The 57,671-nt window shown below is 70.5% G+C and carries 44 protein-coding genes and 1 pseudogene (1 of these 45 running past the window's edge); 20 read left to right on the top strand and 25 right to left on the bottom strand.

Annotated elements, in window-relative coordinates; all coding sequences use genetic code 11:
- The 8 genes from ACIBAF_RS06085 to ACIBAF_RS06050 all read right to left on the bottom strand — a co-directional run.
- On the bottom strand, window positions 1-1,779 hold the 5' portion of the coding sequence (locus ACIBAF_RS06085) for an alginate lyase family protein (RefSeq protein WP_399461907.1). The gene continues 189 nt to the left of window position 1, outside the view; 1,779 of the gene's 1,968 nt are visible here — the first part of the coding sequence; its start codon is at window positions 1,777-1,779; its stop codon lies off the left edge, out of view.
- Window positions 1,776-3,983, bottom strand: a complete 2,208-nt coding sequence (locus ACIBAF_RS06080; protein WP_399461906.1) for a bi-domain-containing oxidoreductase — start codon at window positions 3,981-3,983, stop codon at window positions 1,776-1,778. Before ACIBAF_RS06080 ends, ACIBAF_RS06085 begins: the two co-directional genes overlap by 4 nt.
- A 17-nt stretch (window positions 3,984-4,000) precedes the next feature.
- On the bottom strand, window positions 4,001-5,935 hold the full coding sequence (gene asnB / locus ACIBAF_RS06075) for an asparagine synthase (glutamine-hydrolyzing) (RefSeq protein ID WP_399461905.1): 1,935 nt from the start codon (window positions 5,933-5,935) through the stop codon (window positions 4,001-4,003).
- A gap of 3 nt (window positions 5,936-5,938) precedes the next feature.
- Window positions 5,939-7,504 carry a Wzz/FepE/Etk N-terminal domain-containing protein gene (locus ACIBAF_RS06070; protein ID WP_399461904.1) on the bottom strand — a complete coding sequence of 522 codons (1,566 nt, stop codon included), beginning with the start codon at window positions 7,502-7,504 and terminating at the stop codon, window positions 5,939-5,941.
- Window positions 7,501-8,868, bottom strand: coding sequence for a Wzz/FepE/Etk N-terminal domain-containing protein (locus ACIBAF_RS06065; RefSeq protein ID WP_399461903.1), 1,368 nt, complete (start codon window positions 8,866-8,868; stop codon window positions 7,501-7,503). The genes ACIBAF_RS06070 and ACIBAF_RS06065 overlap by 4 nt, the downstream gene beginning before the upstream one ends.
- Window positions 8,865-10,130 carry a glycosyltransferase family 4 protein gene (locus ACIBAF_RS06060; protein WP_399461902.1) on the bottom strand — a complete coding sequence of 422 codons (1,266 nt, stop codon included), beginning with the start codon at window positions 10,128-10,130 and terminating at the stop codon, window positions 8,865-8,867. The genes ACIBAF_RS06065 and ACIBAF_RS06060 overlap by 4 nt, the downstream gene beginning before the upstream one ends.
- Window positions 10,120-11,439: a nucleotide sugar dehydrogenase gene (locus tag ACIBAF_RS06055; RefSeq protein ID WP_399461901.1), complete on the bottom strand. Its 1,320-nt coding sequence runs from the start codon at window positions 11,437-11,439 to the stop codon at window positions 10,120-10,122. Before ACIBAF_RS06055 ends, ACIBAF_RS06060 begins: the two co-directional genes overlap by 11 nt.
- A gap of 82 nt (window positions 11,440-11,521) precedes the next feature.
- The gene (locus tag ACIBAF_RS06050) at window positions 11,522-13,000 is read right to left on the bottom strand and encodes a sugar transferase (protein WP_399462114.1); all 1,479 of its coding nucleotides are present in this window, start codon (window positions 12,998-13,000) and stop codon (window positions 11,522-11,524) included.
- Between the two features lie 1,138 nt (window positions 13,001-14,138).
- Between ACIBAF_RS06050 and ACIBAF_RS06045 the strand changes: the two genes are divergently transcribed.
- Window positions 14,139-15,179 (top strand): LacI family DNA-binding transcriptional regulator, encoded by a 1,041-nt coding sequence (locus ACIBAF_RS06045; protein WP_399461900.1) that lies wholly within the window; start codon window positions 14,139-14,141, stop codon window positions 15,177-15,179.
- Between the two features lie 25 nt (window positions 15,180-15,204).
- Here ACIBAF_RS06045 and ACIBAF_RS06040 read toward each other — a convergent pair whose 3' ends face one another.
- Complete coding sequence (locus tag ACIBAF_RS06040) at window positions 15,205-17,472, bottom strand: glycosyl hydrolase family 95 catalytic domain-containing protein (RefSeq protein ID WP_399461899.1); 2,268 nt, start codon at window positions 17,470-17,472, stop codon at window positions 15,205-15,207.
- Window positions 17,473-17,698: 226 nt separating this feature from the next.
- On the opposite strand from ACIBAF_RS06040, the gene ACIBAF_RS06035 reads away from it, so the two are divergent.
- The 9 genes from ACIBAF_RS06035 to ACIBAF_RS05995 all read left to right on the top strand — a co-directional run bounded on the left by ACIBAF_RS06035 (window position 17,699) and on the right by ACIBAF_RS05995 (window position 30,266).
- On the top strand, window positions 17,699-18,745 hold the full coding sequence (locus ACIBAF_RS06035; RefSeq protein WP_399461898.1) for a LacI family DNA-binding transcriptional regulator: 1,047 nt from the start codon (window positions 17,699-17,701) through the stop codon (window positions 18,743-18,745).
- 255 nt (window positions 18,746-19,000) lie between these two features.
- Window positions 19,001-20,284: an ABC transporter substrate-binding protein gene (locus ACIBAF_RS06030; RefSeq protein ID WP_399461897.1), complete on the top strand. Its 1,284-nt coding sequence runs from the start codon at window positions 19,001-19,003 to the stop codon at window positions 20,282-20,284.
- Window positions 20,285-20,325: 41 nt separating this feature from the next.
- The gene (locus tag ACIBAF_RS06025; protein WP_399461896.1) at window positions 20,326-21,231 is read left to right on the top strand and encodes a carbohydrate ABC transporter permease; all 906 of its coding nucleotides are present in this window, start codon (window positions 20,326-20,328) and stop codon (window positions 21,229-21,231) included.
- On the top strand, window positions 21,228-22,046 hold the full coding sequence (locus tag ACIBAF_RS06020; RefSeq protein WP_399461895.1) for a carbohydrate ABC transporter permease: 819 nt from the start codon (window positions 21,228-21,230) through the stop codon (window positions 22,044-22,046). Before ACIBAF_RS06025 ends, ACIBAF_RS06020 begins: the two co-directional genes overlap by 4 nt.
- A gap of 238 nt (window positions 22,047-22,284) precedes the next feature.
- A complete protein-coding gene (locus ACIBAF_RS06015; protein WP_399461894.1) occupies window positions 22,285-24,618 on the top strand; it encodes a glycoside hydrolase family 3 N-terminal domain-containing protein in 2,334 nt (777 codons plus the stop codon).
- A 325-nt stretch (window positions 24,619-24,943) separates the two neighbouring features.
- Window positions 24,944-27,082: an RICIN domain-containing protein gene (locus tag ACIBAF_RS06010; protein ID WP_399461893.1), complete on the top strand. Its 2,139-nt coding sequence runs from the start codon at window positions 24,944-24,946 to the stop codon at window positions 27,080-27,082.
- Window positions 27,083-27,353: 271 nt separating this feature from the next.
- Window positions 27,354-27,581 (top strand): hypothetical protein, encoded by a 228-nt coding sequence (locus ACIBAF_RS06005; protein WP_399461892.1) that lies wholly within the window; start codon window positions 27,354-27,356, stop codon window positions 27,579-27,581.
- 205 nt (window positions 27,582-27,786) lie between these two features.
- Window positions 27,787-29,031, top strand: a complete 1,245-nt coding sequence (locus tag ACIBAF_RS06000) for a CaiB/BaiF CoA transferase family protein (protein WP_399461891.1) — start codon at window positions 27,787-27,789, stop codon at window positions 29,029-29,031.
- A 59-nt stretch (window positions 29,032-29,090) separates the two neighbouring features.
- Window positions 29,091-30,266 (top strand): acyl-CoA dehydrogenase family protein, encoded by a 1,176-nt coding sequence (locus ACIBAF_RS05995; protein WP_399461890.1) that lies wholly within the window; start codon window positions 29,091-29,093, stop codon window positions 30,264-30,266.
- 94 nt (window positions 30,267-30,360) lie between these two features.
- Here ACIBAF_RS05995 and ACIBAF_RS05990 read toward each other — a convergent pair whose 3' ends face one another.
- From ACIBAF_RS05990 to eno, 6 genes are all read right to left on the bottom strand, one after another.
- Window positions 30,361-31,227, bottom strand: coding sequence for a 3-hydroxybutyryl-CoA dehydrogenase (locus tag ACIBAF_RS05990; RefSeq protein ID WP_399461889.1), 867 nt, complete (start codon window positions 31,225-31,227; stop codon window positions 30,361-30,363).
- Between the two features lie 23 nt (window positions 31,228-31,250).
- Window positions 31,251-32,168: a LysR substrate-binding domain-containing protein gene (locus ACIBAF_RS05985; RefSeq protein ID WP_399461888.1), complete on the bottom strand. Its 918-nt coding sequence runs from the start codon at window positions 32,166-32,168 to the stop codon at window positions 31,251-31,253.
- A 94-nt stretch (window positions 32,169-32,262) separates the two neighbouring features.
- Entirely contained in the window at window positions 32,263-33,372 is a 1,110-nt protein-coding gene (locus ACIBAF_RS05980; RefSeq protein ID WP_399461887.1) for an alcohol dehydrogenase catalytic domain-containing protein, read from the bottom strand.
- Between the two features lie 40 nt (window positions 33,373-33,412).
- A complete protein-coding gene (locus tag ACIBAF_RS05975) occupies window positions 33,413-33,964 on the bottom strand; it encodes a carboxymuconolactone decarboxylase family protein (protein ID WP_399461886.1) in 552 nt (183 codons plus the stop codon).
- A gap of 33 nt (window positions 33,965-33,997) precedes the next feature.
- The gene (locus ACIBAF_RS05970) at window positions 33,998-35,002 is read right to left on the bottom strand and encodes a VOC family protein (protein WP_399461885.1); all 1,005 of its coding nucleotides are present in this window, start codon (window positions 35,000-35,002) and stop codon (window positions 33,998-34,000) included.
- Between the two features lie 60 nt (window positions 35,003-35,062).
- On the bottom strand, window positions 35,063-36,373 hold the full coding sequence (gene eno / locus ACIBAF_RS05965; protein WP_399461884.1) for a phosphopyruvate hydratase: 1,311 nt from the start codon (window positions 36,371-36,373) through the stop codon (window positions 35,063-35,065).
- A 457-nt stretch (window positions 36,374-36,830) separates the two neighbouring features.
- Between eno and ACIBAF_RS05960 the strand changes: the two genes are divergently transcribed.
- Window positions 36,831-37,424, top strand: a complete 594-nt coding sequence (locus ACIBAF_RS05960) for an NADPH-dependent FMN reductase (RefSeq protein ID WP_399461882.1) — start codon at window positions 36,831-36,833, stop codon at window positions 37,422-37,424.
- A gap of 96 nt (window positions 37,425-37,520) precedes the next feature.
- Here ACIBAF_RS05960 and ACIBAF_RS05955 read toward each other — a convergent pair whose 3' ends face one another.
- Window positions 37,521-38,552 (bottom strand): LacI family DNA-binding transcriptional regulator, encoded by a 1,032-nt coding sequence (locus ACIBAF_RS05955; RefSeq protein WP_399461881.1) that lies wholly within the window; start codon window positions 38,550-38,552, stop codon window positions 37,521-37,523.
- Window positions 38,553-38,692: 140 nt separating this feature from the next.
- On the opposite strand from ACIBAF_RS05955, the gene ACIBAF_RS05950 reads away from it, so the two are divergent.
- Window positions 38,693-39,517, top strand: a complete 825-nt coding sequence (locus tag ACIBAF_RS05950; protein WP_399461880.1) for a fumarylacetoacetate hydrolase family protein — start codon at window positions 38,693-38,695, stop codon at window positions 39,515-39,517.
- A 120-nt stretch (window positions 39,518-39,637) separates the two neighbouring features.
- Here the strand turns inward: ACIBAF_RS05950 and ACIBAF_RS05945 are convergent, their stop codons facing one another.
- Window positions 39,638-40,906 (bottom strand): MFS transporter, encoded by a 1,269-nt coding sequence (locus ACIBAF_RS05945; RefSeq protein WP_399461879.1) that lies wholly within the window; start codon window positions 40,904-40,906, stop codon window positions 39,638-39,640.
- Window positions 40,907-41,647: 741 nt separating this feature from the next.
- Between ACIBAF_RS05945 and ACIBAF_RS05940 the strand changes: the two genes are divergently transcribed.
- From ACIBAF_RS05940 to ACIBAF_RS05930, 3 genes are read left to right on the top strand one after another with little or no spacing between them, the layout of a single operon-like run.
- The gene (locus ACIBAF_RS05940; RefSeq protein ID WP_399461878.1) at window positions 41,648-42,643 is read left to right on the top strand and encodes a C-terminal binding protein; all 996 of its coding nucleotides are present in this window, start codon (window positions 41,648-41,650) and stop codon (window positions 42,641-42,643) included.
- Between the two features lie 6 nt (window positions 42,644-42,649).
- Window positions 42,650-43,702, top strand: a complete 1,053-nt coding sequence (locus ACIBAF_RS05935; protein WP_399461877.1) for a phosphotransferase family protein — start codon at window positions 42,650-42,652, stop codon at window positions 43,700-43,702.
- A gap of 48 nt (window positions 43,703-43,750) precedes the next feature.
- Window positions 43,751-44,290: a cupin domain-containing protein gene (locus ACIBAF_RS05930; RefSeq protein WP_399461876.1), complete on the top strand. Its 540-nt coding sequence runs from the start codon at window positions 43,751-43,753 to the stop codon at window positions 44,288-44,290.
- Between the two features lie 125 nt (window positions 44,291-44,415).
- On the opposite strand, the gene ACIBAF_RS05925 is transcribed toward ACIBAF_RS05930, so the two are convergent.
- The 6 genes from ACIBAF_RS05925 to ACIBAF_RS05900 form a co-directional block, all read right to left on the bottom strand.
- Window positions 44,416-45,354, bottom strand: a complete 939-nt coding sequence (locus tag ACIBAF_RS05925; RefSeq protein WP_399461875.1) for a hypothetical protein — start codon at window positions 45,352-45,354, stop codon at window positions 44,416-44,418.
- Complete coding sequence (locus ACIBAF_RS05920) at window positions 45,351-45,839, bottom strand: hypothetical protein (protein WP_399461874.1); 489 nt, start codon at window positions 45,837-45,839, stop codon at window positions 45,351-45,353. The genes ACIBAF_RS05925 and ACIBAF_RS05920 overlap by 4 nt, the downstream gene beginning before the upstream one ends.
- Window positions 45,839-47,065, bottom strand: coding sequence for a macrolide family glycosyltransferase (locus ACIBAF_RS05915; RefSeq protein WP_399461873.1), 1,227 nt, complete (start codon window positions 47,063-47,065; stop codon window positions 45,839-45,841). The genes ACIBAF_RS05920 and ACIBAF_RS05915 overlap by 1 nt, the downstream gene beginning before the upstream one ends.
- On the bottom strand, window positions 47,062-47,265 hold the full coding sequence (locus tag ACIBAF_RS05910) for a hypothetical protein (RefSeq protein WP_399461872.1): 204 nt from the start codon (window positions 47,263-47,265) through the stop codon (window positions 47,062-47,064). The genes ACIBAF_RS05915 and ACIBAF_RS05910 overlap by 4 nt, the downstream gene beginning before the upstream one ends.
- Window positions 47,266-47,397: 132 nt before the next feature.
- The gene (locus ACIBAF_RS05905) at window positions 47,398-47,955 is read right to left on the bottom strand and encodes a DUF5134 domain-containing protein (RefSeq protein ID WP_399461871.1); all 558 of its coding nucleotides are present in this window, start codon (window positions 47,953-47,955) and stop codon (window positions 47,398-47,400) included.
- A 59-nt stretch (window positions 47,956-48,014) separates the two neighbouring features.
- Window positions 48,015-48,458 carry a cupin domain-containing protein gene (locus tag ACIBAF_RS05900; protein WP_399461870.1) on the bottom strand — a complete coding sequence of 148 codons (444 nt, stop codon included), beginning with the start codon at window positions 48,456-48,458 and terminating at the stop codon, window positions 48,015-48,017.
- A 632-nt stretch (window positions 48,459-49,090) separates the two neighbouring features.
- Between ACIBAF_RS05900 and ACIBAF_RS05895 the strand changes: the two genes are divergently transcribed.
- The 4 genes from ACIBAF_RS05895 to ACIBAF_RS05880 all read left to right on the top strand — a co-directional run bounded on the left by ACIBAF_RS05895 (window position 49,091) and on the right by ACIBAF_RS05880 (window position 53,054).
- Complete coding sequence (locus ACIBAF_RS05895; protein WP_399461869.1) at window positions 49,091-50,005, top strand: RNA polymerase sigma-70 factor; 915 nt, start codon at window positions 49,091-49,093, stop codon at window positions 50,003-50,005.
- A 294-nt stretch (window positions 50,006-50,299) separates the two neighbouring features.
- Window positions 50,300-52,000, top strand: coding sequence for an FAD-binding protein (locus tag ACIBAF_RS05890; protein WP_399462113.1), 1,701 nt, complete (start codon window positions 50,300-50,302; stop codon window positions 51,998-52,000).
- Window positions 52,001-52,074: 74 nt separating this feature from the next.
- On the top strand, window positions 52,075-52,821 hold the full coding sequence (locus ACIBAF_RS05885) for an SDR family oxidoreductase (RefSeq protein ID WP_399461868.1): 747 nt from the start codon (window positions 52,075-52,077) through the stop codon (window positions 52,819-52,821).
- Between the two features lie 65 nt (window positions 52,822-52,886).
- Entirely contained in the window at window positions 52,887-53,054 is a 168-nt protein-coding gene (locus ACIBAF_RS05880; protein WP_399461867.1) for a hypothetical protein, read from the top strand.
- Here ACIBAF_RS05880 and ACIBAF_RS05875 read toward each other — a convergent pair.
- Complete coding sequence (locus ACIBAF_RS05875) at window positions 53,040-53,714, bottom strand: sigma-70 family RNA polymerase sigma factor (RefSeq protein WP_399461866.1); 675 nt, start codon at window positions 53,712-53,714, stop codon at window positions 53,040-53,042. The genes ACIBAF_RS05880 and ACIBAF_RS05875 overlap by 15 nt on opposite strands.
- A 313-nt stretch (window positions 53,715-54,027) precedes the next feature.
- Here ACIBAF_RS05875 and ACIBAF_RS05870 point away from each other — a divergent pair, with 313 nt between their 5' ends.
- Window positions 54,028-56,799 (top strand): AAA family ATPase, encoded by a 2,772-nt coding sequence (locus tag ACIBAF_RS05870; protein ID WP_399461865.1) that lies wholly within the window; start codon window positions 54,028-54,030, stop codon window positions 56,797-56,799.
- Here ACIBAF_RS05870 and ACIBAF_RS05865 read toward each other — a convergent pair.
- Window positions 56,796-57,572 (bottom strand): annotated as a pseudogene (locus ACIBAF_RS05865) (ubiquinol-cytochrome c reductase cytochrome b subunit); the annotation flags it as partial. The gene ACIBAF_RS05870 and the pseudogene ACIBAF_RS05865 overlap by 4 nt on opposite strands.
- Between the last annotated feature and the right edge of the window lie 99 nt (window positions 57,573-57,671).

Below are 57,671 nucleotides of genomic sequence, written 5' to 3'. Positions count from 1 at the left end.
GCCGTCCCGGGTCCAGCTGAGCACCGCCCGGTGACCCACCAGGTCCGCGGCGATCGCCGGGCCGAGGTGGAACGCCAGCCGCACGGCCCGGCGCGGGCCGCGCAGCTCGTCGACCACCGTCAGCTCCTGGCTCGCGGCCGCAAGCTCGACCCGGCGGCGGTGCACGGAGGGCTGGTAGCCGTCGTGCTCGGCGCACCAGCGGGCCGTCCCCCCTTCGGAGGCGCCGGAGGCGTCCGCGACCAGGACGCGGCTGCGGGCGTGCCGGGTCCACAGGAACGGGCCGCCGGAGCCGGACTGGTCACCGCCGTCCACTTGCAGGGTGTTGTGGGCGAGGGTCGACCGGAAGTACTGCCGCCACTCGGGCTGCCCGTGGTAGCAGAACGTCCCCGGGTCGGCGAGCACGTCGACCCCGTCGTGCCGGACCTCCACGGACAGCGCGTCAGCGTGAGCATGCGCGGCGATGGACAGGAACCCGTGCGGACCACCGTCGCAGCGGCACCAGATCCCCGCCGGACCCCGCAGGATGGTCATGCCCGCGTCGGCGAAATGGGCCGGTCGGCTCGCCGGGCGGGACACGGCCGGGGCGGCGCCGTTCTCCGGGTACGGTCGGATGAGCGCGGCCAGCAGCGGGGTGCGCACATCGGTGCCGGTCACCGTCGGCCACCAGTCGAGCCTGCCGAACACGGCGTCACCGGTGGCCAGCAGCGAGCCCCAGCGGTCGGTGCCCGCGCCGTCCACGACCAGACCGTGCCCGTCGTCCGAGTCCCCCTGGCGCGGCGGCCGCAGCCGGTTGTCCACGACGGCCGCGAGCGCGTCGGTCATCCGCAGCAGCACCAGCCGGACGGTCGCGGGGACCGGCACGCCCGCGGCATCCGCCTCGGCCAGCGCGGCCAGGCCGAGCTCCAGCACCAGGCCGTGGTACTCGGAGGCCAGCTCCCGGTTGAGGCCGGAGAGGAAGGTGTTGCCGCGCAGATGCCGCTCCAGCGACCGCAGCGCGTCGGCCCGCCAGCGCTCCGAGGAGGGGAACCAGCCGAACGCGCAGGCCGCGGCGAACTGCCCGGCGGCCTCGGCGATGATGTGGTTGTTCGCCGAGGACCCCCGGCTGGGGAAGGCGGCCAGCCAGCGCTGGTGGTGCCAGATCTGGTTCAGCGCCACCGGGTTGCCCTCGAACAGGGCGGCCGCGCCCGGCCAGCCGTCGAGCAGCCGGCGGATCCACACCCAGGACAGCAGCCGGATCCCCAGCTCGATGCCGCTGGTCCAGTGCACTCCGCGCAGCGGCGCGTTGGCCGCCCACCACGACCGCAGATGCTTCGCCACCCGCTCGGCGTACCGCTCGTCCCCGGTGATCGCATAGGCGGCGGCGAGCACGGTGAGGTACTGATGCCGGGACAGCTCCCAGATCTGCTTGATGTCCCCGACCGCGTCCTCGCTGCGGTACGGCACGTCGAAGGCGTAGCCCCACGGAGCCCGGCGCCCGGTCTTCGGGTCGTACCACCAGTCCGGGTCGGTCAGGTCGTCGCGGACCACCCCGAAATACTCGGCGTGCCCGGCCATCAGCCGGTCCGCCTCGGCGATGAGGCGCTTCGCGGCGTCCGGTGGCACCGCCTCGATCGTCCCCGGGGGCAGGACCGCGGTGAACCGCGCGCCGGTCACGCTCGGACAGTCCGGCCGCGCCGACCGCCACCGCCGCCTGCGTACCGCGTCGCCTGCTCGGCCGCCGACCTCCCGCGGTCCCATGCGGGACAGTCGCCGCAGGTACCAGCCCGCGCTCATGGTCATCGCGTGCTCGCCAACGTCACCGGCGCGCCGCCGACCAGGCCGGCCTGCACGGCGAGGGTGGCCGCCGTGGTGGCGACCAGCGACTCCAGGGGCACCGGCATCGGCCCCCCGGTCCGCACGGCCTTGACGAACGCGGCCAGTTGGGCGTTCTGGCCCTTGTCCCGGGCCTTGGGCAGCCGCGAGCTGACCCACCGCTTGGGGCGGCCGTCGTAGACAGCGGCACGGACGAAGTCGTCGAGCCGGAGCACCCTGCCGTCCGCGATCAGGTCCAGCGTCTCCTTGGGGAAGCCGGGCGAGCCGGTGGTGACGTAGCTGATGGCAGCGGTGGACCCGTCCGGGTAGTGCAGCACGATCTGCAGGTCGTCGTTGCCGGACGTGGCGGTCGCGTACACCGAGACCGGGTCGGCCTCGAGCAGCCAGCTCGCCGTGTCGATGAAGTGTCCGCCCTCGCCGGCGAACCGCGAGCCCTCGGTGCCCTGTCGCAGGTACCAGCTGCCGTGATCGAGCCGGCCCGCGTTGACCAGGTAGCGCACGCTCGCCGGCCCGGTCCGGGCGCCGAACCGCTTCCTGGCCTCCTGCAGCAGCGGTGCGAACCGGCGGTTGAAGCCCACCTGCAGCCGGTCGTTGCCGGACTCCTCCACCGCCGCGAGCACGCCGGCCAGCTCGTCCTCGGTGAGCGCCAACGGCTTCTCCACGAACACCGTCTTGCCGGCCAGCAGCGCCTTCCGGGTCAGTTCGGCGTGCGAGCTGTGGCGGGTGACCACGAACACCGCGTCGATGGACTTGTCGCCGAGCACGGCGTCGAGATCGGTGGTCGCCTCGGCGAAGCCGAACTTCCGCTGGGCGTTGGCCGCCGACAGGGCCGTCGTGGTGACGACCGTCGACAGCTCGACGCCCTCGCGCTGTGCCAGGTGCGGCAGCAGCATCGACGTCGCGTAATTTCCCGCGCCGACGAACGCAAGCCGCACCGGCGACTTGGCGGCCCGGGCCGACGCGGGCACTCCGCCGCCGGGTCGCTTCACCGCGGGCACGGCCACGGCCGGGGCCCCCGCTTCCCGGGCTTCCGCTGCTTCCTTTACCTGTTCGGGGTACCGGAACAGCACCGCCACGGCCTTCAGGTCGCCGTCCTTCAGGCTCTGGTACGTCTCGACGGCGTCGTCGAAGTCGGCGACGTGGGAGACCAACGGCTCCACGTCGACGCGGCCGCGGGCGAGGAGACCTAGGAAACACGCCAGGTTGCGGCGCTCGGTCCAGCGCACGTAGCCGATCGGGTAGTCCCGCCCCTCGAGCTCGTACTCCGGGTCGTAGCGCCCGGGGCCGTAACTGCGGGAGAACCGGACGTCGAGCTCCTTCTCGTAGTACGCGTTCCAGGGCAGGTCCAGGCGGCACTTGCCGATGTCGACGACCCGTCCGCGGTCCCGGCTCAGCCGGGCGGCCAGCTCGACGGGCTGGTTGCTGCCGCCGCCGGCGGCCAGGTACACCTGGTCCACGCCGTGACCGTCGGTGAGTTCGGCTACGGCGCTCTCCACGGCCGCCGAGGCGGGATCGCCGCAGGCCGCCGCGCCCAGCCGCTCGGCGAGCTCGCAGCGCACCGGGTCGGGGTCGACCCCGACGACGAGGACTCCGGAGGCCGTCAGCAGCTGCACCACCAGCTGCCCGATCAGCCCGAGGCCGATGACCAGCGCCACCTCGCCGAGCCGTGACTCGCCCTGGCGGACGCCCTGCAACGCGATCGACCCGACGGTGCCGAAGGCCGCGTGCCGCGGGGCGAGGCCGTCCGGCACCGGGGCGTAGAGGTTCTTCGGCACCCAGTTCAGCTCGGCGTGCAACGCGTGCTCGTTGCCGGCGCAGGCCACGAGGTCGCCGACCTTCACATCGTCGATCCCGGCGCCGACCTCCTCGACCACCCCGCACAGCGAGTAGCCCAGCGGCGTGTAGGAGTCCAGCTTGCCCATCACCTTGCGGTAGGTGGCGGGCACCCCGTTGGCAGCGACGCTCTGCACGACCTTGGCCACCTGGTCCGGCCGGGAGCGGGCCTTGCCCAGCATCGACATGCCGGCCTCGGACACCTTCATGAGCTCGGTCCCGGTGGAGATCAGCGAGTAGGCGGTCCGGACCAGCACACCTCCCGGCTTGCATCCCGGCACCGGCACGTCGAGCAGTGCCAGCTCGCCGCTCTTGTAGTTCTGTACGACCTGTTTCACCCGAAGTCCTCTTGTCTCTACGCCGTCACGGGAGAGTTCTGGCCGGCCCCGGAGGTCGCGCCGCGATACCAGTACTCGAGGGTCAGCACATGCCACAGATGCTTGGAGAAGTCCCGCTGCCCGGCGGCGTCCTCGGCGACCATCCGCGCCAGCGCGTCGCGGCGCAGGAACCCGGAACGGACGAGCTCGCCGTCGTTCACCACCTCGCGCACCAGCGGCGCCAGATCCCGGCTCATCCAGGCGCGCAGCGGGGCGCTGAACAGGCCCTTGGGCCGGTACACGATCTCCCGGGGCAGGACCGAGGCGGCCGCCTCCTTCAGGACGGCCTTGCCCTGCCGGCCGACGATCTTGCGATCGCCGGGCACGGCGAACGCGGCCTTGACCACCTCTACGTCCACATAGGGCACCCGCACCTCGGTCGACGCGGCCATGCTGGAGCGGTCCGTGTACGTGAGGTTCAGTCCCGGCAGGAACATCCGGGCGTCGCCCAGGCACATGCGGTTGACGAAGTCGTCGAGGTCGTTGTCCTGGTAGACGTCCGCGTGTTCGGTCAGCACGTCGTCGACCGTCCCGGCCAGGTCCGGGTCGATCAGGGCGAGCAGCTCCGCCTGGTCGTACATGGTGTAGCTGCGCCGGAACGCGGTCTCCTCCGGCAGATCGGCGAAGGAGAGGAACCGCTTCGCGAAGCGCACCGACCGGTACCCCCGGCGGGCCGTCGCGACCGGCAGCCGGTCCACGGCCGCGGACAGGCCGCGCCGCAGAGGCCGCGGGACCCGCTGGTAGCGCAGCGCGAGCAGGTTGGCCAGGTGCTTGCGGTACCCGGCGAACAGCTCGTCGGCGCCCATGCCCGAGAGCATCACCTTGACCCCGGCCTCCCGGGCGGCCGAGCAGATCAGGAACGTGTTGATCGCCGCGGGGTCGCCGATCGGCTCGTCCAGGTGGTACGTCATCTGCGGCAGCAGGTCGAGCACGTTCGGAGCGATCTCTATCTCGTGCAGGTCGACGCCGAACTGCTGGGCCACCTGCCGGGCGTAGCGCAGGTCGTCCGGCATCGCCTCGAACCTGGCGTCCTCGGCGCGGAACCCGATCGTGTAGGCGGAGATCCCCGGTTGGTGGCGGGCCGCCAGCGCGGTCAGATAGCTGGAGTCGAGGCCGCCGGAGAGGAAGGTCGCCACGGGCACGTCGGCCATCAGATGACGCCGGGTCGACTCCTCGACGACGGCGGCGAGGTCCGGCAGCTCGCCGCTGCGGGCCCGCTCCCGGCCCTCGGCGGCGACGTCCTTCAGGTTCCAGAACCGGCCGCGCTCCACCCGGCCGTCGGGCCGGCACCTGAGCCAGCTTCCCGGCGGCAGCTTCTCCGCTTCGCGCAACGCGCACCGTGAGTCCGGCACCCAGTAGTACAGCAGCGAGGCCACCAGCGCCGCATGGTCCACCTGCAGCGAACCGCCGGTCACGGCGGCGAGCGCCTTCAGCTCGGAGGCGAACACCAGACCCTCGCCGCGCCGCAGCAGGAACAGCGGCTTGATGCCGAGCTGGTCGCGGGCGAGCACCAGGTCACCGGTTCGCTCGTCGAAGATCCCGAACGCGAACATGCCGCGCAGCCGGGGCAGGCAGTCCGTGCCCCAGCGCCGCCAGGCCTCCAGCAGCACCTCGGTGTCGGAGGTACCGCGGAAGCGCACCCCGGCGGCTGCCAGCTCGGCCCGCAGCTCGGGAGCGTTGTACAGCTCGCCGTTGTACGTCAGGGCGAGGCCGTCCGAGACCATCGGCTGGGCGCCCGTCTCGGACAGGTCGACGACGGCCAGTCGGCGGTGCCCGAAGTGCACTTCGCCGTCACCGGCGGCGTGACCGTACCGGCCCGCCGCGTCCGGACCGCGGTGGGCGAGGGTATCGGTGAGCCGGTCGGCCACGACCTTCCCGTCCGGCCATCGGTAAGTGCCTGCGATTCCACACATGTCCTACCGCGCTTCCTGGTCGTTGTCCGGGACCCGTGCCGCCCACATCGGCAGCCGCTCCGTCTGCCGCTCCGTCTGCCGCCGGCCCTCGCCCACTGCCTGAACGGCGTGGGAGGTACCCCCACCGTTCCGGCGGGCCGGCCGCTCGTTCTGGCCGCGCAGCGCGTGGTGCAGGCCGTCCCACAGCGTGCCGTCGGTCCGGTCACGCGGATCGGGGTCGATCAGCACCACACCGATCACCGCGACGCGCTGGTCCGCGAGCTGCCGAGCCACGGTGTGCAGCCATGCGGCGCTGCCGTGCCCGGCACGCACGACGAGCACGGTCCGGGTGCCGAGGTACTGGAGGTCGGTCCACGCCGTGCCGGGCGCCACCGAGCCGACACCGAGCCGGCGCTCCTCGTGCGACACGGCCGCGGCATGCTCGCCGCTGACCACGGTCGGGTCTCCTGGTTTCGGGCGCCGTCCTGCGAGCTGCGGTCCGGGCAGACCATCGACGACGACCACCGGCCCGTCCGCCGCCAGTGCTCCGGCGAGGTCCAGGGCGAGCCCGCTCGTGCTGCGCGCACAGCCGAGTTCCAGCAGCGACATCGGTTCCGCGGAGCTGCGCACGGTGCGGGCCAGGGACGCGGTGAGCCGGGTCCGGGCCTCCCGGGTCCGTCGGCGCCGCCAGAGCCTGCCGGATCGGATCGGCAGCTCCGCGATGACCGAGGCGCCGAGGTTCGCCGCGATCTCCCGGCGCAGCACGGGGCGGTCCGCCACCACCGTGCCGACCGCGGCCACTGCGAGCCCGAGGACGAGCCCGAGGACGAGCCCGATCGCGGCGTCGGTGGCGGCGGTCTTGGGCAGGGAGTGCCGCACCGCGCGCGGGGCGTCCACGATCTGGGTGCCGGCGATGAGCTGGGGCGTGCCGACGCGCGCATCCTCGGCGCGCTGGCTGAAATCGCTGATCCGCGAGGTGAGCTCGGCCCGGCGGGCGAAGAGCGACTCCAGGTTCGCCGACGCCTTCGGTCCGCTGTCCGGAGACGCGTCTCCGATCGACGTGTTGACCTGGGCGAGTTCGTCCTGCAGTCGGTCACGCTGGTCGAGCAGGGCCTTGGCCTGGGCGTCCGAGGCCTGCCGTATCCGCTTCACATGGTCCGCGATGAACGCGTCGGCCAGCGCCTTGGCGCGGGCCACCGCTTCCGCGTCGCTGGCTCCTGTCACATTGATCTGCAGCAGGTTGTTGGTCAGGCCGACACCTGCGTAGTCCTGCATGAAGTCCTCCGGTTTCTCCGGGGACTTGAGGGAGCGCAGGGCCGCGTCGGCGATCCGCGTCGTCTGCAGCAGCGCGGCGTCGGTGCGGATCAGCGTTCCGGGGTCGTTCGGCTGGTCCTCCTGATGGGCGACCAGCACCTTGGTCACCGCGCTCGGCGGCGGCGGCATCAGGACCGCCATCGCCGCGCCGGCGAACAGGCCCAGCAGCGCCATGGAGCACCAGAGGCGGCGCCGCCTGCGCACCGCCACCACCAGCGCATGCAGGTCAAGCAGCGGAGCGGCGGCCGACGGCTCCGAAGTCGTGCTCGTCGTCACCTCGAACCTCCCGTCGCCTCGTTGCCGACCGCGAGCGCCGGCACGGCGGCATGCCGGGGATGGCCGGCAGACCGCGTCGGACGGGCCCGGACCGCGCCGGCCAGGACGATGCCCACGACGTCGTGCCCCGCGTCCTGACACGCCTCGGCGAGGCCGGCGAGCTCCCCTGCGGTCCAGCTGCCCGCGCTGAGCACGACCAGGGCGCCGGACTCGATGTCGCGGTCCGGCACCAGCGGCTGGGACACCGAGACCTCCGCCACCCGCAGCAGCGGATCGCTCTCGGCCTCGGCGACGAGCTGCCCGGCGGCCAGGCGGGCGATCTCGTCGCCGTCCGGTACGACGACCAGCAGCCGCCGGGGAGCAGGCAGTCGGTCCCGCAGACGGGCGCACACCCGCCGGTAGCGGATCTGTCGGCCGGCCTCGTCGCCGGAGGTCTGCGGGGCGGGTACGTCCCACCGGACGTCGGCGCCCAGCAGCCGGCGGATCCGGGCCCGCGCGCCACGGCCCTGCGGCCGGTGTGCGGGCCGTTCACCGGGTACGTCGACGGCGCCCAGCACCGTCGAGCCCAGCGCCGCGGCGATCTCCGGCTCGGTGCGCAGTCGGCGACTCATCCGTGCGGCGGTGAGATGGCCGATGACCGCGAGCAGGAAGAACAGCAGCGCCCCGCCGACGATGAGCTGCACCCTCGTCGGCGGCGCCTCGCCGCCGGGCCGGGCCGCCGGGCCCATGACGACCATGTTGGCCCTGGCGGCGGCCGGGTCGGCCTGGTCCAACTTGTTGACGGCATCCTGCAGCGCGGTGCGCAGCTTCGCGAGCTCGGTGCGGGTCTGCACGCTCTCCACGGTCTGTCCCGGATTGGTCGCATCGGCCAGTTCGGTGATACGGCGGCTGGTCTGCGCCACCATCTGCCGCAGTGCCTCGGGCTGCGCGGCCGCCTGGGGGTCGGTGTCGTCGTCCGCGATCTGCGCGGCGAAGGCGACGAACTGCCGGGCCACCTGGTCGGAGAGCTGCTGTGCGCGCTTCGGTGTGTCGGCCGTGCCCGAGATCTTGATGATGTTCCCGTCGGCGGCCTTGGCGGCCACCTGATCCCGCAGCTCGCTGCCGCTGACCCCGGTCCAGCGGAGGGCGGCGGCCGCGCGGTCGACCACGACCGAACTGGTCGCGAGCTCCGTCTGGGTCAGCAACTCGCGCTCCTCCCACGCCCCCGGCAGGAGGACCGATGCCGACGTCGTGTAACGCGGTGGCATCAGCACAGAGGCGCCGTAGCCGACGAGCGCGCCCACCACGGTGAGGATGGTGAGAAGCCGCCGGCGCCGACGGATGATCCGCCCGATCGTGACCAGGCGTATGGTGTCCTCGCTCAACGACGCTGCCTCTTCCTTGCCCGGTCCGGGCCGCCTGCCGGCGCCGGAGGGTTGTCTTCACAGGCGGCGGCATAGGCGGCGAGCAGCGACGCTTGCGAGTTCCGCCAGGAGAGCGGCCCGTTGACCCGTTCCTGGCCGATCTTGCCCATCCGGGCCCGCTGCTCCGGATCGTCCAGCAGCAGCGCCACGAGCCCGGCGAACTCGGCCTCGTCGTCGTCGGTCGCGTAGAGGGCGGCGTCACCGGCGGAGACGCGCGCCTCCTTCAGGTCGAACGAGACGATCGGCCGGCCCATCGCCATGTACTCCAGGACCTTGTTCATGGTCGACACGTCGTTGAGCGGATTGCGCGGGTCGGGGGAGAGACACACGTCCGCGGTGGACAGGTAGCGCACCAGGTCGGCGTCCGGAATGCGCCCGGTGAACTGCACCTGCTCCGAGAGTCCGAGCCGCCGGGACAGCTCCACCATCGCGTCGAACGCGTCGCCCGAGCCCACGAACACCGCATGCCAGTCGGTCCGCCCGAGCTCGTCGCGCAGCTTCGCCAGGGCCCGCAAGGCGTAGTCGACACCGTCCTGCGGGCCCATCACGCCGAGGTAGCACAGCAGATGCGGCTTGCCGCGCTTCAACTCCGGCTCCGGCGGCACCGGTTGGAACCGGTCGACCTGGGGCGCGCTGCGCACCACGAAGACGTCCTCCGGCCGCCGGCCGCCACGGCGCACCGCGACGTCCCGGTAGCTCTCGTTCGTGGCCAGCACGACGTCCGCGGCCAGGTAGGTCCGCCGTTCCAGCGCGCACACGGCGCGGTAGAGCAGGTCCTTGCCGCGGTCGAAGCGGGAGAGGTACAGCTCGGGTACCAGGTCGTGCTGGTCGAAGACGAACCGCGCGCCGCGCCGCTTCAGCCACAGTGCCGGCAGGAACAGCAGGTCGGGCGGGTTGCAGGCGTGGACCACGTCGACCGGGCCGACCTTCCGGGCCAGCCGGACCGTGTGCCACAACGCCGATCCGTACTCCCGCAGATAGCCGGCCGGCCCGCCGGTGGCCGCGCGCAACGGGTAGCGGTGGATCCGCACCCGGTCGATCAGCGCCTCCGGCTCCGTGTCCCGCTTGTTCCCCTGGGGGCAGATGACGTGCACCGTCCAGCCCGCGTCGCGCAGCGTCGTGCACTCCTGCCACACCCGCCGGTCGAACGGCACCGACAGGTTCTCCACCAGGATCAGCGCGCGCCGGTTCGACCCGTCGCCGCTTGTTGCGTTACCAGGCAAGGCCCATGTACCCCGGTTCGGCCCGCCGCGCGTCGGCGTCGGGAAGGTGGATGAGGTCGACGATGACCGGACCGTCGTCGCCGTGGGGCAGCGCCGACAGCACGTCCGGATCCCTGGTCCCGACCAGGCACACCTCGGCGTGCTCGAGCACCTCGTCGACCGAGTCCGCGAGCAGTTGCGCGAGGTGCGGCAGCCGCGTCTCGATGTACTCGCGGTTCGCGCCGAGCAGCCGGGAGAGGCTCACGTTGGCGTCGTAGATCTTCAGGTCGTAGCCCTTGCCGAAGAGCCGCTCCGCCAGCTCGACGAGCGGGCTCTCGCGGAGGTCGTCGGTGCCGGGTTTGAAGGACAGCCCGAACAGGCCCGCCCGGCGCTTGCCGGTGCGCTCCACCAGCTCCACCGCGCGCTGCAGATGGTCGGAGTTGGAGGGCAGCACATGGGAGAGGATGGGCACCGAGACGTCGGCCCGCTGCGCCGCGTGGACCAGGCTGCGCAGGTCCTTGGGCAGGCAGGAGCCCCCGAAGGCGAAGCCTGGCCGCAGGTAGGCGGGGCTGATGTTCAGCTTGCGGTCGGCCAGGAACACGTCCATCACCTGGTGCGAGTCCACGCCGAGCGCCTGGCACACCGCGCCCAGCTCGTTCGCGAAGCCGATCTTGAGGCCGTGGAACGCGTTGTCCGCGTACTTGATCGCCTCGGCCGTCGGGATCGGCACCCGGAACACCTCGCCGGGCAGGCCGTCGTAGAGCGCCAGCACCGCGTCGCCGCTTGCCGGGTCGAGTTCGCCGACGACCGTCTTGGGCGGGTCGAAGAAGTCCCGCACGCTCGTGCCCTCGCGCAGGAACTCCGGGTTGACCGCGACGCCGACGTCCACTCCGGCGGTGCCGCCGACGTACTTCTCCAGGATCGGCACCAGCAGGTTCAGGCAGGTGCCCGGGAGCATCGTGCTGCGGAACACGACGGTGTGCCGACCGCCCCGCTCGGCCAGCGCGGCGCCGATCTGCTCGGTGACCCGCTCCAAGTACGTGGTGCACAGGCTGCCGTTGGGCTCCGACGGCGTGCCCACACAGACCAGCGAGATCTCGCTGTCCATGATCGCCTCGTGGACGTCGGCGGTGGCGCGCAACGCTCCGGTCCGCACGACCTCCGCGATGAGTTCGCCGATCCGTTCCTCGACCACGGGGGCCTTGGCGTCGTTGACCAGGTCGACCTTGACCTGGTTCACGTCCACGCCGATGACCTCGTGGCCCATGCTGGCCAGGCACGCGGCCGACACGCAGCCCACGTAGCCGAGCCCGAAAACGCTGACTCTCATGACCCGTTCCTCCCCCCAGGCAGGCCCTTGCGGCCTGCGGTCCGCCTGTCGGCGAAACCGTTGAGTTGCAGCCCCCCGCGCATCAGTACGCCCCCTGACCGGAGAGCACCGCGCGCAGCGTCTTCCACAAGATCACTGTGTCCAGGGCGAGCGACCAGTCCTCCACGTACCGCAGGTCCAGCCGCACCGCCTCCTCCCACGACAGGTCGCTGCGTCCGCTGATCTGCCACAGGCCGGTGAGGCCGGGCTTGACCAGCAGCCGGCGCCGGATGTCCGGGCCGTACGCGGCGGACTCCTCCGGCAGCGGAGGTCGCGGACCGACGAGCGACATCGATCCGGTGAGCACGTTGAAAAGCTGCGGGAGCTCGTCGATCGAGTACCGGCGCAGCACTGCTCCCACCCGGGTCACCCGCGGATCCCGGCGGAGCTTGAACAGCAGGCCCGCGCCCTCGTTGCGGTCGGCCAGCTCGGCACGCGCCCGGTCGGCCCCGGCGACCATGGTGCGGAACTTGAGAATGGTGAACTCGCGGCCGTCCTTGCCGACCCTGCGCTGGCGGTAGAACGCCCCACCCCGACTGTCCACCAGCACGAGCAGCGCGACGAACATCATCAGCGGAGCGAACAGCATCAGCAGAAACGTTGCGCCTATTCGATCGACCACCCCTTTGACCGCCCGGCGGCCCCCGGTGAAGGCCGGCATGCTGACCCGCAGCAGCGGGATCCCGAGCACCGCGTCGACGTGCAGCCGCGGGCCGGCCACCTCCATCAGCACGGGGGCCACGACCATCTCGGCGTCGCTGCCCTCCAGGTTCCAGGCCAGCCGCTGCAGCCGGTCCGGTGACCAGTGCGGGTCCGGTGTGACCGCGACGACGCGGTAGCCGTCGCGGTGGACGTGATAGGCGACGTCGGCCAGACGACCGACGACCGGCACTCCGTCCACGTGGTCGCCGTCGAGCTCGAGACCGCCCGTCGTGCACACCGCGTCCACCCGCCAGCCGAGGTGCGGGAACTTGCGGGTTCGGGTGATCAGGTCGCGCACGGTGGCCGGGCTCCCGGCGGCGAGCACGGGTCTCAGGCACCGGCCTTCCTTGCGCTGCTTGTGCAGCGAGAGGCGCAGCAGATACCGGGTGGTCATGGTGACGACCGCGATCGCGGGGATCGCGACGAAGATCCAGAGTTTGATGTTGCGCGAGGTCAGGGCGATCCCGCCGAGCGCCAGTACGACGGTCGCCGTGAACAGTGAGCGTCCCAGCCGGCGGAATTCCTCGGCGCCCTGGCCGAGCACGGCCGGAGCCCACGACCGGCTCACCGCGAGCGCCCCCAGCACCAGCAGCTCGGTGCCGAACGCGAGAATCACCCACTTCTCGTGCCAGTTGGCCGCGTCCCGGGCCCCGAAGAAGTTGCCGATCGCCACCGCCACGAACGCGGTGGCCACGGTGTCGCTGATGATCACGGTACGGCGGTACCGCTGCTCCCATTCGATGGCGGGCCGGCTGATCGCCCCGCTCGCCATATGATCGCGCGCCGACGGAAACGGGCTGACTACACCCCCTTGCCGCACAGAACCCCCCAGGTTCCCCAGTGGTTCGACGTGTTCGCCCAACACTGTTCCTCCCCCCGGGAGGCCCCCAGCCCCCCGTACTGTTCCTCCCCTCGGGAGGCCCCCGCCCCCCGTGCCGCGTTTCTCCTCCCCTCGGGAGGCCCCCGCCTCCCGCGCATGACATACCGGCTGGTGTAGAGCTACTTGGACAACTCACCCGGGCGGCAGCGGACTTGCATGTCCTGCCGGGCTCCCGAGGTGCGCGGGACCCGGTCGAGACCTCGGGTGCTCCCCGCACCCACGGCCCCTCTCGGGCTCCGAGAATGGATCACCCCCACGTCTGGCGCCGGGGACGAGACTGTTGGTCTTCCATAGCACCGGACGTATAGATCATTAGCGGTCGCTTAGTGTTCGAACCGCTGAAGCACGGTCAATCTAGACCATGTGGGCCGGTAATGAAGAGAGGATGTGTGTAATTTGTGTTCAAGCTTTGAGACTTGATCCACCGACCGGTGACCGCCTCCGGTCGCCTTGACGCCACCGCGCGGCTCAGGCAGCCCGCTTGGCCCCCGGGCGCAGCTTCTGCGCGGTGGTGACCGGCGACTTTCGGTGGGCCTTCCACGGCGTCCAGTTCGACACAGTTCCCGCTGGTCGGCGGGTTGTCAGGGCGAACACCGCCACCTCGGGGCCCGGGTGCATGAAGCCGCGATACTGGCCCAGGCGCTGATCGAGGGGGCGTGGACACGAACAGATCGTCCTCCAACTGCGTGCGGGCGCAAGCCTGATCAACATCTGTTTACGCTCATTTGACGCTCATCGCCCCGTCGAGCCTGGCCGGCCGTCCCGAACCGGGTGTGACCTGAGGGTCTACCCCGCAGGGATCAGTTGCGCGTCTTCCCGACGACGTCGCCCGTGGGGCGCGCCGCTACTCCTGAACCTTGTCCGGATCAGCACGATGGCGAGGGGCGTCCCGAGCCCACCGGAACCGACGCGATGACGTTAGCGGTGCGTGATCGCGCGAACACGGGCGCAGCCTTGCCCAGGTGCGTTACGTCCCGTTAGGTTGCGGCAAAGTTTCCGTCGGGGGGCGACGCGGATCAGCAGGTCGATGTCCTGAGGCAGGCGGGCACCGAATGACCAGGCAAGGCGAGGCGTACCAGTGACAGGTCGGCGCGGCACGCACCGGGATGCGCAGTACGGTCTGCTGACCAGCGTCGCCGGTGAGGCCGGGGTGTCGCTCAGCACCGTCTCCAAGGTGGTGCACCGCCGTCCTGACGTCGGTGCGGCGACCCGTGCCCGGGTCGAGGAGTTGCTCGGGCGGTACGGGTACGTCCGCCCGGGTGAGCCGGACCCCGCGGTGCCGCGCCAGATCATGGCGGTGTTCCGCGACCTGTCCGGGCCCTACACCCTGGAGGTCGCCCGCGGGATCGTGGACGCGGCGGACGACCTCGGCATCAACGTGGTGACGGGCACGACCGCCCATCGCTCGATCTCCCAGTGGCTTCAGGAGTGCGTGGCGCTCGGGGCCGCCGGGATGATCATCGTGATCTCGATGCTGGCCGAGGACGACCAGCGTCGCATCGTCGAGCAGCGTCTCCCGGTGGTGCTGATCGATCCGCTCAGCGCGCCGAGTCACGACATCCCGAGCATCGGCGTGACGAACTGGAGCGGAGCGAGGGAGGCGGTGCAGCACCTGCTGGGGCTCGGGCACACCAGGGTCGCCATGATCGCGGGCCGTTCGCACTCGCTGACCGGGGCGGCACGGCTGCACGGCTACCGGGCCGCGCTGGAAGAGGCCGGGATCCCCTACGACCCCACGTTGGTGCGCTCGACCGATTTCGACTACGGCGAGTCCCTCGCCGCCAGCCTGCAGATCCTCCGCTCGGCCGACCCGCCCACCGCGGTCTTCGCGGCCAGTGACGCCCAGGCGCTCGGTGTTCTGGAGGCCGCCCGCCAGGCGGGGTTCGCCGTCCCGGACGATCTGGCGGTGATGTCCTTCGACGACACCATGGTGGCCGCCATGGCCTGCCCGCCGCTGAGCGCGATACGCCAGCCCTTCGCGGAGCTGGGCCATGAGGCGACGCGGGTGCTGATGCGGCTCGCCGAGGGCAAGCCGCCGACCTCCTCGCGGATCGAGCTCGCCACGAAACTCGTACCGCGCACCTCGACGTCCGCGCGTCGGCGGGTCGCCGCCCCGTAAGGGCCCGCTGCCCGCCCCGGCGCCGTCAGATGAGCTGGACCTCCACGGTGACGGTGGTGCGCGGCACAAGACGCACGGTGTGCCGTCGGCCCGCCCCGTGCCTGCACGCGACGACGATCTCCCGCTCGCGCGCAGAGGTGAGAACGACCTGGGCGACGCCCTTGTCCAGGTCCCAGGTCAGCTCGTCAACGCGCACTCCGGCACGGGTGCCGACGCCGCGAAGGCTGCCGCCGCGCCACTCCGCCGGCAGCGCGGGCAGCAGTTCCACGACCCCCGGACGGGAGTCCACCAGCATCTCCGTGAACACGGCGGGCAGACCGTGCGCGGCGTCCGCGTTGTAGATCTCCAGGCCGGGGTTGTGCGACGTCATCAACGAACGGAAGAGCATGTTCCGTCCCAGGATCTTGAGGACGTTGGCCTTCGCCGTCTCGCCGTCCTTCAGACGCGCGGCGACGAGGGCCCGGTGCAGGCTCCCGTGCGCGGACATGTTCTCGTCGCCGCGGCGCAGCAGGGCTTCGCGCGCTGCGGCGGCCAGCTCGGGGGTGTCGTCGGGGGTGATGTCGTGCAGCGGCCACACCGGGTAGAGGTGGCTGATGTGCCGGTGGTCGTCGGCGGTCTCCAGCCCCGGCCAGGCCCACTCGGCGAGCGCCCCGTGGCCGTCGACGCGGTAGGGCGGCAGCCGGTCGGCCAGCGCGCGCCACCGGTCGGCCGCGGCCCGTTCGACGCCGAGGCGTTCGCAGACGTCGGCGGCGGTGACGAGCGCGTGCCGGGCGGCCGCCACGTCCATGGTGGCGTTCACGCCGGCGACGCCCTGCACCCCCTGCGGGCCGACCTCGGGGGAGTAGGACGGGACGAGGACGAGGCGCCCTGCCGCGTCCTCGCGGGTGAGGAAGTCCTCGAAGAAGACGGCGGCTTCGATGAGCCACGGGGCGAGGGTGTGGGCGAGGAAGTCGTCGTCGCCGGTCGCCTGCCAGTACTCGTACAGCGGGAACAGCAGCCAGTCAGCGCCGGCCAGCCACATGGTCCAGGGCCACTCGTCGTCGAGGTGGAAGAGAAGGCCGTGTTCTCCGTCGGTCCGGCTCGGGGCGAGGACGCCGCGGGCGCCGTAGATCGTGCGGGCGTTGGTGCGCCAGTCGTCGATCTGGCCTGCGATCAGCGCGGCGTACGGTGCGACGAGCTCGGGCATGCCGGTGAGGACCGTCCCCGCCGTCTGCAGGTTGACGTTGGCGTCGGTGGTGTAGTCGCCGGACCAGGCGGCGCCCCATTCGCCCAGCCACAGTCCGGTCAGCCGGGGCGGCAGCACACCGGTGGAGCTGAGGACGAGATAGCGGCCGGCGTGGAACAGCGCCTCGACCAGCGCGCCGTCCAGCTCCCGGGCGCCGGCCCGGGCGATCAGCTCGCCCACCGGCAGGTGCCGGTCGATGTCGGAGGCGCCCAGGTCGAGGGAGGCCCGCCCGTACAGCTCGCTGTGGACCGCCGTGTGGCGGGCGAGCAGCTTGTCGTAGTCGGCGGGCAGCTCGCCCAGAGCCAGGCGCAGTCCGTCGACGTCGGGGGCGGGGGACCGCCGGTCCATGCGCGTCAGGAGAATGACGCGCGTCGCTCCGCGGACGTGGACCACGTCGGCCTCGACCGTCAGCGCGCCGCCGGTGACGACGACGCGGGTCACGCCGCCGAAGCCCGCCGCGCCCGGGCCGAGCGGATACCTCCCCACGACGGTGAGCGACGCCTCGCAGTCCTCAAAGGCGTGCGCGGACGTGCTGAACACGACCTCGGCCGGGCGGCCGGCCGTCTCGCCGGAGAGCCGTATGTCCAGATCGAGCCGCGGACCGGTGATCTCGACGACCGCGACGGCATCGGGACGCGACACGAACGCACGTCGTGTCCACGCCTGCTCCCGGTCCGACCAGCCGACCCGCACCTCGCCCGTGGCGAAGTCGGTGACCCGGCGGTAGTCCGTCACGGGGCTTTCGTCGCCCGGCACGTCAAGGTGCAGCACATGCCCGGGGTGGAACGACTGCGTCCAAGCCAGCGCCCTGCCGTCGGAGAACTCGCGCTGAGCCCGCTCCCGCTCCCCGGCGAGGATCAGGTCGCGGACGTGGTCGAGACGGTCGGCGACGGCGGGCGGCCGCATACCGAGGGACTCGTTCGGGAGCACGTAACGGTGATGGTTGTGAATGATCCGCTCCCGGTGCGGATGCCCGAAGACCATGATCCCGTATTCGCCGTTCCCGGAGAGGAAGGCGTTCTCCCAGCGGTCGGCGGGGCGTGTGTCGTGGATGCTGTGCACCGGCATTCCCGGCCTCCGAAGGTGATGTGCCCGAGCGGCTCGAAACAGGCTGCGCGGGAGCCTACAAGATGTTTCCGTCTCCGATGCGAAAGTCTTTCGGAGATCGATCGAGACCGTGTTTCCGCAGGTCAAAGCGTTTTCCGGCGCTCGGCCTCGATCCGTGCGACCGATTCTGCGTGTACTTTCACCCCGCGCGCAGTCAGCGCTTTCCGACCGGGAGGTCCACGCAGAAGTGACCGGCTCAGCAAGGTCGCACCGCAGGGTCCAGTACGGGCTTCTCGCCTCGATAGCCCAGGAGGCCGGCGTCTCGGCGGCGACCGTGTCGAAGGTCGTCCACCGGCGACGCGACGTGTCCGAAGCGACCAGGACACGGATCGAGGCGCTGCTGACAGAACGCGGATACGTCCGGGACCGGGAGAACGACGCCGGCCGCCCACGGCAGATACTGGCCGTCTTCCGGGACCTGGCCGGTCCGTACACGCTGGAGGTCTTCCGGGGCATCGTGGAGTCGGCGGCCGAGAAGGGACTGCACACGACCCTCGGCACGACCGGTCGGCGCTCGATCTCCCAGTGGCTTCAGGAGTGCGTGGCCCTCGACGCCGTCGGCGTCGTCATCGTCATCTCCGCGCTGGCCGAGCCCGACCAGCGCCGGATCCTGGAACAGCGGCTGCCCGTGGTGCTCGTCGATCCGTTGAACGCGCCGTCCGCGGACATCCCGAGCATCGGCGTGACGAACTGGCACGGTGCGACGACCGCCGTCCAGCACCTGATCGAACAGGGACACCGTCGGATCGGCATGCTGGCCGGCCGGTCGAGTTCGTTGGCCGGGTCCGCACGGCTGCACGGCTACCGGGCCGCCCTGGCAGAGGCGGGGATCCCGTACGACGCCGCACTCGTCCGGTCGACGGACTTCGACTACGGGGAGGCTCTGCGCGCTGCCCGCCAGATCCTGAACCGGCACGACCGGCCCACCGCTCTCTTCGCTGCCAGCGACGTGCAGGCCCTCGGCGCCATGGAGGCCGCCCGGCAGCTCGGTCTGGCGGTGCCGCGCGAGCTCTCGCTCATGTCGTTCGACGACACCCTGGTGGCCGCCATGGCCTCACCGCCTCTGAGCGCCGTACGGCAGCCGTTCCAGGAGCTCGGTCAGGAGGCCACGCGGGTCCTGCTGCAGTTGGCCGACGGCAGGCCGCCGACGACGAAGCGCAGGGAACTCGCCACGGAATTGGTTGTGCGCATGTCCACGGCGCCGCCCTTGGAGCAGACGAACAGGCGCTCCTGATCCCGTTTCCGCAAGCCCTCGGCAGCGAAAGTCTTTCGAAACTCACTCCCTCAAATTGTTGCCGCCGTCGAATTCCGCCGCTTAGCGTGACCGACGCCAGCTCAACCGCAGGAGCAACGGAACGCACATCTTGCGTGAAGTTCCTGACGGTCCTGGCCTTCGAACCACATCCCTCAGCGCAGCCAGGCCCGGGACGGCCTGCACGGTGAAGTGCACCTGCACAAGGGATCCTGCCGACTCGAAAGGTGTTCAACGATGAACAGAGTGTCCCGACGGTGGTTCCTCACCGCCGCGGCGGCGACCACGGCGAGCGTCACCGTGGTCGGCTGCGGCAACTCCGGCAGCTCGACCTCCTCGCCCACGGGCAACGTGGACTTCTGGATGCTGCAGGACCCCACCAACTCGGTGTCGCAGGCGGCGGTGGACTCCTTCAACTCCGGCGGCAAGGGCAAGGTCAGGATGTCCGTGATCGCCACGGACGGCTACAAGGACAAGCTGCGCACCGCGATGGGCTCGGCGAAGATGCCCGGGATGTTCTTCAACTGGGGCGGCGGCAGCCTCGACGACTACGTCAAGGCGGGCAAGCTCGTGGAGCTCGACGGGATGCTGGGAACGCGTTTCCTGCCCTCCGCGCTGGCCGCCGGCAAGGTCGGCGACAAGCTGGTCGGCATCCCGTGCCGTGGCACGCAGCCGGTCTTCCTGTTCTACAACAAGAAGGTGTTCGCCGACGCGGGCGTCGAACCGCCCAGGACCTACGCCGAGCTGCAGAACCTGGTGAAGGTCTTCAAGGGCAAGGGGATCACACCGTTCGCGCTCGCGGGCAACGCCAGCAACTCGTGGACCGAGCTGATGTGGATCGAGTACCTCGTCGACCGCCTCGCGGGACCGGCGCTCTTCGGCAAGATCCAGAACGGCGACTGGTCGCAGTGGCAGGACCCGGCCGTCCTCAAGACCGCCCAGATGATCAAGGAGCTGGTGGACAGCGGCGCCTTCGGCAAGAACTTCGGCTCGGTCAACTACGGCTCCGGCGGAACATCCACCCTGCTCAACAAGGGCAAGGCGGCGATGGTGCTGATGGGCTCGTGGGAGTACTCCGTCCAGCAGGGCGAGGCCCCCGACTTCGCCAAGAACGGCCTGGGGTACGTGCCCTTCCCGACCGTCGAGGGGGGTAAGGGCGACGCCGCCAACGTCGTCGGAAACCCCACCAACTACATCTCGGTGACCACTGCGGCCCCCAAGGACACCGCGGCGGAGTTCCTCAAGACCACCTACAGCGACGCCTACGTCCAGGGGCTCATCGCAAAGGGCGAGGTGCCGGTCACGACCAATGCCGAGCAGCTGCTCGCCAAGGCGCCCGACCCCGCGTACGCCAAGTTCCAGTACGACCTCGTCGGGAAGGCCCCCTCCTTCACCCAGTCGTGGGACCAGGCCCTCGGCCTGACTCTGGGCACCCCGCTGCTGACCGAGATCCAGAAGCTGTTCAACGGGCAGAGCTCGCCGGAGCAGTTCGTCAGCGCGGTGCTGGCGATCAAGAAGTAGAAGGGCACGTCCACGTGGTCTCCGCAACGACTTCGCGGCCTGTGAGCAAGCGACGGGCCCGCGACCGGGCCGCTCCGCCCACCCTGGAGCGGCCCGGCGTGGCCTGGGCGCTGCCCGGCCTGCTGTTCTTCCTCGCCTTCGCCGTCGCACCCATGGCGGGAGTGCTCTACCTCTCCTTCACCCACTGGGACGGCCTGAGCGCCCCGCAGTTCACCGGCATGGAGAACTGGTCGCGTTTCCTCGGCGACAACCAGGTCTGGCAGTCCACTCTCGTCACCGGCGTCCTGCTGGTCGGGAACATCGCCGTCCAGGCGCCGATCAGCATCCTGCTCGGCGTGTGGGCCGCCGGCAAGCAGCGCAACCGGGCCGTCCTGTCGGCGATCTTCTTCCTGCCGCTGCTTCTTTCCACGGCGGCCACCGCCATCATGTGGCGCCAGCTGCTGGACCCCAACTTCGGCCTGCCGTCGAAGGTCGACTGGCTCTTCGGCACGAACCCGTTCGGCACCCAGCAAGGCGCGATCGCCTGCCTCGTGCTGGTGACCAGCTGGCAGTTCATCCCCTTCCACAGCCTGCTCTACCAGGGCGCCGCCCGCGCCATCCCGCACACCCTGTACCAGGCGGCCTCGATCGACGGCGCCGGACGGGTCCGGCAGTTCTTCCACATCACGCTGCCGCAGCTGCGCAACACGATGATCACCTCGACCATCTTCATGGTCGTGGGCGGTCTCACGGCCTTCGACATCGTGCTGCTGCTGACCAACGGCGGCCCCGGCACCGACACCTCGATCCTGCCGTTCTCCATGTACCAGACCGCCTTCCGGACCTACGACTACGGATACGCCAGCGCCATCGCGGCCTTCCTGCTGCTCCTGGCCACCGCCGCCTCGATCCTGCTCACCAAACTCAGCGGCTACGACAAGATGACGAGCACCCTGGAGGGGCTGTGAGGACGCGCCCCAACTACGCAGCCGGCGTCGCGGCGTGCATCTGGCTGCTGATCATCGGCGTCCCGCTGTACGCACTGCTGAACACCGCCCTGCAGCCCCAGTCGAAGTACACCGACAACGGACCCCTCTCCCTCCCGGCGGCGCTGACGCCGGACAACTTCCGCACCGTGCTGGACAGCGGATTCCTCACCTACATCTGGAACACCGCCGTCGTCGCGGCGGCCACGGTCGCCATCGTGCTCGTGCTCGCGATTCCGATCAGCTACGCGGTCGTACGCGGCCGGGGCTGGATCACCACCGGCGTCTTCCGCCTGTTCCTCCTGGGCCTGGCGATCCCCTCCCAGGCGGTCATCATCCCGCTCTTCCTGATCATCAACGATCTCGGCTTCTACGACAGCCTCTGGGGCATCATCCTGCCCACGGCCGCGTTCGCGCTGCCGGTGAGCGTGCTGGTCCTCAGCGGCGGGATGCGGGACATCTCCCCGGAGCTGTACGAGGCCATGGCCCTGGACGGCGCGAGCCCCGCACGGACACTGGTGACACTGGTCGTCCCGATGTCGAGCTCGGCGATCGCGACCGCGTCCGTCTTCACGGCCCTGCAGGCGTGGAACGGCTTCCTGTTTCCCCTGGTCATGACCCAGTCCGAGGACACCAAGCTGGTGACGCTGGGCCTGTACAACTTCGTCTCCGAGTACGGCTCCAACGTCCCGGCCCTGTTGGCCGCGGTGCTGATGTCCGCCGTTCCCATCCTCGTCGTCTACCTCTTCGCCCGACGAGCCCTCGTCGCCGGCCTGATGGGCGCCGGCGGCAAATGAGGAGACGGCGTCCTGCCGGCCGATGGACAGGACGCCGCCCGATGCGGGGCCCGGAGGCCGATGGCGCCAAAGGCGGCCGAACGCAGCCTCATCCTGGCGCCGACCGGCCTGTCCGCCTCCCCAGGACCGCCGGACCGGTGTCCGGGCCCGATCCCTTCGCCCCGGCCGACAGCGTTTCTTCGACTTTCCCGAACCACCTGCGCGGCTTTCGCGCGCCCGCAACAGAACGGACAGGACCTTGACGATCAGCGACGAGCGCCCGACGACCGGGCTGTGGAACGATCCCGCGCTGCCGGCGTCCGTCCGCGCCCAGGCCCTCCTCGACGCCATGACGGCGGCCGAGAAGGTCGCACAGCTCGGCAGCACCTGGCCGGACCACGACGACGGCGGCGACGTGGCGCCCATGCAGGAGACGTTCCGTGGCGCCGACCGCTTCGAGGAAGCCGTCGTCGACGGTCTGGGTCAGCTGACCCGGGTGTTCGGCACGGCGCCCATCGATCCGGAGGCCGGCCGCAGGCGACTGACGGCATTGCAGGAACAGGTCGTGGCGGCGAACCGGTTCCGTGTCCCCGCCATCGCCCACGAGGAGTGCCTGACCGGATTCTTCACCTGGCAGGCCACCGTCTACCCGACCCCGCTGGCCTGGGCGGCCACCTGGAACCCCCGGCTCGTCGGACGGATGGCCGAGGCCATCGGCTCGGACATGGCCGCCGTCGGCGTCCACCAGGGCCTGGCCCCCGTCCTGGACGTCGTACGCGACTACCGGTGGGGCCGGGTGGAGGAGACGCTCGGGGAGGACCCCTACCTCGTCTCGGAGCTCGGACTGTCCTATGTGCGGGGCCTGCAGTCGTCCGGTGTGGTCGCCACGCTGAAGCACTTCGCCGGCTACTCCACCTCCCGCGCGGCCCGCAACCACGCCCCGGCGGTCCTCGGCCCCCGCGAACTCGCCGACGTCATCCTCGTGCCCTTCGAGAAAGCCGTGGTCGCCGGCGGCGCCAGGTCGGTGATGAACGCCTACAACGACATCGACGGCGTGCCCTGCGCCGCCGACGAAACCCTCCTCACCGGGCTGCTGCGCGACACCTGGGGCTTCGAGGGCACCGTCGTGTCCGACTACTGGGCCATCGCGTTCCTCGCCTCCATGCACCATGTGGCGGACGACGTGACCGGCGCGGCGCTGGCCGCGCTGCGGGCCGGCCTCGACGTCGAACTGCCCCACACCTCCGGCTACGGCGAGCCGTTGCTGGCGCTGCTGCGCGACGGCCGCGTCAGCACGGAGATCCTCGACCGGTCGGTGCTGCGCGTACTGACCCAGAAGGCCGAACTGGGCCTCCTCGACCCCGACTGGCGCCCCGGGCAGTACACCGCTCCCGCGGCCCTCGACTCCCCGCGCAACCGGGACATCGCCCGGGCCCTGGCCGAACAGTCCGTCGTGCTCCTCGACAACTCCTCAGACGCCCTGCCGCTCGCCGTCGTGCGCTCGATCGCCGTGATCGGCCCGGCCGCCGACGACGCCCGGTGCCTGTTCGGCTGCTACTCCTTCCCCAACCACGTCCTGCCCCACCACCCCGGGACCCCCCTCGGCGTCGAGGCCCCGACCGTCCTCGACGCCATCCGGCAGGAGTTCCCCGACGCCTCGGTGCACCACGAGACGGGCTGCTCCTTCACCGGGGACGACCGCAGCGGCATCGAGGCGGCCGTGGCGGCGGCCGCGTCGGCCGACCTGACGATCCTCGTCGTCGGCGACCGCTCCGGCATGTTCGGAGAGGGAACCTCCGGCGAAGGCTGCGACGTCGGCGCACTGACGCTCCCCGGAGCGCAGGAGGACCTGGTGGACGCCGTCCTCGACGCGGCGCACCAGAGCGTCCTCGTCGCCGTGTCGGGCCGCCCGTACGCGATCGGCCGCCACGCGCGGGCGGCGGACGCGACCCTCCAGGCGTTCTTCCCCGGCGAGGAAGGATCGGCGGCGATCGCCGGCGTCCTCTCCGGCCGGATCAACCCCAGCGGACACCTGCCCGTACAGATCCCCGGTGACCTGGCCGGCCAGCCGGGCACCTACCTCGCGCCCCCGCTCGCCCTCAAGAGCGACGGGGTGAGCAACATCGACCCCACACCGGCGTTCCCGTTCGGACACGGCCTGTCGTACACCACCTTCGAGATCACCGACGTGGGCGTCGACCAAGCGGCCGTGCCCGTGGACGCGACGATCACCGTCCGGGCCACGGTCTCCAACACCGGTGACCGGCCAGGCACGTTGGTCCCCCAGCTCTACCTCACCGACCCCGTCGCCTCGGTCACCCGCCCCGTCCGCCAACTCGTCGCGTTCACCCGCGTCGAACTCGCCGCCGGCGAGAGCTGCGCCGTGGAGTTCCACGTCCACACGGACATGACCAGCTTCACCGGAACGGATCTGCGCCGGCGCGTCGAACCCGGCGGGATCACCCTGACCGTCGCCCGGTCGGCGGGCGACCCGGGCTCCTGCGTACAGGTGCGGTTGGAGGGAGACCCGCGCACGGTCGACCACACCAGGACCATGACCACCGCCGTCACGGTGCGCAGGGGCCGGACATGATTCCGCCCTGTCAATATGGAATGAGGGGCGAGGTGCGAAACGCTTTCGGAGACGCGCCGGTGACAAAGCGGTGTCTCGTCCCAATACTTTCCCGAACCGGCCTGCGTCTCATGGGACGCAATGCGTCGATGAGCAACCGCCCCTGACGCACAGGTAGTCGGCGGTTGTGTTTATGAATTTCGGCCGGTGAAACGCCGACTGCGCCGGAACAGGACGAATTTCCGGCGCCGCGTCGTTTCTCACCCACTGCACGATCAGAGGAGCCGCAGTGATACGAACATGGGCACAGAAGGCTCTCGCGACAGCGACAGCCTTCGGAGTCGGCGTGGCACTCGCCATCGCCTCCGCGACGAGCGCGGCGGCCTATCAGCCGAGCCAGACCACCTTGTACGGGGCGCAGAACGCCGCTTCGTGCAACAAGACCCCGTGTGTCCTCTACCCGAAGTCGGCCCAGCTTCCCAGCGGACGCATCGTGGCGACGTTCGAGAACAGCCTGGGCGACCCGGTGGGCCAGACCCTGCCCGTCTACAAGAGCGACGACGACGGCACGACGTGGCAGAAGCTGTCCGACGTCAAAGCTCCGGCGTATCTGTCCAGCGACTCCCAGTACGCGAAGTACACGAGCAACTGGACGAATCCCTACTTCTATGTGCTCCCGCAGAACGTCGGTGCGCTCCAGGCCGGCACGCTGCTTCTCGCGAGCGTCGTCTCGGGCGACGACTCCTACTACCGGGAGCACAAGGCCGCAGACCCGAACTGGACGCCGGACGGGGACGGTGACCGCAAGGACGTGGCGATCGCCCTGTACTCCAGCACCGACGACGGCTCGACGTGGAATTTCCTGAACATCGTCGCCGCCGGCGGATGGCAGGGCAGCCGCGTGTCGAACGCCAACACCTACCAGCAGTCCGACCCCGTCTGGGAGCCGTACCTGATGGCCCGGAACGGACAGCTCGTCGCCTACTACTCCGACGAGCACGACTACCTCGGCTTCGACGCCACCACCGGCGTACCGAACCGTGACCCGGACGACGACACGGCCACGGATTCCCGCAACCAGATCCTCGTGCACCGGACCTGGGACGGCAGCGCCTCCTGGAGCCAGCCGATCGTCGACGTCCCCGGCACGACCGAGAACCTGGGCGGAAAGACCCTGATCGGCAACGGACGCCCGGGCATGACGACGATCGCGCAGACGACCGACGGCAAATGGCTGCTCACCTACGAGTACTGGGTCAGCGGTGTCACGAACACCCGGTACCGGCTCGCGGACGACCCGTTGAAGTTCTACCCGAACACGGTGCCGGACCAGGGCGTCACCAGCCTGCCCGTGCCCTCCGGGGGCCACCCGCTGTCGGTGGGCGGCAGCCCGGTGCTCGTCCAGCTGCCCGACGGCCGGATCGCCTACGACGCCGCAGGCAGCGGCAGCGTCTGGGTGAACGAGTCCGGTAAGAGCGACGGCGTCTGGAAGGAGTACCAGACACCGGTCATCGCCGGATACAGCCGCACCCTCCAGTACGTCGAGGGCACGGGACGCGTCCTCATCCTCCAGGCCAACTTCAGCGGCCAGGGCGTCGGTCCCGTGCGCTACGCCGAGGTCGACCTCGGCCGCTCCACCCAGAGCGCCTACTACACCCTCGTCAACCGTGCCACCGGTCAGGTCCTCAGCCCCGACGCCGGCAAGACGCAGGACGCGAACCTCACCGGCAACGTCCCCGACCTCGTCCTCAAGAACCGGGACGCGGCCGACGACTCGCAGCGCTGGCACACCACGGCCAAGGGTTCCGATGTCACCCTGCTCAACAAGGCGGGCGGCCGCTCGGTCGCCGTCTGGACCGGCAGCGCCACAGCCGGGCAGAAGCTCGCCCAGTGGGTCGACGACGGGGCGACCGACAAGCAGTGGACCCTCGTCCCCTCGACCGACGGCTACTACAAGCTCCGGTCGGTCCGTGACACCAGCCTCTTCATGACCGGCGCGACCGCGAACGGCGCCGTCACGCTGGGCACGGCGATCGACGCGTCGACGAACGCCGCGGCCGACGACTCGCAGGAGTGGCAACTGGTTCAGGACCCGCTGCCGACGGACGGCGCCTTCACCCTCAAGGGCGCCAACTCCGGCCGCTGCCTCGACGTCCCAGCCGGACAGACGGGCGTGCAGGTACAGATCTACGACTGCTCCGGGAACGCGAACCAGACCATCACGCAGACCACCGCCGGCGAACTCCGCGTCTCCGGCAAGTGCCTGGCCGCCGAGGGTGACGGCACCACCGCGGGCACCAAGCTGATCCTGTGGAGCTGCAACGGCAAGACCAGCCAGAAGTGGTGGTTCCGCCTGGACGGATCGGTCGTCAACCGCTCCAACGGCCTGGCGATCGACGTCACCAACTGGGGTACCGCCAACGGTTCGAAGGTGCAACTGTGGACGGCTCTCGGCAACGCCACCCAGAGGTGGAGCCGGGCGTAGTCCGACGCAGCGGGGTGCGGTCGCGACCGAGCGGCCGCACCCCGCTGCACCGCGTCTCCCACAACGGGCTTCCTCACTCTGATGTGGGCGGTCATCGAGGCCCCCGCCCGTGGCCGGACCAGCCCCGCCGTCATGACAGCGGGGCTGGTCCGGCCGCCGTCTTCCTGGCGGCATTCGCCCGGCAGCAGAACCGCTGCACCCACCCCATGCTGCCGTCGCGCCCGTGCTGCGCCGCCCCGGCCTGCGAGCAGCGGCCTCCAGCCTGGCGCTGATGACCTTCGCCCGGTCCGGCGCCCTGTTCGTCAGCGCGCTCTACCTGCAAGGCGTGCTGCACTGCTCACCCTGGCAGACCGGCCTGCGCACACTGCCCTTGCCCGCCGGACTGGCCCTGCCGGTGGGCCGGTCCGTGGAGAACCGGGCACGCTCGCCGTCCACTCGGGTGCCGACCCGTGATCGCGACCGCCCGGGGGCGAGAGTAGCGCCGTGCAACCAGTTCTGACCTCGGCGGATGCAACGTTTTCCGCGCACAAAGATGCGTCGGCACGTCGTTGACCGGCGATTCGCGGCAGGGCCAGGGTGAGGGGGACATCGGATTCCGATCACCTGTTTCCGGTCACCGTCACCGCACCGTGCTCACGAGGCCGCCCACGGGACCGGCTCGGCAACGAGCCACGACCGGGCAGGACGATCAGAGAGGAGAGCGTGTGAGCACCCAGCACAACGTGCCGGACGGATGGGCCGGCACGATCGACGGAGCGGGACAGGGCGCGCTGGACGGCGTGCGCATCGCCGACTTCTCCCGGGTCCTCGCCGGGCCGTACGCCACCATGCTCCTCGCCGACCTCGGCGCCGACGTGGTCAAGGTCGAGCGGCCGGGCACCGGGGACGACACGCGGGCCTGGCGACCTCCCGCGGACCACGACGGCACGTCGACCTATTTCCTGAGCGTCAACCGGAACAAGAGGTCGGTCGTACTGGACCTGACCACGGACGCCGGCCGCGAACAGGCGCGTGCCCTGGTCGCCGAGTGCGACGTGGTGGTGGAGAACTTCCGGCCCGGCACGATGGAGCGACTGGGCCTGGGACACAACGAACTCCGTGCGCGGCGCCCCGAGCTGATCTACTGCTCGATCAGCGGTTTCGGCGGCGGCGCGGGCGCCGCGATCCCCGGATACGACCTGCTCGTGCAGGCCGTCGGCGGACTGATGAGCGTGACCGGGACGCTCGACGGGGAACCGGTGAAGGCAGGCGTGGCCCTGGTCGATGTGATCACCGGCCTGCACGCCTCGCTCGGCATCCTCGCCGCCCTCCGGCACCGGGACGCAACCGGGCAGGGGCAGCGGGTGGAGGTGAACCTGCTCGGCTCGCTGTTGTCCGCCATGGTCAACCAGGCGTCGGCGTTCGCCGTCGCGGGGGTGGTTCCGGGACGCATGGGCAACGCGCACCCGAGCATCGCCCCGTACGAGACGTTCCCGGCCGCGGACCGTCCCATCGCCGTCGCGGTGGGCAACGACCGGCAGTTCGCGGCGCTCGCCGATGCCGTCGGCGAGCCCGGGCTCGCGCTCGACGACCGCTTCCGCACCAACACCGACCGGGTCGCCCACCGCGCCGAACTGCGGGACCTCCTGGCCGAACGGCTGCGCGCCGCCGGCGCCGACCACTGGGCGGCCGTACTGCTGGCCGCGGGCGTGCCCGCCGGACCGGTCAACACCCTCGACGAGGCATTCGACTTCGCCCACAAGCTCGGCCTCCCCGGCATCGTCGACATCCCGGCCGCCCCCGCCGACGGAACCCAGGGCAGATCCTCCCGTCAGGTCGCGAGCCCCATCGCCCTGAGCGGTACACCCGCGCAGTACCGACTGCCGCCGCCCCGCCTGGGCGAGCACACCGCGGAGATCCTCGACCGCCTGTCCCATCAGCCCCCCGCGCCGCCGGGAGCGGCCACATGACCGTTCCCGGAGCACACCGCCACTGCCGAACCGACCCTCACGACCACCAGGAGCCCACCATGAGCCGCAAGCCGATCAAGGACCCTCTCGACCTGCTCGACTTCTCCTCCGTCCTCAGCGACGAGGAGCGCGAGATCCAGGACACCGTCGCCAGGTTCCTCGCCGACCGGGTGCGCCCGCACATCGGGGAGTGGTTCGAGAACGCTCACTTCGCCCGCGAACTCGCCCCGGAGCTGGGCAAGTTGGGCGTGCTCGGCATGCATCTGGAGGGATATGGCTGTGCCGGCACGAGCGCGGTCGGCTACGGCCTGGCCTGCATGGAGTTGGAGGCCGCCGACTCCGGCTTCCGCAGCTTCGTGTCCGTGCAGGGCTCGCTGTCGATGTTCTCCATCTGGAAGTGGGGCTCGGAGGATCAGAAGCGGGAGTGGCTGCCCCGGCTGGCGGCGGGTGAGGCGATCGGCTGCTTCGGGCTGACCGAGCCGGACTTCGGCAGCAACCCCGCCGGGATGCGCACCCGGGCCGTCCGCGACGGCGACGACTGGATCCTCAACGGCTCCAAGATGTGGATCACCAACGGCGGCATCGCCGACGTGGCCACCGTCTGGGCGCAGACCGAGGACGGCGTCCGCGGCTTCCTCGTGCCGCGCGGAACACCGGGTTTCACCACGCAGGACATCAAGCAGAAGATGTCGCTGCGCGCCTCGATCACCTCGGAGCTGTACTTCGACAACGTGCGCCTGCCCGATGCGGCGCAGTTGCCGCTCGCCGAGGGCCTGCGCGGACCGCTGTCCTGCCTGAACGAGGCCCGCTTCGGCATCCTGTTCGGCGCGGTCGGCGCGGGGCGCGACGCGCTCCAGGCGGCCATCGAGTACGCCGATTCCCGGGTGCAGTTCGACAAGCCGATCAGCGCCTTCCAGCTCACCCAGAAGAAGCTCGCCGACATGGCGGTGTCCCTCGGCGGCGCCGCCCTGCTCGCGCTGCACCTCGGCCGCCTCAAGGACGAGGGGCGCATCCGTCCGGAGCAGATCAGCGTCGGCAAGCTCAACAACGTCCGCGAGGCCCTGGCCATCGCACGCGAGTGCCGCACGATCCTCGGCGCGGGCGGCATCTCCCTGGAGTACTCGCCGCTGCGCCACGCCAACAACCTGGAGTCCGTCCTGACCTATGAAGGCACCAGTGAGATGCACACCCTGGTCGTCGGCCAGGCCCTCACCGGCCAGGCGGCGTTCCGCTGACCGGGAAGTCGCCGCCCGCCGCACGGTCCGCTGACGCGGTCCGCACGGCTGGCGCAACCGGATCCGGCCGACCGGCATCGCGGGGAACCGCGCCTCAGGCCGCCCGGTAGCTGAAGAACCCCTCTCCCGACTTACGGCCCAGCAGCCCCGACTCGACCATGCGGCGCAGCAACGGGGGAGGGGCGTACAGGGGTTCGCGGTATTCCTCGTACAGCGCCTCGCCGATCGCTGCCACGGTGTCGAGACCGATGAGGTCGGCGAGGCGCAGCGGGCCCATGGGGTGGGCACAGCCGGCGGTCATCCCGGTGTCGATGTCGTCCGCTGTCGCCGTGCCGGAACTGACCATCCGCACCGCCGCCAACAGGTAGGGGATCAGCAGGGAGTTGACCACGAAGCCCGCCCGGTCCTGGGCGACGATCGTCCTCTTGCCCAGGACTTCGCCCGCGAAGGCCCGCACGCGCAGTTCCGTGTCCTTCGACGTGTGCAGCGACGGGATGATCTCGACCAGTGGCATGACCGGCACGGGGTTGAAGAAGTGCAGGCCGACCACCGCCTGCGGCCGTCCGGTCGCGGCGGCGAGGCGGGCGATGGGGATCGAGGAGGTGTTGCTGGCCAGTACGGCGGCCGGGTCGGTGACCACCTTGTCGAGCTGCCGGAACAGAGCGGTCTTGGCCTGCTCGTTCTCGGTGGCGGCCTCGACGACCACGTCGGCCTCGGCGAGTTGGGAGAGGTCGGCGGTGGCTGATATTCCGGCCAGGGCATGTGCCCGTTCCTCCGGCGTGAGAGTGCCGCGCTTCTCCGCATGGAGCAGGGAGTCCGCCACGCCCGCCAGACCCGCGCGGGCCCGGTCCTCGGACACGTCGCACAAGGTGACCTGCAGCCCCGCCCGGGCGCACGCCTCGGTGATGCCGCGCCCCATCTGGCCGGCGCCGACGACGCCCACGCGCTTGAACGATGTCATGTGTCTTCTCCGTGTGTTGGGAATCAGGGCCGCCGGCCGGCCGCGACCGTGGCGGCAGCCGCCTGGCGAAGTCGGCGGATCACGCCGCGAACCGCGGGTGAGGTCTCGCCCTTGCGGTAGGCGCCGACCAGCCGGGTGGTCAGCGCCACGTCCGCCAGCGGACGGTAGGCCACCCCCGGGATGCTCACGCGGCGCAGTGAGTCGGGGACCAGAGCGACCGCGAGACCACCGCCCACCAGCGTGAGAGCGGCGATGAAGTCCCGCACCGGGGGAGCGCACCGCGCACTGAAGCCCCCTTGCCGCGCCACTTCGAAGATCTGGTCGCGGCAGCCGTACTCCTCGTCGAAGTGCGGGGCCACGAAGTTCTCGTCGCGCAGTTGCGCCGCCGGCACCGCCTCGTACGCCGCCAGTGGCGCGCCGGCCGGCAGCGCCAGGACGACGTCCTCGGTGAGCAGGCAGGTCGCCGTGACCTCGGGTGGATACTCCGGCCGCCAGCGCAGGAAGCCGACGTCGATGTCCCCGCAGGCCAGCGCCTCCAGCTGGGCCGGTGTCTCCAACTCGCGGACCTGTAGCGTGAGTTCGGTTCCGGGGGCGGCGCAGCGGGTGAGGACGTCGGTCAGTGCCCCGGAGAAGGCGGCCGAGGCGACGTAGGCGATCTGGGCGTGCCCCAGCTCGCCGCGGCCGGCGCGGCGGCCCACCGTCTCGGCCCGGGCGGCCTGGGCGAGGGTCAGCCGTGCCTCTTCGAGGAACAGCCGCCCGGCGCTGGTCAGGACCGGACGGGTACGCCGTCCGCGGTCGATGAGCCGTACGCGCAGATGCGACTCCAGCGCTCTGACCTGGGCGCTCAGCGCCGACGGTGCCAGGTGCAGACGGTCCGCGGCCCGCGCGAAGTGCAGTTCCTCCGCCACGACGACGAACGATTCCAGCCAGCGCAGCTCCATCGGCTCCTCCGTCCTCCTGCCGGGAATGAACACCCCGCGGCGTTGTCAGGGCAGAACAGGACGGCCGCGGGGTGAGTACGGGGGGATCCGCGGTTCAGGGGATCACGACGTAGTTGCTGAATCCGCCGTCGTGGTCCGTCGCGCGACCCGAGATCGCCTCGTTGACCTTCGACAACGGGAAGGGCTTGGTGATCAGATACGACACGTCCAGGGTCCCGGTGGCCACCATGTCGGCGACCTGCTGGCCCTGCGCGGTGGTGAACCAGTTGGAGCCGATCAGCTGGACCTGCTCGTCCATGAGCCACTTCACGTCCACGGGCAGCCGGTCGGCCACGCCGCCGACATTGACCACTCTTCCGCCACGGCGGACGCCCTGCAGGGAGTCCAGCATCGTCTCCACCGGGGCCTTGGCGCCGAGCGCGCTGATGACGAAGTCCGCACCTTCGCCGCCGGTGCGGGACTTCGCCCACTCGCCGGTGGAGCCCTCGCCCAGCCGCATGACCTCGATCCGGTCCGGGGCCAGCTCCCTGACCCGCTTGAGCAACTCCTCGTTGCGGCCGGTCCCGAGAACCCTGGAGACCCCCGAGGCCAGCGCGAGGAGGGTGGCCGCGACGCCGAGGGTGCCGGTGATGCCGTCGATCAGCGCGACCTGACCGGGGCCGGCCGCCGCGTGCGCGAGGGCCCCGTAGGAGGTGCCGATGTAGCCGAGCTTGCCGGCCTGCTCGAACGTCATGCTGTCCGGGAGGTTGACGATCGAGTACTGCGGCGCCGTCATGAACTCGCAGAAGCCGCCGTAGGGGTAGAGGTCGAAGATCCGTTGGCCGTCGTGGGAGGTGCTGAAGTAGCCGTTCAGGGTGAAATGGCGGCACCGGCTCAACTCGCCGCCGCGGCACACCTGGCAGCTGCCGCAGGAGCGCAGCGGGCTCACATAGACCCGGTCGCCGGGCTTGGTGTTGAGCACCGCCTCGCCGACCGCCTCGACCACGCCCGCGGGGTCCAGGCCGAAGATCGCAGGCAGCTCGGGGAGCGGCTGATGTGGGTACCAGGTGGGCCAGTTGTTGATCACGTTGGCCATGTTCGGCACGATTCCGCAGGCCTCGACCCGCACCAGCACGTCTGTCGCCCGCGGTGTGGGCACATCGATCGTGTCCACGGACATCGGCTCACCGAGCTTGTGCAGTCGGGCAGCGAGCATTTTCGCCATTGAAATACTCCTGAATTGATAAGCCGTACGGCGCCGAGAACTACGAATTCGGGAACGGGTGCGGGTAGTTGTCCTCAAGGTCGATGCCCAGCAGACCCATGACGCGGACGCCGGAGTTGTACCAGGCGATGGACAAGGACAGTTCGACCATCTGCTGGTCCGTCAGGTGCTCTGCGGCGGCGCGCCAGGCCTCCTCGGACACATCGACCCGGAGGGTGGACTCCTTGGCGAGGCGCATGACCGCCTTCTCCCGCTCGTCGAAACGGTCGGACGACTCGAAGTCGGCCACTGCCGCGAGCTGTTCCTTCGTGAGCCCGGCCTTGAGGCCGTGCGACTGATGGTGCGCGACCTCGTACGCGGACCTCGTCGCGTGTCCCACGGTCAGAATCGCCAGCTCACGCAGTTTCGGGCTGAGGTCGGCGGCCCGCAGCGAGTTGGCGTAGGTCAGGAAGGCGTCCAGCTGCGTCGGCGCATGGGTGAGGGCGAGGAAGATGTTCGCCGTCGGTACCTTGCGTTCGGTCTCCAGCCGGTCGTAGAGGGGCTTGAGTGATGCGTCCGCGTCCTCGCGGCGAAGATAGGGGACTCGTGCCATGGCGTCTCCTTGAGGGACGGCGATGCGAAAGGGTCAGGGCAAGGGCTGCTCGAGCAGGAACCGCTCCAGCGACATCGGCTTGGGCGGCTCGGCGGGCGGGGTCCGGGACACGCCGGTGAACGGCGATGCCTCGAAATACCACTTCTCCAGAGCCGGCAGGCCCCACCGGGCGTTGGTGCTCAGCGATGCGGCGTCCCAGCGCACGGGCTCGACCTCGGTGTCGATGGTCTGGTAGTGGCTGTTGAAGACCTCCACCCGGTGGCCGTCGGGGTCGCGGAGGTAGGCGAAGAGCATCCCGCCCGGGCCATGCCGGCCGGGGCCGCGCTCCACTCCGTCGCCGTAGCCGAGGATGCCCGCCCAGTCGCAGGCGCTGAAGATGTCGCGGCTCTCGGAGACGGTGTAGGCGAAGTGGTGCAGGGCGGGTCCGGTGTTCTCGACGATCGCGAGGTCGAGGCAGGTGCCCTTGCGGTACATGAACGCGCCGAGCAGCTTGTCGCCGTGCTCCAGGTACTCCGAGTTGCGGAAGCCGAGCTCGCTGTAGAACGCGCACAGCTCGTAGGTGTCGGGCGCGAAGATCTGGTAGTGGTCCAGGCGCTGCGCGTGGGCGCCCTTGTGCTGCGCGAAGTCGATGTGCAGCCGCGGCCGGGTCTCCATGTGCGCGCACAGTTCGAGCGGCGTTCCGATGGGGTCGCTGACGTGCAGGGTGCGGCCCTGGTAGGGGAGTTCGACCCACTCGGCGGGCAGCCCCCGCTCACGGAACCAGGCGTACGCGAGATCGAGGTCCTCGTCGAAGAAGACCCGGAAGCCGATCCTGCGGCAGGTGCCCGCGCCCTCCTCGTCGAGTTCCAGGACGAGGCTGTGGTGGCAGGCTTCGCCCAGCCCGCGCAGGTGGCAGGTGCGCTCGTCCTCGTCGCTGACGACGAGCCCCAGCGCGTTCACGTAGAAGTTCCGGCTCTCCGCAAGATCGGCCACCGTGAGACGGACGTGGCTGGAGCGGGTGATGTTGAAACTCGGGCGCAGATTGACGGGTGGCAGCATGCTGGTCTCCGTGCTCCGATCGGCTCTTGATTTCGATGAATGTAATGCCGTGAAGGCGTTTTACGGCCTGCTCGTGGAGGACTTGGACACGGTGGAAGCGAAAGCAGACCAGCCGCTGAATTCCGCGGAATCTCCGAGTGACTCCTCGATCCGCAGAACCTCGTTCCACTTGGCCATTCGCTCGGAGCGGGTGAACGAGCCGACCTTCAACTGGCCGGCGTCCCAGCCGACGCTCAGATGGGCGATGGTGACGTCCTCGGTCTCACCGGAGCGGGCCGACACGATGGTGCCGAAACCGGCTTCCTTGCCGGCGCGCAGGGCCTGGAAGGCCTCCGTGACCGTGCCCGCCTGGTTCGGCTTGACGAGCACGGCGTTCGCCGCCCCGTCGGTGGCCGCCGCCTCCACCCGCTTGGCGTCGGTGACGAGGTAGTCGTCGCCGATCACCTGGCAGCGCCGGCCGTACCGCCGGGTGAACTCCACCATCCCCTCGTGGTCGTCCTCGCCCACCGGGTCCTCGACGGACAGGATCGGGTACTGCTCGATCCAGTCGCCCAGCAGGTCGATCAGCGCCGCCGTGTCCAGCGTGCGGTTGTCGAGCGCGAGCGTGTACCGCCCGCCGCTGCCGAACTGCGAGGCCGCGACGTCCAGCGAGATGCCGACCTGGGCGGAGGGCGCGAAGCCCGCGGTCTCGATGGCCAGGGTCAGCGTCTCCAGAGCCTCCTCGTTGGTGTCGAACGCCGGCCAGAAGCCGCCCTCGTCGGCCACGCCCTGTGCCTTGCCCGCCGCGCGCATCAGGCTTCCGGCGGCCCGGTAGATCTCCGCCGTCCAGTCCAGGGCCTCGGCGAAGCTGCGTGCCGCGGGGCAGACCACCATGAAGTCCTGTACGTCGACGCGACGGTCCGCGTGCGCGCCGCCGCCGAAGATCTGGATCTCCGGCAGGGGGATGCGGACCGGTCGGCCGCCGGCCAGGTGCCGCCACAGGGGTACGCCCGCCGAGGCGGCGGTGGCGTGCAGGACCGCCATGGACGTGGCCACGATCGCGTTGCCGCCGAGGCGGCTGCGGTCGGGGGTGCCGTCGAGGTCCACCAGCAGCCGGTCGACGGCTTCCTGGTCGGTCGTGTCGAGGCCCAGGAGTGCGGGCGCAATCTCCAGGTTCACCGAGCCGACCGCGCGACGGACGTCGAGTCCGCCGAAGCGGTCGCCGCCGTCGCGCAGGTCGAGCGCCTCGCCCTGGCCCGTCGACGCGCCCGCCGGCGCGATGGCCCGCCCGATCGCGCCGTCCGCGAGGCGGGCCTCGACCTCGACGGTCGGCCGGCCGCGTGAGTCCCACACCCTGCGTCCGTAGAGCTCGGCGATCCGCGCGTCTGTCATAGCGGTGGAACCTTTCGGAGTCGGGACGTCGAGGCGGTGAGGGAGGTCCCGCGGTCATGCGGGTCACTGCGGGAGGAATGTCCTTGCGGCCGGGTGGCCGGAATGTCCTCGTCGGCTGACGGGCGGCGACGGACCTCGTGCGGCGGCATCCGGATCGGAGCGGGCCGCTCGGCGTCGCCGAAGCCTGGCCTGTCTGCGACTTTTCCGCAGTGCTAACGATAGCGCAATCGTGCGCAGACTCGGCGGCTCTGTCAAGAGGCGTGCGGTGGGCGAATGTCGCGAGTGCAATGCCCATTCTGAGCTCGTCGGCCTTCGTAGTCCTTAGTGCTATCGTTCGCACTGCCGGTGATGTCCGGCAGGAACTCCGGCGGGCCCGCTCCTCCTGAACGGACGGACAGCACAGGTCGGGGCGGGCCCGCCGGACCGGATCACGCCCCTACAGGAAAGCGAGCCCGACATGGCCCCCGAGTCCTCGGCGACGCCCATGACCCTCACCGCCGTTGTGGCCAGTACGCGCCCCGGACGGGTGGGCAGATCCGTGACGGACTGGTTCATCGCGCGCGCCGCGGAGTGTGACGACTTCGTGTCGCACACCGTCGATCTGCGGGAACTCGCCCTGCCCTTCCTCGACGAGCCGCATCCCCCCGCGCTCCAGCGGTACACGAAGAGCCACACCCGCGCATGGAGCCGGATCGTCGACGCCTCGGACGCGTTCGTCTTCGTCACCCCGGAGTACAACGGGAGTTTCCCCGCGCCGCTGAAGAACGCGTGGGACTACCTGGTCGTGGAGTGGCGGCACAAGCCGGCGGCCTTCGTCAGCTACGGAGGCGTCTCGGCGGGCACCCGGGCGGTGCAGACGGGCAAGCAGGTCGTGGCGAACCTCGGAATGCTGCCGATCGGTCCGACCGTGAGCGTCCCCTTCGTCGGTGAACTCGTCGAGGACGGCGCCTTCCGGCCCGGCAAGGTACAGGAGGCCGCGGCCGAGCAGGTGCTCGACGAACTCGCACGCACGGCGCGCGTCATGCGCCTGCTGCGCGACGGAACGTACTGAGCCGGCCAGGTTCCTGAGCGGGCGCCGACATCACGAAGGCTCCCTGAACGCAATGCTCCGGGAGCCTTCGCGAGTGCGGGCGGTCCCGTCCACGGCTCAACCGGTCGGGGACGGAGCCCTTCCGCCGGGGGGCGCCGTGCTGCCGCGCAGGACCAGGGATCCGGGGGAGACCGACGTGTAGGGACCGTCGTTGCCCGCCTTGGTCTTGAGCCGGCGCAGCAGCCACAGTGCGCAGCCGGTCGCCATCTCCTGGATCGGCAGGCCGATCGTGGTGAGCCCGGGGCCCCACCAGGAGAAGCCGGGCTCGTCCCCGAACCCGACCACGGACAGGTCGCCGGGCACCTCGACGCCCTGCGCGGACAACTCCTCCAGGACGCCCAGGGTGAGCTGGATCGACCCCAGGACGAGCCCGGTGGGCGCCGCCGGCTCCCGCAGGAGCCGGCGCACCGCCTCGCGCCCGTGGTGCACCGACGACGGCGGCCCCAGCACCGCGCGCCCGGCATCGACCGGAAGGCCGCCCTCCTGCAGGGCGGTGCGGAAGCCGCGCAGCCGCTCCGTGCCGGTGGGCAGCTCCTCGGGGCCGCCCAGGTACGCGACGCGGGTGTGGCCCAGCGTCACCAGGTGAGCCGTGGCCTGGCGCAGCGCCTCGTGGTCGTCCACGCCGAACCACTGCGCGCCGAGCGAGGGGTGGCGGCGCAGCAACTGCAGGTGCGGCAGGGCGCGCAGGAGCTTGACGGACTCGTTGTGCGGGCGTGCGGTGGGCACGATGATGACGCCGGCCACACGGTTCGCGGACAGCTCCCGCAGATGGCGCAGCTCCACCATCCGGTCGTCGTCGGTCTCCGAGAGCATCAGCTGGAAGCCCTCGGCCTCCATGTTCTTGGACAGCTCGTGCGCGATGGTGGAGTAGAAGCTGTTGCGGATGTCCGGGATCACCAGCGCGACCACATTGCTGGACGCGCCCCGCATCATCCGCGCCGCGCGGTTTCCGACGTACCCCATCTCCGAAGCGGCCTGCCGGACCCGGAACTTGGTCTCCTCGCTGATCCGCGCATCGTCGGCGAGTGCCCGGCCGACGGTCGAGACGGAGATCCCGAGGCGTTCGGCGATGTCCCTGGTCGTGATCACGTAAAGGGTCCCCCTCGACTCACTGGTCCCGTGCCGCCACTTTCCGTATGCCAACGATAGCATTCATCGTCGCGCTCCGTGGTCGTCCAGGCTGGGGTCGGAGCTGATCCATTCGGTTGTGCTAACGTTAGCATTGCTGGATGGACCGTGCAGCCGTCCCCGGCTGCCCAGTTGCGGAGGTGCCCGTGCGGATCGTCAGGTACGCCGTCGGCGGCGAGCGTCACTACGGAGAACTGGAAGCGGGTGACGCCAGGATCGCGCGATACGAAGGCGATCCCTACACCGGGCTGTCCCCCACGGGCCACGCCGACGAAGTCGGTGACGTGGTGATTCTCCCGCCGCTCGACCGGCCCCGGATCTTCGGATTCGCCTACAACTACGCGTCGCACATCGACGAGACCGACCGCGAGGTTCCGGAAGTTCCCGTGTGCTTCATGAAGCCGAGTACGGCGGTCATCGGACCGGGTGACGCCATCGTCTACCCGGCGGATGGCGAACTCATCCATTTCGAGGGCGAGTTGGTTGTCGTCATCGGAAAGGAGGCCCGTCATGTGAAGCCTTCCGAGGCCCATGAATACATCCTCGGCTATACGTGCGGAAATGACGTCAGCGACCGCATCGTCCAACGCAGGGAAAGCGCGTTCGGGACGCTGCTGATAGGGAAGGGGCAGGACACCTTTGCGCCCCTCGGGCCGGTCGTCGCCACCGCTCTCGACCCGTCACGACTGGCGCTGACAACCCGGGTGAACGGCATCGTCAAGCAATCGGCGAGCACGGCCGACCTCCTGCTCGCCGTTCCCGACATCGTCAGCTATCTCAGCCGTTATCTGACGCTGCTGCCCGGAGACGCGATCATGACCGGCACGCCGTCCGGCGTGGGACCGATCCGCCCCGGGGACGAGGTCGAGGTCGAGATCGAGGGCATCGGCGTCCTGCGCAACCCGGTGGTGGCCGAGAACCGCTGACCTCGGACGCCCGCCGGACGGCCACGTGCCCCGGGCCCGCCACCGCTCGACGGTGGCGGGCCCGGCGCACGTCCAGGGGGGTGCATGCTGTCCTGCCGGAAGGGCCCCGGTCGGGCTTCGCTAGCGGACCGCGTTGTTGAACCGCGAGGGATGGACGAAGACCAGGGCGGCGACGCCCACCAGCGGCAGGACCGTCACCTGCAACAACCCCGCCCGGCTCCAGCCGAAGGAGTCCACGAGGGCGGCGAAGAGCAGGCCCGAGAACGCTGCCGTTCCGTAGTAGCTGGTGACGAAGAGGCCGGCGGCGCGTCCGATCTGCTCCGGGCGTACGGCCCGCTGCATCGCGCTGTTGCTGTTGGGATAGATGAAGCCCAGCCCGAAGGCGCCCATGAGGAAGGCGAACACGCACTGCACGCCGACGCCGGCCTGTGTCTCGTAGATGCACACGGCGATGACCGAGACGGCCGACAGGCTCGCGATCAGCAGGTTGCGCTGGTTCATGCGGTCGCCGAGCCAGCCGCCGAGGACGCTCGTCATGCCGCCGAAGCCGAGCAGGCTCATCGCGAGTGCGGCCTGCCCCGCGGTGTAGTGCAGCGAGGTGATGAGGTACGTCGGGTACAGGCCGAGGAAACCGTAGACGGCCACACCGCTGACGACCGAGTGGACCGCCAGCGCGATGGTGTTGCGGTTGTAGGCGGAGGCCGGCATGAACTCGTAGGTCCTCGTCGAGACGGCCTTCGCGGTCGACTGCTCGGTCAGACCGGCTTTCACCAGGAACAGCGAAGCGGCGGCGATCAGCAGCCCGGCCGTGCCGAACAGATAGAACGGCGAGCGCCAGGTGCCGTGCATGCTCATGAGCTGCACGCCGATCAGCGGGGCGAGGAACACGCCGATGGAGTAGCCCGCGCCGATGACGCCGAAGGCGAGGCCCCGCCGATGTGCGAAGAAGGCCCCGACCGCGGCGAAGACGGCCGCGGACTGCATGCCCTCGCCGAAGCCCGAGACCACCCGGTAGAGGGTCATGTCGGCGAAACCGGTCGCCAGCGGAGTGGCCATCGTGCCCACGGAATAGATCACGATGCTGACCAGCAGCACGGTCTTGCGTCGGAAGCGGTCCAGCAGATAACCGGCGGGCAGGCCGGCCAGGGCCATGCCGAGGGTGAAGTTCGTCGCCAGCAGCCCGCCCTGCTCCAACGAGAACCCGTAATCCTGACGGATGTCGGGCAGGAGCGGGGGGAAGACCTGACGGTCCATCGCGTTGACCATGTAGGAGAGGACCACCAGCAGGAAGCCCACTGCGATCATGACCCGGGAGACGGGCGACCGGCTGCTCTCCCGGGCGCCCTCAGCGGGCACTGCATTGACGTCGACTTGCGCTGCTTGAGACATGGAGGCTCCTGGGAAGTGGTGGGCCGGGGCAGGCCGCGGCGGATTCATCGCGGGTACGGGGCCGTACGGCGATGACGAGAAGCGGTGAGTCGAACGCGGGCGTGATTCAGCCGGATACGGCGATGGGGCCGCCGACTGACGGAATGGGGGCGACGGGCTGACGCGCGGTCGGACGCCGCATGCGGAATTCAGCCGTGAATCGCTTGTCGGGGACATCCGTGGCTATGGAGTCTTCGACAGCCGGACCTCGTGCGGACCTTTTGTCGCCACGGGGTCGGCGTTGGCAGAAACCATGAGGGGAAGTCCCCGGCGCGTCAAGGTGCGTCACCGGATTTCTTCGGATGCCCTTGAATTCCCCAGGGTGACCGGGCGCCTCGGCTTCCGGGCGGGCCTGCCGCGGGGCGTCGACGACCGGCGCGTACGTCGCACGCTTGACCTGTCGAAGACTCCGAGTGCTATCGTTAGCATCGCGTGGCTGTGACAGAGTGATTCGACATGCCCCGGCATTTCGTGACCCGTTCCAGGGGCCCACCGCGGCGCCCTCACCGACCACAAGTCGGCGAGCGCCGGCATCCGACCCGAGACCACCGGCTCTCTCCACCTCGCCCACAGCGGCCCACGGCCATCGGACAACGCCGTCGGCCGCGCTCCGGGTGACAACCGAACCTGCTGACCGGACGCGACCGGGCGGGACGCCCGGCCGTCCGCATCTGCCGCACGACTCTGCGAGGACGACCTGCCATGAAACCACCGAGCCGCCCTGGCGCCGTACTGCTCACCGACCACGCCTGGCCCGACGACTCCGTCGAGCGATCGGTCATCGAGAAGGCCGGCCACATCCTCGTCACCGGCCCCGCAGAACCCGCCTCCGCGGAGGCGGTCGAGGACCTGGTCGCCGAACACCGGCCCGCCGGGATCCTCACCTGCTGGGCGCCCGTCTCCGCCACCGCGGTCCAGACGTCACCGGAGCTGAGGATCGTCGCCAGACTCGGCGTCGGACTCGACAACATCGCCGTGGACGCCGCCACCGAGCGCGGCGTGTGGGTGACCAACGTGCCGGACTACTGCGTCGAGGAGGTCTCCGACCACGCCGTCGGCATGGTGCTGGCCTGGACCCGCGGCCTGGCCCTGTTCGACCGGGACGTCCGGGCCGGCCACTGGCGCCCCGCGAGCGCCCGGCTGCGCCGACTGTCGACCCTGACCTGCGGCATCGTCGGGTACGGGCGCATCGGACGCGCCACCGCACGCAAGCTCGGCGCCTTCGGCTGCCGGATCCTCGCCCATGACCCGCACCCACCCAGGGACGCGCCCGGAGTGGAGCCGGCGGACCTGGAGGAACTGCTGCGCCACAGCGACGTGGTGATCCTGCACCTACCGCTGACGCCCGGCGCCCACCACCTCATCGGCCCCGAGCAACTGGCCCTGATGAAGCCGGGCGGCCTGCTGGTCAACGTCAGCCGCGGCGGCCTGGTGGACACCGACGCCGTCGTCAAGGCGCTGGACAGCGGGCAGTTGGACGGCGCCGCCTTCGACGTCCTGGAGAGCGAACCGACCGTCCCCGCACGACTGCTGGACCAGCCGGGCGCACTCCTCACTCCGCACGTCGCCTTCTCCTCCGACGCCTCGGTCGCCGAACTGCGCCGCCGCGCGGCCGAGGAGGTCGTACGCATCCTGGCCGGCGAGGCGCCCGCCCATGCCTGCAACAGCCCCCGCTCGCTGACCACCGGGCAGAGGTGAACGGCGATGAACCCCACCGCCCCGCAGACGAGCCCGGACCCCGCCCTGTCCGACTTCCTGGTCGCCCACAAGCTCGCAGCACCAGGAGAAGCGGCCCGCTGGACGCCCCTGGCCGGCGGCGTCTCGTCCGACCTGTGGCGGGTGGACCTGCCAGGACGTTCCCTGTGCGTCAAACGCGCCCTGGCCAAGCTCAGGGTCGCGGCGGACTGGCACGCGCCGGTGTCGCGCAACGCCTACGAATGGGCGTGGATGCGCTTCGCCTCCCGGCACCGGCCGGACAGTGTGCCCGAACTGCTGGCCCATGACCCCGAAGCCGGGCTCTTCGCGATGGCGTACCTGCCCCCCGAGCGCTACCCCACCTGGAAGGCCCAACTGCTGGCCGGCGAGGTGCGGCCGGCGACCGCGGCGGCCGTCGGGGAAACGCTCGGCGCCCTGCACACAGCGAGCGCGGGCGACGCCGCCCTCGCCACGGAGTTCGCCACCGACGACAACTTCCACGCGCTGCGCATCGAGCCGTACCTGCTGGCCACCGCCGCCGCACACCCCGGCCTGAGCGACCGCCTCCAGACCCTCGCCGACCGTACGGCCGCGACACACCTGGCCCTGGTGCACGGCGACGTCAGCCCCAAGAACATCCTCGTCGGACCGTCGGGGCCCGTGCTGCTGGACGCCGAGTGCGCCTGGTACGGGGATCCGGCCTTCGACCTGGCCTTCTGCATCAACCATCTGCTGCTCAAGAGCCTGGTGCTGCACGGGCGGCGCACCGACCTGCTGCGATCCGCCCGCGTACTGGCCGAGGAATACCTCCGGTGCGTCGACTGGGAGCCCCTGGCCGTGATCGAGGGGCGAGCCGCATCGCTCCTCCCGGCCCTGCTGCTCGCCCGCGTGGACGGCAAGTCCCCCGTGGAGTACCTCACCGACGACCGGCATCGGCTGCTCGTCCGCACAGTGGCATCGGGCCTGCTCCGAGCGCCCGCCCCGACGGTGGCAGACGTCCTGGACGCCTGGACCACCGTGCTCCAGGCCCCGACCGAGCCCCACGGCGGCCGGCTCAACTGACCCAACGGACAAGCGGGTTCTACAGGCGGCCCGACCGAGGAGAGACACATGCGAGACATGCGCAGAGTCGTCACCGGACACGACGAGAACGGCAAGTCGGTCGTCATCAGCGACGGCCCCGTCCCACGCAGCCGCGAGTTCACCAGTCTGCCGGGCTGGGTGTCCCGCCTGCCCTGGGCCACCGAGCCCGGCCCGCAGGTCAGCAGAACCGGGGAGGACCCCACGCCGAAGGTCACGAACCTGCTCCCGGCTCCCGGCGGCACACGGTTCATCGTGCTGACCTTCCCGCCGGACACCGCGCTGGCCGACCCGGCGTTCGACCCCGTCGCCTTCGACCGCGAGCAACGGGCCGACTCGCCCGGCATCGCAGACCTCATCGAGCCCGACGGCATGCACACGACGCCGACCGTGGACTACGGCATCGTGCTGCAGGGCGAGATCGTCCTCGAACTCGACGGCGGCCACTGCACCCGGCTCTCGGCCGGGGACATCGTGATCCAGAACGGCACCCGGCACGCCTGGCGCAACCACAGCGACGAACCGGCCACGATGGCCTTCGTCCTCATCGGAGCCGAGCGCGACGGTTGAGCCACGGCCGCGGAAGACGCCGGAGCCGGTTCACGGGCCGTGGACGACTCCGAGACCGCGAGAGCGGCCACGGCCCAGGCTGTGGGCCGCCAGGACCGCGGACAGGCGGCGAGAAACAGGGAGCGTCATGGCAGCGGGTCGCCTGGCACGAGGGCAGAGCCGTGGTGGGCGCGGATGACCGCGATGACCGTGTCGGCGGTGCGGTCGAGGTGGCTGCGGCCGTCAGGCAGCAGAGCCGTCGGGCTGATGTAGCTCTGCGGACCGAAGTGAGTGGCAGGGTCGAGCCGATGCACGGTGATCTTCCCCGCGCGCACGGCCCGGTTCCATCCGCTACGGCGGAACAGCCGCCAGCGCTGAGGGAAGATCCAGGCGGCGATCTGCTCGATCCGGTCGTTCGCGCTGGTGAGCTGATGCAGGTGCTCGGCACGGGAGAGGTCGTTGGCTCCGTTGTGGAACCCACCGAGCGTGATCAGCAGGAGCGGGCAGCGCAACTGGGTGTGCAGCTCGTCAACCGCGCCCGTGGCGACCTGGGCGCCGCCGCTGTAGCTGAGCAGCACCACGGGCGTACCGCTGTCGGGCCGGTAGCCGGCGAGCCGGAGCTGAGTGGCGATCTGGGAGCCGACAGCCCGGTTGTACAGGGGCCGGTAGCGGTGGTCGGCCGCGACGAAGGTCTGCACGACGTTGTGCAGGAACAGCAGCAGCCCGATGTGGCGGCGCAGCCACGCCCACACCCGCCTGTCGGCAAGCGGGTCGGCCAGTGGTGAATAGGGCTGCACCTGTCCCAGCACCCGAAGCTCCGGCGCTCCCGCGATCAGGGCCTGGACCAGCTGGCCGCCGTCCCGGCTGTCACGTACGCGGCGTTTGCCAATGCCGTCGAGGTAGACCAGGTAGGCGCCCGGCGGGCTGTCAGGGGCCGCGCCCCGGGCGTAGGGAACGCCTTCCGGGAGCTCGTCGACAGGGGCCCGCCAGCCGGCGCCATAGGCCAGAAGCTCATAACGGGCCAGCAGGGCTTCGGCCAGCAGAGCAGGCCCGACCAAGCAGGCCCAGAGCAAGAAACCGTTCATGTGATCGCCTCCGGTGCCTCGGTCGCACTGATCCTCACGACAAGACGCCGAACGGTTTCCACAGCGAGACCGAGTGCGGCCCCGGCGACGGCGACGCAACCGGCCGCGCTCCACCAGCCCAGCCCGCTCTCCGCGGTGAGCGGGCCGACGAGACCGGCCCCGACCCCCACGAAGAGCACCAGGTGGAACAGCGGACCGAGCAACGGGAAGGCGAGGACCGCGGCGAGCACCAGCGGGGCGACCACGCCCGGGGTCCACACCAGGCCCGTTCCCGGCGGGGGCGAGGCCAGCACCAAGTCGGCCACGGTCCACGCGGTCAGCGGCCACAGCGCGAAGACCACACCTTCGACGAGGCCGGCGGGCAGCAGCAACGCGGCCACGAGAGTGCGCGGCATACCGGGCCGGCGTGCCACCAGAGGCAGGATGCGGCCGGCGGCCTCTGACAGCCCGGCGAACAGCAGCAGGACGAAGACGGCGGGGGACATCACTCGGCCTCGCTGTGCCGGACCGGCAAAGACGGCTGACCGGTCGAGCCGGCCGCGTGCAGATACCGCTCGAGTTCGTCGGCGGCGCGCTGGTATCCCCCCGCCTCGCGCTGGGCGACCTGCAGGGCGCGGGCGGCTGTTCGGAACCGGGGGTCGTGGAGCAGCTGCCGGGCGAGGGCGTGCGCCGAGCCCCTTGCGACGTCCTGGGTACGGATCGACAGACCGGCGCCGAGCTCCACGATGCGCCGGGCGACCATCGGCTGATCGGCGCCCTGGGGGACCACCAGCAGCGGAACCCCGGCGTACAGGGCCTCGTTGACGCTGTTCATCCCGCCGTGGGTGACGAACAGCGCCGCGCGGGCCAGCACCTCCGGCTGTGGCACGAAGCGACGGGCGAGCACGTTGGCCGGCAACGGGCCCAGCGTCTCGGGATCGGTCTGCCCGGTGGAGACGACCACGGTGCCGCCCAGCGGGGCGAGCGCGGTGGCCAGGGCGCGCAGCAGCCGAGGGGCGGCGTTGAACACCGTGCCCAGTGAGGCGAACAGCACGGGGTCCCGCAGCCGATCGGCCGGGAACGACGGGTCGGCCGGCCGGGCGCCGATGCTTGGGCCGACGAACCGGTAGGACTGGTCGAAGCCGTCGACGGCGGGCTGGAACGCCCGTGAGGTGTAGACCAGGTTGAGCGGCTGGCGGATGTTCGCCAGGTCGAGCAGAGGCAACCCACGTGCGTCGAAGCGGCGGTGCAGCGCCCAGCGGGACCGCAGGTAGCCCCGGACACTGCGGGGCTGAGCCGTCGCCGCGGTCAGCAGGTCCCAGGAGCCGCGGGTGGGGCTGGGGACATGCCGGTCCAGGGCGAACGTGGTGAACGAGGAGGCTGCCGGCACCCCGAGTTCACGGGCGGCCACCGCGCCCCACAGACAGGCACTGTCGTGGACGATCAGGTCGGGCCGCTCGCGGCGCAGGTCGGTGAGCACAGCGGGCAGCAAGTGGACGGCGGTGCTCGCGAGCGACTCCATCCACGAGACCGGAGTCGGCGGATCGGGGAACGGCTGATCACCCCCGGGGTACAGGTACACGGTCGCGCCGGTCGCCTCGATCTCCGCACGGAACGCGGGCGAGGTGTGGTACGTGACGGCGTGGCCGCGCCGGACGAGCTCGGCCACGACCGGCAGCGTCGGGTTGACATGCCCGTGCATGCCGATGCTGAGGAACGCGATGGTGCTCACAGGCCGACCTCCGCCAGGGAAGAAATGGATGCCTGGCCCGGGCCTGCCGAGGTCGCCGAGGATTCGTCGACCCGGTACAGCCCCGGCCCACTGATGAACAGCCCGTCCAGAAACAGCTCCGCCGCGGTGCACGCGGTGCACGCGGTGCACGCGGTGCCCGGGACGTAGGCGTGGGCGCCCACCGAGGTTCCGATGATCATGTCCGGGAGCCGCCTTTCTCGCCATGGGCGCCGAATCGGACTGGTTCTCCCACTAGGACCGGACTGCTACACGATGTGTGACACCGTTGGGCACCGGCTGTCCAGGAAGACATGGTTGTCCTGTGTTCAGTGTCAGTGGTGCATGAGCAGCATGATGGCCGTGCCCATCGCCGTCGATCCGTGCCAGAAGCGGTCGCAGGGCCCGCCGAGGTCGGTGGAGACGCCCACGCCGCCCTGCGTTCCGCGCAGTGTGGGCATATCCCGGGTCAGCGACAGGAGAGCGTAGGCCAGCAGACAGAGCGTCAGCACACCGGTGACCACGTCGTCGGTCCCCGCCTCCGCGACGCCGCCGTGCCGCACCGGCATCCACGCCATGGCGGCCATGCCGACCGCTTGGGGTGACCTGCGCACGAGGCCGGCCGATCCGGGGCCGCGGCGGCTGACGACAGCGGTCAACGGGAACCACAGCGCCGCGGCGGCGAAGAAGAGGGTCGTCCGCCCCGGCGGCTCTTCGCCGATCGGGTGCCACGGCATCACCGCCATGGCCGACGCCATGACGGTGTGCAGGAGAGTGTCGCCTCGGCCGAGCCATCCGGGGCCGCGTGGCAGCACGACATGCCAGAGCGCGTAGACAGCCGCGGCCGCGAACAGCGCTGTCAGCATGCCGTTCACGACATCAGTGGCGCTCATGCCGCACCGTGCCTCCCGCGGACGGACGGTCTCCTCGCAACCGGCTGGTACGGGGGCGGTCAGCCGGTGGGCCGTGGGGCGCGGCGAGGGGCCCGCTGGGCCAGTTCCTCCTCCTCGACCAGTTCGAGCATGGGCTTGCCCGGCGCGCACAGCATCGTCACGACGAACCGCGTGCGCGCGTCGGGCAGCGCGTTGCCGTCCTGGTAGTGGATCGCGTCGCCGCCGGGCTCCCAGAACGTCCCGCCCGCCTCGATCACGCGCTCGGGCTCGCCTTCCATCTCGAAACGGACGGCGCCCTCGACGACGTAGCCGAACGCCGGTCCCGTGTGGCGGTGGGGCGGGGTTCCCGGATCTCCGGGCTCCCACTCGACGAAAATGGTCATAGCCGACGCGCCCTCGGGGACGGTGAGCGGAGCGGTGTCCTGCAGCAGGTTCGCCGCCGTCTTCCAGCCCTTTGACCGGGTCTGCACTCCGGTCCCCTGCGCTGAGTCCTTGTCCGACATGGGTCGGCCTCCCTTGGATTCACACCCGGCCATGGCCGCCATGGCCGTCTCCAGTGATGACCGGGCTCCGGACGGATCTGTGACACGCGCGACCACATCAGTGTCACAACATTGGTACGAGTCCTGGTCCTAGGTGTTGTGGGGGACCGGCAACACCGTCGCCTCACGAAGCCGTCAGCCACCGGGGTCACCGACCCCTCCACGGGAAGGGGCCCGGAATGCGGTCGTGCGCGTGTCACGCCGCGCGGGCGCCGGGCGGGTCACGCTGATGAGTCTCCTGGAGTCGCGGGTCCCCGTGCACGCGGTGGAGCCCGCCCGGTCGATGCGCACCTCGCTGATGACGCGCCTGGCGTCCCTGGGCGCGGAGCTCACGACACGGGTGACCGTGCACCCGCAGACGCTCGACGAGACGGGGCTGCACGGGGTCGCCGACGTGGCCGTGTGCCACAACACCGTCGCCTGTGTACCAGCAGCGGGTGCTGATGGCGGGCGTGCTCGTGGCCCTGGTGCTGCGCGCGGTGTTCATCGCCGCCGGAGCGGCGATCATCTCGTCGTTCTCCTGGGCGTCGTGATCCGCCCGCATATCATGGGCAGGCGTTTGCGGGAACGGGTCGGAACTGAAGGCGGCACGCATGGGCATGCGGGACGGCACGGACTCCCTCCATGGCGCGGACTCCCTCGACGAGGCGACGAAGGTGTTCATGGCGGTGCGGCCCCAGCTCTACGGCATCGCCTACCGCGTCCTCGGCAGCACCGCGGAGGCCGAGGACATCCTCCAGGAGGCGTGGCTGCGCTGGCAGCACACCGACCGTGTCGCGGTCCGCGAGCCGAAGGCCTTCCTCGCCACCGTCACCGCCAGGCTGGCGATCAACCTGGCCCAGTCCGCCAGGGTGCGGCGCGAGTCGTACACCGGTCCCTGGCTGCCGGAGCCGATCGACACGCGCGCCGATCCGCAGTTGGGCGCGGAGCGGGCCGAGGCGCTCGACCTGGCGGTTCTCTTCCTGCTGGAGAAGCTGAACCCCGTGGAGCGGGCCGCCTATGTGCTGCGGGAAGCCTTCGACTACCCGTACCAGCAGATCGCGGACATGCTGGAGACCAACGAGACCAACACGCGCCAGCTGGTGAGCCGCGCGCGCAAGCGCATCTCCTCGGAGCGCCGCAAGCCCGTCGACGCCACCGAGCACCGACGGCTCATGGAGGTGTTTCTCGCAGCGGCGCAGACCGGCGATCTGGCCGTGCTGGAGGACATCCTCACCGAGGACGTGGTGAGCTACACCGACGGGAACGGGTTGCGCGGGGCGTCCCGGATTCCGGTCGTCGGCCCGGTGCACGTCTCCAGGTACCTCGCCGCCTTCGGTCCGCGCTTCTGGCCGCACAAGGAGATCGAGTGGGTCGAGGCCAACGGTGGGCCCGCCGCTCTCGTCTCGGACGGCGGGACGCCGGTGGTCCTGCTGACCCTCGACATCTCGGAGCGCGGCATCGAGCGGGCCATGTGGGTCATGAACCCGGAGAAGCTGACACGTTACGTGGCATCGCTGGGCGCCTGAACGGGCCGGGTCGTCACACCACCGGGCACTCGTCGGTCACCCAGTGGTCCGAGACCCCACACACAGCAGCTGTTCGCCGCCGGGTTCGCGGCCTGTTTCCACGGCGCGCCGATTCTCGTCGCACGCCAGGCCGCGCTCGACCCCGCACATCGACCTGGTCGTCGACTGGCCGGCCCACACCGGCCTCCTGAAGGCCGGCCGGTGTCACAGATCGCGGGACTGTCCGGTCGTACTGGATGAAGACCCCAGCGATCGGAGTGGACCGTGCCCGTCACCGAACAACGTCTCGCCACCATGGTGCTGGTGATCGGCACCGGAGGTGCCGGTCTGCGCGCGGCGATCGAACTGGCCGAGGCCGGCATCGACGTCCTGGCCGTCGGCAAGCGCCCCAAGGAGGACGCCCATACGGCACTGGCGGCCGGCGGCATCAACGCGGCACTGGCCACCATGGACCCGGAGGACAGCTGGCAGCAGCACGCCGCCGACACCCTCAAGGAGAGCTACCTGCTCGCCGATCCCCGCACCGTGGAGATCGTCACCCAGGGCGCCGCCCGGGGCATCGACGACCTGGAGCGCTACGGCATGGCCTTCGCCCGCGAGGACGACGGCCGGATCTCGCAGCGCTTCTTCGGCGCGCACAAGTTCCGCCGGACCGCGTTCGCCGGTGACTACACAGGCCTGGAGATCCAGCGCACGCTGATCAGGCGTGCCGAACAGCTCGACATCCCGGTGCTGGAGGGGGTGTACATCACCCGGCTGCTGGTGCACGAGGGCGCCGCGTTCGGCGCCTATGGCTTCGACCTCACCAGCGGCAGGCGTTACCTGATCCACGCCGACGCGGTCATCCTCGCGGCAGGCGGCCACACCCGTATCTGGCGGCGCACCTCCTCGCGGCGGGACGAGAACACGGGCGACTCCTTCCGGCTGGCCGTGGAGGCCGGCGCCCGGCTGCGGGACGCCGAGCTGGTGCAGTTCCATCCGTCCGGGATCATCGAGCCGGAGAACGCGGCCGGCACCCTGGTCAGCGAGGCCGCCCGGGGCGAGGGCGGGATCCTGCGCAACGCGCTCGGGGAACGCTTCATGGCCCGCTACGACCCCGAGCGCATGGAGCTGTCCACCCGCGACCGCGTGGCCCTGGCCGCGTACACCGAGATCAAGGAAGGCCGGGGCACGCCCAACGGAGGTGTGTGGCTCGACGTCTCGCACCTGCCCCGGCAGACGATCATGACGCGGCTGCCCCGCGTCTACCAGACCCTGCTGGACCTGCAGATGCTGGACATCACCCGCGAGCCGATCGAGATCGCGCCCACCGCGCACTACTCGATGGGCGGGGTGTGGGTGCGCCCGGGCGACCACAGCACGGACGTGCGGGGCCTGTATGCCATCGGTGAGGCGTCGAGCGGGCTGCACGGCGCCAACCGCCTCGGCGGGAACAGCCTCATCGAGCTGCTGGTGTTCGGCCGCCTCACCGGACAGGCCGCCGCCGCTTACTCACGGTCCCTGGAGGCGCAGCCGCGGTCGGCGTCCGCCATCGCGCAGGCCCGCGCGGAGATCGACGAGCTCCTCGCTGCCGACGGGCCGGAGAACGTGCGTGCCCTGCAACGCGCCATCCGCAACACCATGACCGAGCACGCCGGTGTCGTACGCGACGAAGACGGACTGCGCGCGGGACTGGCGGAACTCGCGGTGATCGAGAAGAGGATGCAGGACGTCGGTATCCACCCGGACATCGCCGGCTACCAGGACCTCGCGCACGCCTTCGACCTCAAGTCCGCCGCGCTAGCCGCCCGGGCCACCCTCGAATCGGCGCTGGAGCGCCGCGAGACGCGTGGCTGTCACAACCGCAGCGACTACCCCGGCCTGGATTCCGCTCTACAGGTGAATCTCGTGTGGTCCCCCACGACGGGTGTCACCCGCGAAGGAATTCCGGCCGTCCCCGACGAGATTTCCCCCCTCATGGAGGAAGTCTCGACCACGGGAAAACTGGTCGAATAGAAGGTGTCACAAACAGACCCGGTGCCCGGTCTCTACTGACACAGGCATCAGGAAAACTCGAAAGGAATTCCGTCATGAAGGTCGTAGTGATCGGTGGAACCGGGCTCATCGGCTCGAAGGTGGTCGCCGGGCTCGGCGAGCACGGGCACGAGGCGGTCGCGGCGTCGCCCAACACCGGCGTCAACACCATTACGGGCGAGGGGCTGGCCGAGGTCCTGGAGGGTGCGTCGGTGGTGGTCGACGTGTCGAACTCGCCCTCGTTCGAGGACGAGGCGGTCATGCAGTTCTTCCGCACCTCGACGACCCATCTGCTGAAGGCCGAGAGCCAGGCCGGCGTGGCGCATCACGTGGCGCTGTCCGTGGTCGGCACCGACCGCCTCCAGGGCAGCGGGTACTTCCGCGCCAAGCAGGTCCAGGAAGACCTGATCAAGGCGTCCGGCAACCCCTACTCCATCGTCCACGCCACCCAGTTCTTCGAGTTCGCCAAGGGCCTCGCCGACGGCGTCACCCAGGGGGACACCGTGCACCTGCCCGATGCCAGCATCCAGCCCATCGTCTCGGACGACGTGGCCGCGGCCGTCGCCCGCACCGCGGTCGGCGCACCGGTGGACGGCGTGGTGGAGGTCGGCGGCCCCGACGTGTTCCAGCTGGAGGAGTTCATCCGCATGGGGCTGACCGCCCTGGACGACCCGCGCAAGATCGTCACGGACCCACAGGCGACGTACTGGGGCGCCCCGCTGCAGGAGAACACGCTCCTGCCCGGCCCGGACGCACACATCGCAAAGACCCGGTTCGCCGACTGGCTCGCGCAGCAGAAGTAATTTCTCGGGGTGGCCCTCACCGGAAGGAGAGGGCCACCCCATGCATGCACATTCATGGAGACACGATGTCCCTGATCGATGAGGACCGCGTCGACCTCGCTGCCACATTCCTGTCGCTGACCGCCGAAGCCGCCGAGCTTCGTATCCGGGTCACGGAACTTCGCCAGGAACTCGCGGATCTCGGCGACCGCATGAACGTCATCTCGACCGCACTGCGATCAACGAGATCCTGATCCGCCCGCATCGGTCGACAGCATCCTTTCCAGATGCCCGAGGTCACCGGTCTGCGCTGCCGAGAAGAACGCCTGAACGAGACGCCGGTGCGCGACGGAGTCGACCGGCTGCCTGCGGTGGTCCCCGGTGAGACGCCGCTGGGCGCGAGCAACCTGCTGCCTCGTGTTGACGACGCTCAGGTGCAAAATCTCGGCGATCCGGTCGTACGGGTAGCCGAACCCCTCCCTCAGGACGTACGCCGCACGTTGCCGCGGCGTCAGGGTCTCCATCATCAGGAGGACCGCTCGCTCGACGGCGTCCTGACGCTCGGCCACCGCTTCGGGGTTCGCGTCGTAGTCCGTCCGCTCGGGGAGCGAGGGGCCGACGCACGACTCCCGGCGCTTCCAGGCGGACTGGACGACGTTGACTGCCAGCCGGACGGCGGTCGTCCTGAGCAGTGCCGACGGGTTGGAGACAGCCGTGCGGTCGGCGCCCTGCCACCGCAGCCACGTCTCCTGGATGACGTCCTCGGCCTCGTGCGCGTTCCCGACGATCTGCCTGGCGAGGGTGAGCAGTCCGGGCCTGGCCCGTACGAACACCCAGATCGCGTCGTCCAGCGCGATGACGGACGTGCCCGCCGTCTCCCGGCTCTGCCTGATCTCGGTCAGATGTGTGTCCACGTCCGGCTCCTCTGCCTCGTGGGTCAGCAGCTCGAAGGGCAGCCGGCACCAATGTCGCGCCGGAGGTCAGCCCGGCGCGCCCTTGGAAGGCCGTAGGGGACTGCGTGGTCCTGCCGTGGGAGGTCCGTGGCCGACTCGTCCGGCCGTCGTTCCGGGCAGCGCTCGACCCACTGCGTTCGGTCAAAGCCGAAAGTTCTCCGCTTTCGCAGCCGTTTACGATGGATCAGGTTCGCCTCGGCCGCACCGCGGCCGCAGTGATCCGGCAACGCACCGGCCAACGCGCCGCCGGGAGGATCTGACGCGGGAGACTGCCATGACGAGCCGCGGTTCCGGAGCAGGGCTCCTCGACAGACGGAACGAGCGTCGGGCCCTCGACGACCTGCTGGCCGGCGCCAGGGACGGGCGCAGCGGAGTCCTGGTCCTGCGTGGCGAGGCGGGGATCGGAAAGACCGAGCTGCTGAAGTACCTGCTGGGGCGGGCCACCGGAAACCGGACCGTCAGCGCTGTCGGCGTGCAGTCCGAGATGGAGCTCTCCTACGCCGGCCTGCACCAGCTCTGTGCGCCACTGCTGTCGGGACTCGACAACCTGCCGGAGCCTCAACGCGACGCACTGCGCACGGCGTTCGGGCTGCAGGGCGGAGCCACGCCCGACCGGTTCCTGGTGGGACTGGCCACGCTGAGCCTCCTCTCGGACGCCGGCGGGAGTGAGCCGCTGGTCTGCGTCGTCGACGACGCGCAGTGGCTGGACCGCGTCTCCGCACAGACCCTGGAGTTCGTCGCCCGCAGGCTGCTCGCGGAATCGGTCGTGCTCGCCGTCGCCGTGCGTGAGCCCATCACCGGTGAGATGTTCACAGGCCTCCCCGAACTGCCCGTGACCGGGCTGTTCGAGGACGACTCCCGAAAGCTTCTCGCCTCGGTCGTCACCGGCCCGCTCGACCGCAAGGTGCGTGACCGCATCGTCGCGGAGACCCGCGGCAACCCACTTGCCCTGATCGAGCTGCCCCACACGCTCACGGCGTTGGACCTGACCAGCGACTTCGGACGCGCCGCCGCAGGGCCTGTGTCGAACCGGCTGGAGCAGGACTTTCTACGCCGCGTCAGGGCGCTGCCGGCCGAGACGCAACGTCTGCTGCTCCTCGCCGCTGCCGAGCCGGTCGGCGACGTGACGCTGCTCAGGCGGGCGGCGGAGCGGCTGGGGATCGCCGTGGACGCGGCCGCGGCGGACGCCGAGGCGTCGGGGTTGATCACCCTCGGCGCCTGGGCGCGCTTCCGTCACCCGCTGGTGCGTTCGGCGGCCTATCGAGGGGCAGCCCCGGACGACCTGCGCGAGGTGCACAGAGCCCTGGCGGATGTGACCGACGCCGGGCTCGATCCGGACCGTCGGGCATGGCATCTGGCGCGTGCGACGACGGGACCCGACGAGGCGGTGGCCGCCGAGCTGGAGCGTTCGGCGGACCGGGCGCGGGCGCGTGGCGGAGCCGCCGCGGCGGCGGCCTTTCTGGACCGGGCCGCCCAGCTGACACCCGACCCCGCGCGCCGTGGAACCAGGGCACTGGCGGCGGCGGAGGCCAAGTACCAGGCCGGTGCCTTCGACGTCGCGCGGGAGCTGGCGGGCGCGGCCGAGCTGGGACCCCTCGACGATTTCGGAGTCGCCCGGTCGACGCTCCTGCGCGGTCGGATCATGACCGCGTCCAACAGCGCCGGCGCCGGCCTGCCGCTGCTGCTCGAAGCGGCCCGGCGACTGGAACCGCTCGACGCCGGGCTCGCCCGTGAGACGTACCGGGACGCGATCTACGCGGCCCTCACCGCCGGCCGGCTGCCACACGGCAAGGGGATCCCCGAAGTGGCCCAGGCCATTCTCGCCACACCCACGCCCGCCGAACCGACGCGCGACGACCTCCTTCTGGACGGCCAGGCGCGGCTGATCACACAGGGCTATGCCGCGGGCGCACCACTGCTGCGTCAGGCGCTGGCCGCGTTCCGTGCCGAGCAGATCCCGCCGAAGGAAGGGCTCGGCTGGCTCCCGCTCGCATGCCGCCTGGCCCACAGCACATGGGACTTCGAGAGCTGGTCCGTGCTCTCGGCACGGTTGGTCGACCTCGCACGCGAGACGGGAGCCCTCTCGGTGCTGCCGTCGGCACTGCTGCTCCGTCTGTCGAACCGGGTCTTCGCCGGTGATCTCGCCGGCGCCGGCTCTCTGGTCGCGGAGGCGACGGCGATCGGTGAGGCGACCGGCAGCAGCTTCTTCGCGCACTACAGCGCGCTGGTCGTCGAGCCCTGGAAGGGCAGGGAGGCCACGACCCGGCAGGCGATCGACGCGGTCACCCAGGACCTCCTCCTGCGCGGGGAAGGCAAGGTGGAGACCGCCACGCAGTGGGCTGCAGCAGTGCTCTACAACGGCCTCGGCAGGTACGCGGAGGCGTATGCGGCCGCTCTGCGGGGTTGCGAGAATCCGCAGGAACTCGGGCTCTCCCTCCAGTCCACGGTGGAGCTGATCGAGGCTTCCGTACGACTGGGCAGACCCACGGAGGCAGCCGCGGCGGTGCGCGGAATCAGCGACATGGCGCAGGCCAGCGGGACCGAGTGGGCTCTTGGCACCGCTGCCGGCGTCCGTGCTCTGGTGAGCGAGGGGCAGATCGCCGATGCTCTCTACCGTGAGGCGACCGAGCGGCTCGGCGGCACGGGCGTGCGGATGGATCTCGCCCGGACCCACCTGCTGTACGGGGAATGGCTGCGCCGCGAGAACCGCCGAGCCGACGCCCGTGCGCACCTGGGCATCGCCCACGACATGCTCAGCCACATCGGAGCCGAGGCCTTCGCCGAGCGCGCGCGCCGCGAACTCCAGGCGACGGGAGCGCGGGTCCGCAAGCATCCCGCCGCTGCGCAGACGGCCCTCACCCCTCAGGAGGAGCAGATCGCCCGCCTGGTCCGGGACGGTCTCACGAATCCCGAGATCGGCGCCCAGTTGTTCATCAGCCCGCACACCGTGGAATGGCACCTGCGCAAGGTGTTCTCGAAGCTCGGCATCACCTCCCGCAAGGAGATCCGCACCATACGGCTGGCGGGCGAGGCGGCGTCGGCCTAGACATGGTCGTCGGTGCGCCCCCTCTTCAGCGCCTGGTTGCGCCCCCTCTCCAGCGCCTGGTATTCCTGCGCGGTCGGCTTGGCGATCTGCGTACCTTCTCCGTAAAGGATCACGCTGATCCGGGAACGCAGCTGCTGGGAAAGGCGGACACCGGGACCGATCGGCTTGTACTGCTCGTGCTGGGTGAGGATGTGGAGTTTTTCCTGACGCAGTGGCTCGTGCACCTCGATGAATTCGCCGTCGGGCAGGCGTTTGACGATGCCGGTCTCGCGTCCGTGCAGCACTTTGTCGCGGTCGCTGCGCTGAAGGCCGAGCGCCAGCCGTTTGGTCAGCACATAAGCCGCGACAGGAACGACGAAGAGTCCGATGCGGACCGCCCATGTCACCGACTCGACCGAGACATGGAAGCGGATGGCGATGATGTCGTTCGCGGCGCCGCCCAAGGACACCAGGTAGAAACTGAGCCATGCGACACCCAGTGCCGTCCGCACGGGACGGTTGCGCGGGCGGTCCAGGAGGTGCTGCTCGCGCGTGTCACCCGTCGCCCAGGACTCGACGAACGGATACAGGCCCAGGGCGAGGAAGAGACCGACGCCCACGGTCAACGGAATCAGGTTGTCGAGCGCCAGGGTGTGACCCCAGACGTCGACTTCCCAGCCCGGCATCACCCGAAGCAGTCCGTCCGCCACGCCCATGTACCAGTCGGGCTGCGACCCGGCCGAAACCTGGTCGGCGCGGTAGGGCCCGTACTGCCAGACGGGGTTGATCTGCGCGGCCTGAGGTTCCCCCGAGATGCGGAGTGTGTTGACAGAGGGTCAGATGGTTCTCATGAGAGGAACATCGACCATGGCCGCCCCCAGAAAGTACTCGCT

The sequence above is a fragment of the Streptomyces sp. NPDC051677 genome, from assembly GCF_044453465.1.
GTDB lineage: Bacteria > Actinomycetota > Actinomycetes > Streptomycetales > Streptomycetaceae > Streptomyces.
The sequence above is the reverse complement of the archived record's forward strand: the minus strand, read 5'-3'. Positions and strand labels throughout refer to the sequence as shown.

What these genes read in the sequence shown, in the direction of transcription:
- ACIBAF_RS05870 (WP_399461865.1), top strand. Translation starts at nt 54,028, where the DNA reads ATGACGAGCCGCGGTTCCGGAGCAGGGCTCCTCGACAGACGGAACGAG.
- ACIBAF_RS06040 (WP_399461899.1), bottom strand. Translation starts at nt 17,472, where the DNA reads ATGCCGGTGCACAGCATCCACGACACACGCCCCGCCGACCGCTGGGAG.
- ACIBAF_RS05975 (WP_399461886.1), bottom strand. Translation starts at nt 33,964, where the DNA reads ATGGCACGAGTCCCCTATCTTCGCCGCGAGGACGCGGACGCATCACTC.
- ACIBAF_RS06030 (WP_399461897.1), top strand. Translation starts at nt 19,001, where the DNA reads ATGAACAGAGTGTCCCGACGGTGGTTCCTCACCGCCGCGGCGGCGACC.
- ACIBAF_RS05880 (WP_399461867.1), top strand. Translation starts at nt 52,887, where the DNA reads ATGTCCCTGATCGATGAGGACCGCGTCGACCTCGCTGCCACATTCCTG.
- ACIBAF_RS05940 (WP_399461878.1), top strand. Translation starts at nt 41,648, where the DNA reads ATGAAACCACCGAGCCGCCCTGGCGCCGTACTGCTCACCGACCACGCC.
- ACIBAF_RS05890 (WP_399462113.1), top strand. Translation starts at nt 50,300, where the DNA reads ATGGTGCTGGTGATCGGCACCGGAGGTGCCGGTCTGCGCGCGGCGATC.
- ACIBAF_RS05945 (WP_399461879.1), bottom strand. Translation starts at nt 40,906, where the DNA reads ATGTCTCAAGCAGCGCAAGTCGACGTCAATGCAGTGCCCGCTGAGGGC.
- eno (WP_399461884.1), bottom strand. Translation starts at nt 36,373, where the DNA reads ATGACAGACGCGCGGATCGCCGAGCTCTACGGACGCAGGGTGTGGGAC.
- ACIBAF_RS05980 (WP_399461887.1), bottom strand. Translation starts at nt 33,372, where the DNA reads ATGGCGAAAATGCTCGCTGCCCGACTGCACAAGCTCGGTGAGCCGATG.
- ACIBAF_RS05930 (WP_399461876.1), top strand. Translation starts at nt 43,751, where the DNA reads ATGCGAGACATGCGCAGAGTCGTCACCGGACACGACGAGAACGGCAAG.
- ACIBAF_RS06055 (WP_399461901.1), bottom strand. Translation starts at nt 11,439, where the DNA reads ATGAGAGTCAGCGTTTTCGGGCTCGGCTACGTGGGCTGCGTGTCGGCC.
- ACIBAF_RS06005 (WP_399461892.1), top strand. Translation starts at nt 27,354, where the DNA reads ATGACCTTCGCCCGGTCCGGCGCCCTGTTCGTCAGCGCGCTCTACCTG.
- ACIBAF_RS05900 (WP_399461870.1), bottom strand. Translation starts at nt 48,458, where the DNA reads ATGTCGGACAAGGACTCAGCGCAGGGGACCGGAGTGCAGACCCGGTCA.
- ACIBAF_RS05935 (WP_399461877.1), top strand. Translation starts at nt 42,650, where the DNA reads ATGAACCCCACCGCCCCGCAGACGAGCCCGGACCCCGCCCTGTCCGAC.
- ACIBAF_RS05970 (WP_399461885.1), bottom strand. Translation starts at nt 35,002, where the DNA reads ATGCTGCCACCCGTCAATCTGCGCCCGAGTTTCAACATCACCCGCTCC.
- ACIBAF_RS05950 (WP_399461880.1), top strand. Translation starts at nt 38,693, where the DNA reads ATGGACCGTGCAGCCGTCCCCGGCTGCCCAGTTGCGGAGGTGCCCGTG.
- ACIBAF_RS05990 (WP_399461889.1), bottom strand. Translation starts at nt 31,227, where the DNA reads ATGACATCGTTCAAGCGCGTGGGCGTCGTCGGCGCCGGCCAGATGGGG.
- ACIBAF_RS05925 (WP_399461875.1), bottom strand. Translation starts at nt 45,354, where the DNA reads ATGAACGGTTTCTTGCTCTGGGCCTGCTTGGTCGGGCCTGCTCTGCTG.
- ACIBAF_RS05920 (WP_399461874.1), bottom strand. Translation starts at nt 45,839, where the DNA reads ATGTCCCCCGCCGTCTTCGTCCTGCTGCTGTTCGCCGGGCTGTCAGAG.
- ACIBAF_RS05910 (WP_399461872.1), bottom strand. Translation starts at nt 47,265, where the DNA reads ATGATCATCGGAACCTCGGTGGGCGCCCACGCCTACGTCCCGGGCACC.
- ACIBAF_RS05885 (WP_399461868.1), top strand. Translation starts at nt 52,075, where the DNA reads ATGAAGGTCGTAGTGATCGGTGGAACCGGGCTCATCGGCTCGAAGGTG.
- ACIBAF_RS05985 (WP_399461888.1), bottom strand. Translation starts at nt 32,168, where the DNA reads ATGGAGCTGCGCTGGCTGGAATCGTTCGTCGTCGTGGCGGAGGAACTG.
- ACIBAF_RS05995 (WP_399461890.1), top strand. Translation starts at nt 29,091, where the DNA reads ATGAGCCGCAAGCCGATCAAGGACCCTCTCGACCTGCTCGACTTCTCC.
- ACIBAF_RS05905 (WP_399461871.1), bottom strand. Translation starts at nt 47,955, where the DNA reads ATGAGCGCCACTGATGTCGTGAACGGCATGCTGACAGCGCTGTTCGCG.
- ACIBAF_RS05895 (WP_399461869.1), top strand. Translation starts at nt 49,091, where the DNA reads ATGGGCATGCGGGACGGCACGGACTCCCTCCATGGCGCGGACTCCCTC.
- ACIBAF_RS05960 (WP_399461882.1), top strand. Translation starts at nt 36,831, where the DNA reads ATGGCCCCCGAGTCCTCGGCGACGCCCATGACCCTCACCGCCGTTGTG.
- asnB (WP_399461905.1), bottom strand. Translation starts at nt 5,935, where the DNA reads ATGTGTGGAATCGCAGGCACTTACCGATGGCCGGACGGGAAGGTCGTG.